The sequence below is a fragment of the Methylovorus sp. MM2 genome (assembly GCF_001648895.1).
GTDB lineage: Bacteria > Pseudomonadota > Gammaproteobacteria > Burkholderiales > Methylophilaceae > MM1.
Map to the genome: position 1 here is coordinate 1,093,244 of NZ_LXUF01000001.1, position 57,406 is coordinate 1,150,649.

Sequence of the window (57,406 nt, forward strand, 5' to 3'; positions counted from 1 at the left end):
ATGTGCAGAAAGCATTGATGGAGTATTTATTGTTGGGGTATGTTTCAGCCTAACAGGCAACCTTGTGATGGAATCTAAAGAGCTTTCAAATCACATCCTACCTGTAGCCTCTACGATGGTAGGTGTTTGTGTGACGGTTATTTCCGTTATTCAACTGGCGCCGGATAAAGCGATCTCAAGCTGGGCAGATAAATTGCTGGCGATAGACAGTCTGGCTTTTATGGCGAGTACGTTTTTATCGTACTGGTCTATTCGCCACAAGGACAAGCTATTAAACATCGAGCGCTATGCAGATCGGCTATTTTTGCTGGGTATGGTGATCATGGTATTTGTGAGTTTTCTAGTAGCTTTCGAGCTATTTGCAGATTAAGTTTGAGTGTTGATAAAGATTAAGCGAAAAAGGGAATTGAAGTAATGAGCGATGTAAAGAAAGTAGTACTGGCTTATTCGGGCGGATTAGATACTTCCGTCATCCTGAAATGGCTGCAAGACGTCTATCAATGTGAGGTCGTGACTTTTACCGCTGATATCGGTCAAGGTGAAGAGCTTGAGCCGGCGCGCGAAAAAGCCAAAAAATTTGGTGTAAAAGAGATTTACATTGATGACTTGCGTGAAGAGTTCGTGCGTGATTTCGTATTCCCGATGTTTCGCGCCAATACCGTTTACGAAGGTGAATACCTGCTAGGCACTTCTATCGCTCGCCCATTGATCGCAAAACGCTTGATCGAGATCGCAAGTGAAACCAATGCTGACGCTATCTCACATGGTGCTACTGGTAAAGGTAACGATCAAGTACGTTTCGAGCTGGGTGCTTATGCGCTTAACCCTAACATCCAGATCATCGCACCGTGGCGGGAGTGGGATCTGTTAAGCCGTGAAAAATTATTGGGTTATGCCGAAAAAAATGGCATTCCTGTCGAGATGAAACATAAGCAAGGCGGTAGCCCATACAGTATGGATGCCAATCTGCTGCATATCTCTTACGAGGGCCGCCATCTTGAGAATCCTGCTGCTGAAGCAGAGGAAGATATGTGGCGCTGGACAGTTTCGCCAGAAAAAGCGCCAGATGCAGCAGAGTATCTGGATATTGAATATGAACATGGCGATCCGGTTGCCTTGAATGGCAAGCGATTGCCTCCACATGCATTATTAGCTGAGCTGAATCGTCTAGGTGGCAAGCATGGCATTGGCCGTCTTGATCTGGTCGAAAACCGTTATGTAGGCATGAAGTCCCGTGGTTGTTACGAGACACCGGGCGGCACTATTTTGTTGAGAGCACACCGTGCAATTGAGTCTATTACGTTGGATCGTGAAGTCGCGCATCTTAAAGATGACCTGATGCCGCGTTACGCTAGCATGATCTATAACGGTTACTGGTGGAGCCCCGAGCGTTTGACATTACAAACACTGATCGACCAGACACAACATACAGTGAATGGTTGGGTGCGCCTCAAACTGTATAAAGGCAATGTGATTGTCACAGGGCGCGATAGTAAAACCGATTCGCTGTTCGACCCAACGATCGCCACTTTTGAAGATGATAAAGGTGCATACGACCAAAAAGATGCAGGTGGATTCATCAAGCTCAATGCCCTACGTATGCGTATTGCGGCAAATTTGAGAAACAAGAACAAGTAGTCACCTAATATAGTTAGAGGAGAAGCTCAAATGGCACAATTTGATCATGTAAGCGTCAAGAAAAAAGCGAACATCTATTTCGATGGTAAGTGCGTGAGCCATACAGTGCTCTTCCCCAATGGCACGCGCTGCACTGTAGGCGTTATCTTCCCGAGCACGTTGACTTTCAATACAGGCTCTCCTGAGTTGATGGAGATCAATACGGGTGTTTGCAAAGTACGTCTTAAAGGTGAAGATGCTTGGCATACCTACAAGGAAGGTGAAAAATTCACAGTTCCGGGTAATTCCAGCTTTGATATTGAAACTGTTGAGACCTTAGATTACGTTTGTCATTTCGAGTAAATCCTATGCCTTCATTTGATATTAGTTCTGAAGTAGATATGGTTGCCCTTAAAAATGCGATCGATGTGGCGGCTCGCCAGATCACTAATCGCTACGACTTTAAAGGGTCAAGTGCCAATGTCGAGTTGAATGAGAAAGATAGCCTAATCACCTTATTTGGCGATTCTGATTTTCAGCTGGATCAGATCAAGGATATCCTGCTGCCAGCTATGGAAAAGAAAGAAGCCGATAGCGCAAAACGTTTGGACCATCAGGAAGTGCAAAAGGTATCTGGCAACAAGGTAAAACAGGTACTAAAGATTAAAGCTGGAATCGATGCCGAGTTGGCAAAGAAGTTAGTCAAACTGTTAAAAGATAGTGGTTTGAAAGTGCAGGCCAGCATTCAGGGTGATACGGTTCGCGTAACCGGCGCTAAGCGTGATGTGCTGCAAGATGCTATTGCAACAGCGAAGAAATCGATTACGGACTTCCCGTTGCAGTTCGGAAACTTTAGGGATTAGATGCCTGCCTAAACAGGCAATCGCGGGTGCATGAGCATCACGCCATATTAGGTATTTGTAATGAAAAAAACGCTTTACGATAAATTGTTTGATTCGCATGTGGTGCATGAAGAAAACGGCACCGCGTTGATTTATATCGACCGTCATTTGGTGCATGAAGTCACTAGCCCTCAGGCATTTGAGGGTTTGAAGCTTTCTGGCCGTAAACTCTGGCGCATCAACTCAATACTGGCAGTGCCTGATCATAATGTGCCAACGACAGATCGCAGCACCGGTATTCAAGGTATCACTGATCCGATCTCACGCTTGCAGGTCGAGACCTTGGATAAAAACTGTGGCGATTTTGGCGTAACCGAATTCAAGATGGATGACGTACGTCAAGGTATCGTGCACGTGATCGGCCCTGAGCAAGGGGCGACTTTGCCTGGTATGACCGTTGTTTGCGGTGATTCCCATACGAGTACACACGGCGCATTCGCTGCTTTAGCGCATGGTATTGGCACCTCTGAAGTCGAGCACGTGATGGCGACGCAGTGTTTGGTGCAGAAAAAATCCAAGGCGATGCAAATCAATGTCGAAGGCGAATTGGGCTTGGGCGTTACGGCCAAAGATGTTGCGCTCGCAGTGATCGGTAAAATCGGTACAGCAGGTGGTACTGGTTATGCGATAGAGTTTGCAGGTTCAGCTATCCGTGGTTTGACTATGGAAGGTCGTATGACGCTCTGTAATATGGCAATCGAAGCGGGTGCGCGTGCAGGCATGGTGGCGGCTGATGACACAACGATCGATTATATCAAGGGTCGTCCTTTCGCACCAAAACCTGATCAGTGGGATGCAGCAGTGAGTTATTGGCGTACGCTTCATAGTGATGATGGTGCCAAGTTTGATGCCGTTGTTAATATCGATGCAGCAAGTATATTGCCACAGGTCACTTGGGGTACGTCGCCTGAGATGGTGATCGATATCAATGGCAGCGTGCCTGACCCTAAAGATGCCCATAGCGATGTGCAACGTCAGGACTGGGAGCGCGCATTGCAATATATGGGGTTAGAGGCCAATACGCCTGTCTCAGATATCATGATCGATAAAGTCTTTATCGGCTCCTGCACTAATTCGCGTATAGAAGATCTGCGAGCTGCGGCGCGCGTTGCACAGGGTAAGCATATCGCCTCCAATGTTAAGTTGGCTTTGGTTGTGCCGGGTTCTGGATTAGTGAAGGCGCAAGCAGAAAAAGAAGGCTTGGATAAGATATTCAAGGATGCTGGTTTCGAGTGGCGTGAGCCTGGGTGTTCTATGTGTCTTGCCATGAATGCAGACCGCCTTGAGCCGGGTGAGCGTTGTGCTTCAACATCCAACCGTAATTTTGAAGGCAGGCAAGGGCAGGGCGGTAGAACGCATCTTGTAAGTCCAGAAATGGCCGCTGCCGCTGCCGTTTCTGGCCATTTCGTTGATGTACGGCAGTTAATGTAAATGGTGGTTGAGGTAAATTAAGTTACATCGATTAAATCTGCTGTATTTTAATAAAGGTATAGAGAATATGAATAAATTATTTATGATCGTGGCATTAGCAGCAGTGGTAATGTTAAGTGGATGCAATACTTGGCATGGCCTAGGCAAAGATGTAGAGAAGGTCGGCGAGAAGATTCAGAAATCGCCAAATAATTAAATGAAGCCTTTTACTTTATTGGATGGCTTGGTCGTTCCGCTTGATCGTGCCAATGTCGATACGGATGCCATCATCCCGAAGCAGTTCCTGAAATCGATCAAACGATCTGGTTTTGGTCCGAATGCTTTCGATGAGTGGCGCTATCTCGACCATGGTGAGCCGGGCATGGATAATTCCAAACGCCAGATAAATCCGGATTTCGTCTTGAACAAGCCTCGTTATCAGGGCGGTTCCGTATTGCTTGCACGTGAGAATTTCGGCTGTGGATCTAGCCGTGAGCATGCGCCTTGGGCGTTGGAAGATTATGGTTTTCGTTCGATTATCGCACCGAGCTTTGCTGACATTTTCTTCAATAATTGCTTCAAGAATGGCATGTTGCCTATCGTATTGCCAGCTGAGATCGTCGATGAACTATTTCAAGAGGTAGAAGCGCAATCCGGTTACCAATTGGCTATCGATCTTGAGGCGCAGACTGTGATCACGCCAAGTGGTAAATCCTACCCTTTTGAAGTGGATGCTTTCCGTAAACATTGCTTATTAAATGGCTTAGATGATATTGGCCTCACGATGCAGCAGCAAGATAAGATCAAAGCATTCGAGATCAAACATCAAGCATCACAGCCTTGGCTATTCAATTAGAGCAAGCTGATTTATAAACAGATCAAGAAATAATTCAGGAATTTTAAGGTTATGAAAATTGCAGTATTACCCGGCGATGGTATCGGGCCAGAGATCGTTGCGCAGGCGGTAAAAGTACTTAATGCCTTAAATATAGATTTGCAGTTGCAAGAAGCCCACATTGGAGGCGCAGGTTACGATGCTGAAGGTGATCCGCTCCCCGCTTCAACGCTTAAACTAGCGCAGGAATCTGATGCGGTATTGCTTGGTGCGGTTGGCGGCTGGCAGTATGACACTTTGCCACGTGATATGCGTCCTGAGCGCGGTCTTTTGCGTATTCGTAAAGAACTAGGCCTGTTTGCTAATCTACGCCCAGCGCTTTTGTATGATGAATTGGCTAGCGCTTCTACCCTAAAGCCTGAAGTGGTTTCCGGTTTGGATATCATGATTGTACGCGAGCTTACGGGTGATATCTATTTTGGGCAGCCACGTGGCATCACAACATTAGCGAATGGTGAGCGCGAGGGTATCAATACGATGCGCTATACCGAGTCTGAGATTCGCCGTATCGGCCGTGTCGCATTCGATATTGCAATGAAGCGTAATAAGAAAGTCTGCTCAGTCGATAAAGCGAATGTGTTGGAGACAACAGAGCTTTGGCGTCAGGTGATGATCGAGCTATCAAAAGACTATCCTGAAGTCGAACTTAGCCACATGTATGTCGATAATGCGGCAATGCAATTGGTGAGAGCGCCAAAGCAGTTCGATGTGATCGTGACAGGTAACATCTTCGGCGATATCCTCTCTGATGAGGCATCGATGCTGACAGGCTCTATCGGTATGCTACCTTCTGCGTCACTCGATCAGAATAATAAAGGCATGTATGAGCCTAGCCATGGTTCTGCCCCAGATATCGCTGGCAAAGATATTGCTAATCCATTAGCGACGATTCTTTCGGCGGTGATGATGTTGCGCTACACATTTAACGATGAAGCCAATGCGCAACGGATTGAGAACGCTGTTAAGAAAACATTGGCGCAAGGTTATCGTACAGGTGATATCTATACCGACGGTACGAAGAAAGTAAAATGTAGTGAAATGGGCGATGCAGTCGTTGCCGCTCTGTAATTTTGGAACATAAATCATGTTAACTGTAGGTTTTATCGGATGGCGAGGAATGGTGGGATCTGTGCTTATCCAGCGTATGCTGGAAGAGCAGGATTTCGATCATATCGAACCCGTTTTCTTCACCACCTCGCAGCCGGGCGGCAAAGGCCCTGCGATTGGTAAAGATACACCGCCATTAAAAGATGCAAAAGATATCGCCGAGCTTAAGGCGATGGATGTCATCATCTCGTGTCAAGGGAGTGATTACACCGCTGAGATATTCCCACAGTTGCGCGCTGATGGTTGGCAAGGGCACTGGATAGATGCCGCAAACAAATTGCGCATGGAGAATGACGCAACCATCATTCTCGATCCTGTAAACCTCAATGTAATCCAAGATGCATTGGTGCACGGTGGAAAGAACTGGATAGGCGGTAACTGTACTGTATCGCTCATGCTGATGGCGCTGAATGGCCTGTTCAAGGCTGATTTGGTGGAGTGGGCGAGTTCCATGACCTACCAAGCTGCATCAGGTGCTGGTGCACAAAATATGCGTGAATTACTCAAGCAGATGGGTGAGGCACATCGTGTTGCCCAAAACTTATTATCTGATCCAGCTTCTGCCATATTGGATATTGACCGTGAAGTCGCGGGTATCTTGCGCGATGAACGATTCCCCACCTCTCATTTTGGCGTGCCGCTTGCTGGTAGTCTGATTCCATGGATCGATAAAGATCTAGGTAACGGCCAGAGCAAAGAAGAGTGGAAAGGGCAGGCAGAGACTAATAAGATTCTTGGTCGTGAATCCAATCCGATCCCTATTGATGGTCTATGCGTGCGTATCGGTGCCATGCGCTGTCACTCACAAGCGTTGACTATCAAGCTCAAGCAAGATGTGCCGTTAGATGAAATAAATAGCATGCTCGCTGAAGCGAATGCTTGGGCTAAAGTGATTCCTAATGAAAAGAATGCGACCGTGAGTGCGTTAACACCGGCTGCCGTGACAGGCACGCTGGAAACTCCTGTAGGGCGATTGCGCAAGATGAACATGGGATCACAATATCTTTCAGCCTTTACCGTGGGAGATCAATTATTGTGGGGAGCCGCTGAGCCGCTGCGTCGAATGTTGAGGATTTTGATCGAGCGGTAAGTTGTTTTTTTGCCATCTTTATAAATTATTTATATCTATTTAGATAGCGTCTAAATATAAAGTGTGGCATGAGCTTGCATCTCTAACTATTTGATGTTAATTTAATAAAGCAACTATATAGTTCGATAAGGGTGAGATGGTGCATAAGTCGAAATTAAAGCGAATTTCGCTAGCGGTATGTTTTGCATTAATGCCATTTGCTGTTGAAGCAGCTGGTCTTGGGAAGCTCACAGTGATCTCTGGTCTCGGTGAACCTTTAAATGCAGAAATAGAATTGCTGGCAACGGGTCCTGAAGAGTTATCAAGCCTAAGTGCTGCTATTGCACCTGATGAAGCCTATGCAGTTCAAGGCATCGAACGTACAGCATTGCAAAAGGCGATCAAGCTAGAAGTCAAAAAGAAACCTGATGGTACGGCACTGCTCAAGCTGAGCTCCAGCCAGCCAATCACTGATCCATTCCTAGATATGTTGATTCAGGTTGATTGGTCTACAGGTCGCCTACTTCGCGAATACACCTTGTTATTAGATCCGCCAGGATACGCACAGGCGCCTACAACTTCGCCTATTGCTAATCCTACTAGTATCTCTAGTCAGCCGCTTGCTGCACCAGCCGCCCCTGCGATGGTGGATGAAAAAAAGTCTAATGGCGTTACTGCTCCTAGCAAGAAATCAAAAGCACCTCTTGCCCCTGTTGCTGCAAAACCTGAAGCAACCGAAAATGAAACCCACACCACTGTAAAAGGCGATACTTTAATCGCCCTTGCGAGAGAAGCGCAGCCCGAGGGCGTAAGTCTTGAGCAAGTATTGGCTGGTCTATATCAAGCCAATAAGGGCGCCTTCGTTGATGGCAACATGAATCGCCTTAAAGTCGGTCAGATTATTAAGGTGCCGAGCGCTGAGCAATTGGGCGCAGTGCCAAAAGCTGAGGCAGCCAAGCAAGTCCGTGTGCATTCTGCTGATTGGAATGCGTACCGTAATAAATTAGCAGGGGCTGTTGCTGAAGCGCCTGCTGCGCGTGAAGATGCTGGCAATAAAGCAGCAAGTAGCGGAAAAATCACTACAGCCGCTGAAGATAAAGCTGCACCAGCGCCTGCAGGTCCGCGAGATGTCGTGAAGTTATCGAAAAACGACTCAGCAGCAACAAAAAACCTTCAGGACAAACTGAATAACCTGCAAGAAGAAGCCATTGCACGTGAGAAAAGTGTAAAAGAGGCGAATGAGCGTACCGCCGCACTTGAAAAACAAGTGGCGGATATGCAAAAGTTATTAGCGATCAAGAATCAGGCAATGGCTGAGTTGCAAAAAAATGCGGCAACACCACCGGCACCAGAAGTGAAAGCACCTCCAGTTGCACCTGTAGAGCCACCTAAGCAGGTCGCGCCTGAGCCTGCCAAGCCTGAGGTAACTATAGCGCCAGAAGTACCTCCGGCACCAGCGGAATCTGCTGCGCCAGAAACACCAAAAACACCAGAACCAGCAAAGCCTGAGCAGGAAAAGAAAGTACCTGCGAAAAAAGTTGTGGTGCCAGAGCCGGTTGTTTCTGAGCCAAGCCTGTTGGATGATATCGATCCAGTCGTCGTTGGTGGCGGTTTGGGCGCCTTACTCCTGCTGGCTGGTGGGTGGTTCTTCCTCCGTAACAAACGCAGGCGCAGTCTGGATGGGTTTGAAAAAGATATCCTGACTTCCGGCGGTCTTAAAGCGAATACTGTATTCGGTAATACGCTAGGCGGCGGCGTGGATGGGGGCGATACTTCATTCCTAGCTGACTTCTCGCAAAGCAGCGGCATGATTGATACACATGATGTCGATCCTATTGCTGAGGCAGAAGTCTATATGGCTTACGGACGCGATGCGCAAGCTGAAGAAATATTAAAAGACGCAATCACTAAAGATCCGCAACGTTATGAGTTGCATCTCAAATTGCTTGAAATGTATGCAGCGCGTAAAGATTCCTCTGCATTTGAGGCGGTTGCCGGCGAATTATATTCAACCTTAGGCTCTGCTGACCCAACATGGGCGAAAGTTGCGGTACTTGGGCGTCAGATTGAGCCAAACAATCCACTATATCAAGTCGACGAAAGTGCTATTGATGCAAGTCCTTTTGCCAGCGATTTAGATGCTAGTGATTTTGGTGCTGCCGAAAAACTTGATGTAGATGAGCTTGCTGTAGAACAATCCGTACCAGAAGATATCGGCGCGATTGAAGACATTACTGCAGAAGAGCCTTTAGAGACAAGTCTGGACTTCTCGCTGGGTGATGACACTGAAGCGACTTCAACTACTGCCTCACCAGAAGAGGAATCACTTGATTTCGACATTGGCGGTGCGTTAGCAACAGAAGGCGCTACTGAACCTGAAGGCCTGATAGACCTCGGTGCAACCGAATCTAAGGACGAAGCGGCAGAATTGGACTTCCAACTTGATTTTCCATCAGATACGCCAGCATCACTCCCTGAAGAGGCAACAGAAGACACGATACAGCTTGATTTATCAGACTTTTCTACCCCAACCAGTGAGTCTGTAGCGTTACCTGACCTTGCAGTAACGGAACCAAAAGAAGCGGCTGCTGAATTTGACGAAATAGCGAGTTTTGATGTGGAGGCGTTGCCGGAGCTTTCTACAGAAAACCCTGCTACAGAAAAACCTGAAGAAGAAATCAGCTTCGATTTTCCTGAAATGCAGGTATCTGAATTGGAGATACCTGAAGTTGATGCACCAAAAGCTTCAGAGTCTCCTAAAGTTTCTGAGCCGATCGTAGCGCCTATCATTGCAGATGAGACGATAGAGCTTTCATTGCCTGAGTTTGATAAGACAACAATCATGCATGCTAGTACAGATAATGAAATCGTTTTTGAATCTAACCCAGCTGATTCAGCCGCATTTGATCTAGACCTAGATGTCGACTTTGGTAGCTTGGAGGCTGAAACAAAAGAGCCTGCTGTGACTCAAGATGTTGTGGCTGAAGATAATAGTTTGCCGGAAATCGATCTATCAGGCATTACGCTGGATCTTGACCCTGCGACATCAGAAGAAGTAGATTCTGTAAGTTCAGAATCCTCCGAGGTTGATACTAAGCTGGATCTAGTAACAGCCTATATGGATATGGGGGATAACGAAGGCGCGCGCGAATTGCTTGAAGAAGTCCTGAAAGAGGGTGGTGAGCAACAGCGTGCACGTGCTGAAGAGATATTAAAAACACTAGGCTAATTTGCACATGTGAGGAAAAAGCCGGATTATTTAGTCCGGCTTTTTTGTTTTATAAGGATGATGTGTTGGTAATAGGGTTCTTTTTGAAATGAGGGTCGTACTTGGCTTGGAGTACGATGGCTCCCAGTTTTGTGGGTGGCAAAGCCAGCCAGCATTCTGCGGAGCGCAGGATGCATTGGAAAAGGCGCTTGCTCTCATGGCAGGTCACGAAATCCGTGTAATCGCCGCAGGCCGTACGGATACTGGCGTGCACGCGCTCTCCCAAATCGTACATTTTGATACTTTGACCGAGCGGCCTATTGATGCTTGGGTGCGAGGTGTCAATGCCAATCTGCCAAAATCCTTGCGTGTATTATGGGCAAAGTTGGTGGATGGCGAGTTTCATGCAAGGTTCGACGCAAAGCGGCGTAGTTATCAATACCTGTTACTTAATCATGCGACCGCACCTGCAGTGATGTCAGGTAAAGTAGGTTGGTTTCATTTGCCTTTGAACGAAATGCTGATGCAAGAGGCGGCAAATTACTTGCTAGGTGAGCATGATTTCAGCGCATTCAGGGCTTCAGATTGTCAGGCAAAGTCACCTATCAGGCATCTCTACCAATCGATGGTAAGCCGTATTGGCGATTATTTGTTGTTCGACTTCTGTGGCAATGCCTTTCTTCATCATCAGGTACGCAATATGGTCGGTGCTTTGATTTATATCGGTAAAGGTAAACATCCGCCAGCCTATATAAAAGAGCTCTTGCAGGCGCGAGACAGGACAAAGTCACCGCCAACCTTTATGCCGGATGGACTTTATCTCACAGGGGTTGAATATGATGTGGCTTGGAATCTGCCCAATACTCAGCGTCATCTGAATCTGCTACCTTAAGTTGATTTATATCGTTATTTTTTTGTGACACTGGCACGTCTTTAAGTTACCCTAAACCCTTTTCGATAAGACATTTTTCCATTGAGAACTCGCGTAAAAATCTGTGGCATCACACGTTCGGAGGATGCCATCGCCGCCATAGAGCAAGGCTGTGATGCTATTGGGCTGGTTTTTTATGACAAGAGCCCTAGGTATGTCAGCATTAAACAAGCCGCTGCGATTGCTGCCGATATTCCTGCATTCATCTCTGTTGTCGGGCTTTTTGTTGATGCCAGTGTGGAGGAGATTCGCGCTGTCAGCTCAGTGTTGAGGCTTGATCTGCTGCAATTGCATGGCGATGAGACGCCTGCTGAGTGTAGGCAATATGGATTGCCTTACATGAAAGCGATTCGCGTCAAGCCTAGTACAAATTTGGTACAATGTGCAGCTGATTACAGCGATGCCAAAGCGTTACTGTTAGACACATACGCAGAAGGTGTCCCTGGCGGGACTGGTCAGGTTTTTGATTGGAAAATCATCCCGGCTAATCTAGCTAAACCCATCGTGCTTGCTGGCGGCTTGAATGCAGATAATGTTGAAATGGCGATCAGGCAAGTCAAACCATATGCAGTTGATGTAAGCGGTGGGGTAGAGATAACAAAAGGAATCAAGGATGCGGCGAAGATAGCCGCATTCATGCGAGGAGTAAACAATGCAGTTATATGACATGCCGGATGACAGCGGCCACTTTGGCCCTTATGGTGGTATTTTTGTTGCCGAGACATTGATTGAAGCACTGGAAGAGTTACGCGTCATGTACGAGCGTTATCGCCATGACCCTGAATTTCTCGCTGAATTTGCGCATGATCTTAAATATTTCGTTGGCCGCCCAAGTCCAATCTACTATGCCAAGCGCTGGTCAGAGAGAGTCGGTGGCGCCCGTATTTATTTAAAACGTGAAGACCTCAACCACACTGGGGCGCATAAGGTAAATAATACAGTAGGTCAGGCATTGCTGGCCAAGCGCATGGGTAAGCCACGTATCATCGCGGAAACAGGCGCTGGTCAACATGGTGTTGCCACAGCCACGATCGCTGCGCGTATGGGGCTTGAATGTGTGGTCTATATGGGCTCCGAAGATGTGAAGCGCCAAGCACCGAATGTGTATCGCATGAAGCTTTTAGGTGCTACTGTTGTTCCTGTCGAGAGTGGCTCAAAAACGCTTAAAGATGCGCTGAATGAAGCGATGCGTGATTGGGTCACCAATATTGAGAATACGTTTTACATTATTGGCACAGTAGCTGGCCCGCACCCATATCCGATGATGGTACGTGATTTTCAAGCAGTCATTGGCGTTGAAGCCAAGCAGCAGATGCAAGAGATGCTTGGTAGGCAGCCGGATGCAGTCGTCGCATGTGTCGGTGGTGGTTCTAACGCCATGGGTATTTTCTACCCATACATCGATAATCCAGATGTACGTTTGATCGGTGTTGAGGCTGCTGGTTATGGCATGGAAACTGGTAAGCATGCTGCTCCTCTGACCGCAAATAGCTCGGTGGGCGTGCTGCATGGCAATCGTACTTATTTGATGCAGGATGCTGATGGACAGATCATTGAGACACACTCCATCTCCGCGGGTCTTGATTATCCAGGGGTGGGGCCCGAACATGCATGGTTGAAAGATATCAAGCGTGCCGAGTATGTAGCCATTACTGACGATGAGGCGATGGAGGCTTTTCATAGCTTGTGTCGTACAGAAGGGATTATTCCTGCACTTGAGTCTAGCCATGCATTGGCTTATGCCGAAAAGCTTGCAGCCACCATGTCACCTGACCAAGTCGTATTAGTGAACCTTTCTGGCCGTGGTGATAAAGATATTAATACGGTCGCAAAACTTTCTGGCATCACTCTTTAAAAATTAAAAGCCTTAAAACTCATGTCACGTATAAAAACAACGTTTGCTCAATTGAAGCAAGCAGGTAAGAAAGCACTGATTCCATACATTACTGCCGGTGACCCACATCCAAAGCTGACCGTGGAACTGATGCATGCAATGGTTGCTTCTGGCGCTAATATCCTTGAGCTTGGTGTGCCATTCTCGGACCCGATGGCAGATGGCCCTGTGATTCAACGTGCGAGCGAGCGAGCATTGGTACACCATGTGGGTTTGCATCATGTTTTGGATATGGTGAAAGAGTTTCGCTTAAAAGATAACCTTACGCCTGTTGTGCTCATGGGTTATGCGAACCCAATCGAGGCGATGGGTATTGAGAATTTCGCTGATAAGGCAAAAGGATCGGGCGTTGATGGAGTGTTAACCGTCGATTATCCACCAGAAGAGTGTACTGAGTTCGTCGGCCTTTTGAAGGCACGTGATATTGACCCCATTTTTCTCTTGTCACCGACCACCGAGCTTTCACGTATCGAGACCATTGTCAGCAAGGCCAATGGTTTTGTGTATTATGTCTCGCTTAAAGGGGTGACTGGTGCTGGTCATTTAGATATAGAAGACGTGGCAAATAAGGTCAGTGCTATTCGTACTAAAACCGATCTGCCTATCGGCGTAGGTTTCGGTGTGCGCGATGCGGCAACGGCTAAACTGATTAGTAATATTGGCGATGCTGTTGTTGTTGGCAGCCGGATGGTACAAGAGATGGAACAATCAACTGAACAAAATATCGTCGCCAATCTGAGTGCGCTCGTCGCAGAATTACGCGCTGCAATCGATGCTTGAAATAGATGCACGCTTAAAGAGTTTGTATAAAGGATTACATTATGAGTAGCTGGTTACAGAAACTTCTTCCACCTAAAATCAATCGTAACGATGGCGCTGCTGGCCGAAAGACCGTGCCTGAAGGCCTCTGGAGTAAATGCCCTTCATGCGAAGCTGTGTTGTATCGTACTGATTTGGAAAGTAATTCCGAAGTATGTCCTAAATGTAATTATCACAATCGCATTTCCGCAAGAGCCCGTCTGAACATGCTTTTGGATGAAGAAGGGCGTTTTGAAATCGGCGCTGAAGTGCAGCCTATTGATCCTTTGAAATTCAAGGATAGCAAACGTTATGCAGACCGCTTGAAATCTTCGCAGTCTGATGTCGGTGAGACGGATTCGCTGATCGTGATGCAAGGTAGCATCAAGACCTTGCCTGTCGTCATTGCAGCATTTGAGTTCAAGTTCATGGGTGGTTCCATGGGCTCAGTGGTCGGCGAGCGTTTTGTGCGTGGCGTGATGGCAGCCATTGAGCAGAAATCCCCATTTATATGTGTTGCCGCCAGTGGCGGTGCACGTATGCAAGAGGGCTTGTTCTCGCTGATGCAAATGGCAAAGACCAGTGCTGCATTGACTGCCTTAAGCAATGCGGGCTTGCCTTATATTTCTGTACTTACAGACCCGACAATGGGCGGTGTGTCAGCCAGCTTTGCGATGTTGGGCGATGTGATTGTTGCCGAGCCGCAAGCGCTGATTGGTTTTGCTGGCCCACGCGTGATTGAGCAAACGGTGCGTGAAACGCTGCCAGAAGGTTTCCAACGCTCTGAGTTCTTATTGGAACATGGCGCTGTCGATATCATCGTTGATCGTCGCGAAATGCGTGATCGATTTGTGACTATCCTGACCAGTTTGATGAATAAGCCCGCGATTTCCTAGATACACTTTATTTAGCACACCTTACACAGTGACAACTCCCTCGAAGCTGCCAAATGGCTTGGCAGCTTGGCTTGAATATATTGAAGCGTTGCACCCCAAGTCTATTGCGATGGGGTTGGGGCGCGTGAATGAAGTTAAACAGCGCCTTCACCTCGATACTATTTTCCCTGTCATCATTGTGGCTGGCACCAATGGCAAAGGCTCAACCTGTGCCATGTTAGAGCGTATCTACCATGAGGCTGGGTATCGTGTTGGCTGTTATGCGTCCCCCCATTTGTTACGATATAACGAGAGAGTGCGTGTTGCTTGCCAAGAGGTGAGCGATGATGACTTATGCAATGCTTTTGCTGCTGTAGAGCACGCTCGCCAAGCTGTTGCACTCACTTATTTTGAATTTGGTACATTAGCTGCATTCTGGCATTTTGCGCATGCAGGGCTCGATGTCGCTGTGTTAGAAGTGGGGCTGGGTGGTCGATTGGATGCTGTGAATGTGTTTGATCCTGCATGCAGTATCGTGACCAGTATCGATATGGATCACATGGATTTCCTTGGTAATACGCGTGAGCATATCGGCTACGAAAAAGCCGGAGTTTTCAGGTCCAACGTGCCTGCTATTTGTGGAGATATGAATCCCCCCGCTTCTTTGCTGAGTCACGCTTCTCAGATTCATGCTGATTTAAGGTTGATTGGACGTGACTTCTCGTTTAAGGCTCAGCCGCAATCATGGCGCTATATTGCTGACGGTACAATAGCAGATAGCGATCTGCCATTTCCCGCATTGGTTGGAGATTTCCAGTTGATGAATGCATCTGCCGTAATGGCCGCTATTGATGTGCTTCAGCCTCAGCTTCCTGTGAATATCGATCATATTACTCAAGGTCTAAATAACGTCTCCCTTTCCGGGCGCTTTCAAAAGATCGCTGAAACCCCAGAGGTCTTATTAGACGTTGCGCATAACCCTCATGCTGCAAGAGCGCTCGCGGGAAACTTGGCTTCTTCAACATGCGAGGGGCAGACGATCGCTATTTTTGCGATGTTGGCCGATAAAGATATACCGGGCGTAGTAGCTGAGGTGGTCGAGCACATAGACTGTTGGTATGTGGCGGATATCGATAATGTGAGAGGTGCTAAAGCCGTGCAGCTTGACGAGATCATCATGCAGATATCACCTGATGCTAAAGTAAAAAAATTCACCAGTGTCAATTCAGCTTATCAGCAAGCCTGTTTAGATGTCGCTGAAAATGATAGAATTATCGTATGCGGTTCATTCTTCACTGTGGCCGATGTAATGAAGGCCTCACCCGCGATTTACTCCGAACACTAGGATTCGAAATGCCGCCAGACAATTTGAACGAGCAGGAACTTCAATTTAAAAAACGTGCCCGTAGGCGATTGGTCGGCGCGATAGCCTTGGTGTTACTGATGATTACCGTGCTGCCTATGGTGCTGGATGATCGTTCGAGTAAGATGCCACAGCAAGATATCGCGATTAGTATCCCTAGCCAAGATGGCGCGGAGTTTACCTCCAAGATTGTACCCCTTACCCCAGACACAACAGCGCAAGAAGAAATTTCTGACCTAGAATCATCAGTGCCACTAGAGTCCACAGATGCGCCTGAAGTGGCAAGCCCTGCACCAGTTGAGCCGCCAAAACCAGAGCTTGCTGAAGTCAAAAAACCTGAAGTACCGACCCCTGCACCCGTTGCTAAACCTGAGGCACCTAAACCAACCCCTGCACCTGTTAAGAAAGAAACAGTAGTTGCAAAACCTCCTGTAGAAAAAGATGCAGCTGTAAAAGCCGTTAAAGAGGCTGGTGTTGCCAAAGGTGATGTTTTTTCTGTGCAGATTGGTGTGTTTTCAGACCCTGCGAATGTGAAACAGCTACAGCAAAAGCTAGCGACACAGAGCCTTAAGTCCTACACAGAAAAATTGCCTACTGCCAGCGGTGAAAAGATCAGGTTGCGTGCGGGCCCATTCTCCAGCAGGGTGGATGCTGAAAAAGCGCTCGCTAAAGCTAAGGATGTAGGATTGGTCGGCATGATCGTCACGAATAAGTAAAGTTTTAACATACACTTGATATGACAACGTTCGACTACGCGGTATTGGCGATTATAGGGTTGTCTATATTATTGAGCATGATGCGCGGTTTTGTACGTGAGGTATTGGCTTTAGCTAGTTGGGCGGTGGCTTTTTTTGTTGCGAAAATATATACCTTGCAATTGGCACCTTTGCTCCCATCTACAATACCAAGTGATGCATTAAAGTTTTTGGCAGCTTTTATTATTTTGTTTTTAGCCACCTTGCTTATTTGTAGTTTATTGGCGATTGCACTATCGCAGATATTCAAAAAAGCAGGGTTGGATTGGGTGGACCGCTTGCTAGGCGCACTATTTGGCGCAGCACGTGGATTAATGATTATTGGTGTATTGGTGTTTCTGGCAGGGCTGACTGATATGCCGAAAGATGCGCGCTGGCGTAATGCCATGTTTAGTGCGCCCTTGGAGGCGATGGTGAATAGTATTTTGCCATGGTTTCCTGAGGACATTGCCAAGCACATTAAATACGACTAAATTAAGCATTAAACTTAATTGATTGAACAAAGTCGTAGTTTGACTCACAGGTTTTAGTTATTAGGATACTCACCTCATGTGTGGAATCATCGGCATCGTTGGCAAGAACCCGGTCAATCAATTCCTCTACGATGGATTGCTTGTACTTCAGCATCGTGGACAAGATGCCGCAGGTATCGTCACCTGTGACGGGGGGACGTTCTTCATGCACAAGAATAACGGTTTGGTGCAGGATGTCTTCCAAACACGTCATATGCGTAGCCTGCAAGGCAATGCCGGTATCGCACATGTTCGCTATCCGACAGCTGGCTCATCTTCTGCCGCTGAAGCGCAACCGTTTTACGTAAATTCCCCATTTGGTATCGTGCTTGGTCATAACGGTAACTTGACCAATTCAGCACAATTAAAACAAGAGATGTTCCGTCAGGATCTGCGTCATATCAATACTAGCTCTGACTCTGAAGTGCTGTTGAATGTGCTGGCGCATGAGATCGAACAAACAGCGCATAGCGCAGTGCTTGATACCGATATGATCTTTGAGGCCGTTGCTGGCGTGCACAATCGCTGTAAAGGCGCATATGCCGTAGTGGCAATGGTCGCTAATTTCGGTTTGCTGGCTTTCCGTGATCCTAACGGTATTCGCCCTTTAGTCATTGGTAAACATGAAACAGAAAAAGGCACTGAGTACATTGTGGCCTCAGAGAGTGTGGCGCTTGATGTGCTTGGGTTTAAACTGATTCGCGACGTAGAGCCTGGCGAAGCCATTTTTATCGATATGGATGGTAATTTCTTCTCCCGGCAATGTGCTGAGAATGCCAAGCTTTCATCCTGTATCTTTGAATATGTTTATCTTGCGCGCCCAGACTCAGTAATCGATGGCGTTTCTGTTTATCAGACGCGTCTGCATATGGGTGAGAGTCTCGCCAAGAAAATTGCTGAAGAATGGTCACATCTAAAAATCGATGTGGTCATCCCGATCCCTGATACAAGCCGCCCGAGCGCGCTGGAGTTGGCGAATAAGCTTAACCTGACTTATCGTGAAGGTTTCATCAAGAATCGTTATATTGGTCGCACTTTTATTATGCCTGGCCAAGCATTACGTAAGAAATCTGTACGTCAAAAACTGAATCCAATCGGGATGGAGTTCAAGGGTAAAAATGTATTGCTCGTTGATGACTCCATTGTCCGCGGTACTACATCCAAGCAGATCGTTCAAATGGCGCGCGATGCGGGCGCCAATAAAGTATTCTTTGCCTCAGCTGCGCCGCCTGTCAGGTTCCCTAATGTTTACGGTATCGATATGCCGACACGCGATGAGTTGCTTGCAACTGGACGTACGGATGAAGAAATCTGTGCCGAAATTGGTGCTGATGCATTGATCTATCAGGATCTTGATGCATTAGTACATGCTGTCCAGCTAAGTAATCCTAATATCAAGTCGTTTGATTGTTCCTGTTTCGATGGGCACTACGTGACAGGAGATATCGATGAGATTTATTTGAATAATATCGAGTCTTCACGCGGTGATAAAGCAGGGTTGAAGAAACCAATTAATTCCAGCACACAACTGGATCTTAACCTAGTGACGATCAAGGAACATGAAGAGGAGGCTGCTTAGCTTAGTAAGCGAGAGTGGTTGACCAAATGGTTTTGCAGGACTAACATTTGATTGCGCCGATTTGAGATTATTTAGGTAACTCAGCTTGCGGGCGCTTAATAAATTCAGCTAAAGCGAGTAATTAAACCCGTTTTAGCTTAGCTAACGCGGGTTTTTTTATGCCCATTTTGTAGGGAAGATTGGAATTATATTATGACGAATGAGTGGCAGGCAGAAACGCTGGCAGTACGTGCCGGCAGTGAGCATACGGCTTTTGGAGAGAACTCCGAGGCGATGTTTTTGACATCCAGCTTTGTATTCGAGAACGCAGCGCAGGCGGCGGCCCGTTTTGGCGGACAAGAGCCGGGCAATATCTATTCTCGCTTCACGAATCCAACTGTGACCATGTTCCAGAATAAGCTGGCGGCGCTAGAGGGTGCTGAGTCTTGCGTCGCGACTTCTTCTGGTATGGCTGCCATTCTTGCCGCAGTGATGGGTGTGTGCTCTGCGGGCGATCACGTTGTTGCCTCACGTAGTATCTTTGGCACTTCTGTGCAGCTCTTCGGCAATATCCTTAAACGTTGGGGCTTGGAGACCACGTTTGTCTCATTGACTGATCCTGATGAGTGGAAAGCGGCGATTCAGCCGAATACCAAACTATTTTTTGTCGAAACACCGTCTAACCCGCTGACTGAGGTTTGCGATATTCCAGCACTTGCGACGATTGCACATGAGGCAGGCGTATTGCTGGCGGTTGATAATTGCTTCTGCACACCAGCGTTGCAAAAGCCTTTAGCACTCGGGGCTGATATCGTGATTCATTCTGCGACTAAATACATTGACGGCCAAGGACGTTGTCTTGGTGGTGCTGTATTGGGTAAAAAAGACGTGTTGGAACCTGTCTATGGTTTCTTGCGTACAGCAGGCCCAACCATGAGCGCATTCAATGCATGGGTTTTCCTGAAAGGGCTTGAGACTTTACATGTGCGTATGGAAGCGCATGCGCGTAATGCCTTGGAACTTGCGCAGTGGCTCGAAGCGCAATCAGGGGTTGCCCGCGTTTATTACCCTGGTTTGCCATCACATCCACAGCATCAACTAGCGATGAAGCAGCAAAAATATGGTGGAGCTATCGTTTCATTTGATGTCAAAGGCGGCCAAGAGGCTGCATGGCGCTTGATTGATGCAACCAAGCTGATTTCGATCACAGCGAATCTTGGGGATGCTAAAAGTACGATCACGCACCCTGCGACAACAACACATAGCCGTGTAACACCCGAGGCACGTGTGGCATCAGGAATTGGAGATGGTTTAGTCCGCATTGCTGTCGGTTTGGAGCACGTGGATGACTTGAAGGCTGATTTAGCTTTGCTGCGTTAACTATAGCGGGTAACATGCTTTGCACTTTTCGCTTTTTTACGAGTCGAAATAAATACTAGGCTTGAGTTTTTTAATATACAAAAAAGGAGAAATATCCATGAGTTTAAAAGATGCATATGTTGAGAAATTAAAAGCCCAGCTTGATGAGTGGTCTGCTGATATTGATGTGTTGGAAGCACGTGCGCGTCAAGTAGAAGCTGATCTGCGCATCAAGTATGAGAGTCAGGTCGAGACATTAAAGCTTAAGCGTGAAGAGGCGAAATTAAAGCTTGCTGAAGTACAGGAATCCGCTGGTGACGCATGGCAGGAACTTAAAAAGGGCGGTGATGAAGCTTGGGATGCAATTAAGAAAAGCTTTGAAGAAGCGCGCAAGAAATTCAAAGAGTAATTTGCTCGGCTGATAATAATCTTATAAATTGATTGGAGGAGATATATGAAGACATCTGTGATTGTTGGAGTATTACTGATTGCCCTTGGTGCAGCAGGCTTTGTATATAAAAGCTTTAGCTATAAATCTGAAGAGACTGTTGCGCAAATCGGCCCATTAAAAGCTACGGCAGAAACTGAAAAGAATATCGCTATTCCTGACGTGTTATCGATTATTTCTATCATCGCGGGCGTGCTGGTTATCGCTATCGGCAGTAGAAGTAAATAACTTTTTTAAGCTGTCAAAATAAAAATGGGGCAATATGCCCCGTTTTTATTTATCTCTTAGACCTTGTTACAGGCTAGTGGCATTAGCCGCCAAATACTTGGCAACGCCTTCTGGTGTTGCATCCATACCGGCTTTACCTTTTTTCCAACCCGCTGGGCAAACTTCACCGTGCTCTTCAAAGAATTGCAGAGCATCAACGATACGCAAGGTCTCATCAATGTCGCGGCCTAGTGGTAGGTCGTTGATCACTTGGTTAACGACTACGCCATCTTTGTTGATCAGGAATGTGCCGCGATATGCAACGCCACCATCTGCTTCAACATCGTATGCCTTTGCGATCTCGTGCTTGATGTCAGCAACCATCGGGTAGCCAACTTTGCCGATACCGCCTTTTTCTACTGGTGTGTTCTTCCATGCCAGATGGGTAAAGTGTGAATCGATTGACACGCCAATCACTTGAACGCCGCGATTTTTGAACTCTTCCAGACGATGGTCGAATGCGATTAGTTCAGATGGGCATACGAAAGTGAAATCTAGTGGCCAGAAGAAAATAACCGCTGGCTTGCCTTTGATATATGCAGCAAGATTAAAATCTTCCTTGATTGAGTTGTCGCCCAACACCGCGGCAGCAGTGAAGTCTGGAGCTGGTTTGCCTACTAATACAGCCATGTGAATCTCCTTTTATATTATGGTGATAACTAGAACCTCAATAGAGTAAATCAACATAAATGAAAATTCTAATTAATTTTTACAATAAGTACGATTTATTATCGCTATGAATATTTTTGGCCTGATTCACCGTACATTTTTTAGCTAAAAAGCAGGCATGATTTGAGACGCTTATCGTGCTAGAATCCTAGACTTTAAGCCATTTACAGCCAACATAAAAATATGGAACAGTTCGCTAAAGAAACCCTTCCTATCAGTCTTGAAGATGAGATGCGCCGTTCGTACCTCGATTACGCGATGAGTGTGATTGTTGGTCGTGCGTTACCTGATGTAAGAGACGGTCTGAAACCAGTTCACAGGCGTGTGCTTTTTGCCATGCATGAGTTAAGTAATGACTGGAACAAGCCTTATAAAAAGTCTGCCCGTATCGTCGGTGACGTGATCGGTAAATACCATCCGCATGGTGATACCGCAGTTTATGACACGATTGTTCGTATGGCGCAGGATTTCTCACTGCGCTATATGCTGGTCGATGGACAAGGTAACTTCGGTTCTGTCGATGGCGATAATGCAGCGGCGATGCGTTATACCGAAATCCGCATGGCGAAGATTGCACACGAGCTGCTTGCCGATATCGACAAAGAGACGGTAGATTTTGGCCCGAACTATGATGGCTCTGAGCATGAGCCGCTTATCATGCCAGCCCGTATTCCTAATCTATTGATCAACGGCTCTTCCGGTATCGCGGTTGGTATGGCGACCAATATCCCGCCACACAACTTGAATGAAGTGATTGATGGCTGTTTGGCGTTACTGCAAAACTCTGAAATCACAATAGATGAGCTGATCGAGATCATTCCGGCACCGGATTTTCCAACTGCAGGCATCATCTACGGCACTGTAGGTGTTAAAGAAGGCTATCGTACAGGTCGTGGGCGCGTCGTGATGCGTGGCCGTACCCATGTCGAGGACATGGAAAAAGGCAATCGTCAGGCGTTGATCGTCGATGAGTTGCCTTACCAGGTAAATAAAAAGACTTTCGTCGAAAAAATTGCTGAACTGGTCAATGAAAAGAAGATCGAGGGCATCTCTGATCTACGTGATGAGTCTGATAAATCAGGCATGCGCGTTGTAATCGAGCTGAAGCGAGGTGAAGTACCAGAAGTCATTCTGAATAACCTGTATAAACAAACGCAGTTGCAAGATACATTCGGCATGAACATGGTGGCCTTGCTGGATGGCCAGCCACGTCTTCTAAATCTTAAGCAGATGCTGGAAGCTTTCTTACGCCATCGCCGTGAGGTGATTACACGCCGTACGGTGTTCGAGTTACGTAAAGCGCGTGAGCGTGGGCATGTCTTGGAAGGTTTGGCAGTCGCTTTGGCGAACGTTGATGAGATGATCGCTTTGATCAAAGCTGCGCCAACGCCACCAGAAGCTAAACGCGAATTGATGGCTAAGGTATGGAAATCGCCCGTCGTTGAAGAGATGCTTAAACGCGCAGCGATGGAAGCCTCTCGCCCTGAAGGTTTGTCTGTAGATTTTGGCCTAACCCCAAATGGTTATAGGCTGTCTGATGTTCAGGCGCAAGAAATTCTGCAAATGCGTCTGCAACGCTTGACTGGTCTTGAGCAAGATAAGATCGTCAACGAATACAAAGATGTCATGGATGTCATCGCTGATTTGCTGGATATTCTAGCCAAAGCTGAGCGTGTGACGCAGATGATTACTGAGGAGTTGGCAACCATACGCCAGCAATTTGGCGATAAGCGCCGCAGTGAGATTATCCATCATGCGCAGGATCTATCTTTAGAAGATCTGATCACACCGCAAGATGTGGTGGTGACGCTTTCTCATACTGGCTATGTTAAGTCTCAGCCATTGGAAGAGTATCGTGCGCAACGTCGTGGTGGCCGCGGTAAACAAGCTGCTGCAACTAAAGAAGATGATTTTATCGATAAGATGTTCGTGGCGAATACCCATGATTACATCCTTTGCTTCTCAAGCCGTGGGCGTGTCTACTGGTTGAAAGTCTATGAAGTGCCGCAAGGCAGCCGGATCAGCCGTGGTAAACCAATCGTAAATCTGTTCCCGCTCGAAGAAGGCGAGAAGATAAATGCTATCCTGCCAGTGAAAGAGTTCGATGAAAATCGGTACATCTTCATGGCAACCGCTGAAGGTACTGTGAAGAAGACCTCATTGATTGAGTTCTCTAACCCACGTAAGTCAGGCATCATCGCGATCAACCTGGATGACGGCGATTACCTGATCGGTGCGGAAGTGACCAATGGCGCTAACGATATCGTGCTGGTTTCAAATGGCGGTAAAGCGGTCTGGTTCGATGAAGAAGATGTACGTGGTATGGGGCGTAACACCCGCGGTGTGCGTGGCATGAAACTGCAAGCTAAACAGCAAGTGATCTCATTGTTGATTGCAGAAGATGATAAGCAGACTGTTCTGGTTGCGACTGAAAATGGCTATGGCAAACGTACTGTGCTTGCTGATTTCCGTCATTCAGGTCGTGGCACGCAGGGTGTGAAAGCGATTGCGACAAGTGAACGTAACGGTGTTGTGGTCGGTGCGAGGTTGGTTGGTGATGATGACGAAATCATGCTGATCACCACTGGTGGTGTCCTCATCCGTACGCGCGTGAAAGAAATTCGCGAATTAGGTCGCGCTACACAAGGCGTGACACTGATTAACCTAGGCGCAGGCGAGAAGCTCTCAGGATTGGAAAAAGTCGTCGAGACAGACGACGAAGAGGAATAAACAGGTCTGTTATGACGAAGATATATAATTTTGCTGCCGGTCCTGCGGTATTGCCGCAGGAGGTACTTGCTCAAGCGCGTGAAGAAATGATGGATTGGCATGGCTCCGGGATGTCCATCATGGAGATGAGTCATCGGGGTAAGGAATTCATGTCAGTTGCTGCCGAAGCCGAAGCAGATTTGCGTGAATTATTGGCTATCCCTGCAAATTACAAGGTGTTGTTTCTACAGGGCGGTGCGCATGCACAGTTCTCAATGGTTCCTATGAACATATTGCGCGGGAAAACCACAGCGGATTATCTTGATACAGGTATCTGGTCACAAAAAGCGATCGCTGAGGCTAACCGTTATTGCAAAGTCAATGTTGTGGCCTCTTCAGCAGACCGAAACTTTACTTATGTGCCAGCACAAAGCGCGTGGCAACTTAATAAAAATGCCGCTTATGTACATTACACCTCCAATGAGACGATTGGTGGGGTAGAGATATTCTGGACGCCGGAAACTGGTAATGTGCCTTTAGTTGGTGATATGTCTTCGCATATCCTTTCGCGGCCTATCGATGTGAGTAAGTACGGCATCATCTATGCCGGCGCACAAAAGAATATCGGGCCTGCTGGCCTGACTATCGTAATCGTACGGGATGACCTGATCGGCAAAACCTTGCCGGGCACACCAACGATGTTTGATTACAAGATACATGCTGATAACGAGTCCATGTACAACACACCACCGACTTATAGCATCTATATGGCAGGGCTTGTTTTTAAATGGCTAAAAGCAAAAGGTGGTTTGGCAGAAATGGAGAAAACCAATATTGCCAAGGCGGGTTTGTTATATGATTATCTCGATAGCTCGGACTTTTACCATTCGCCTGTCGCAGTAGAAAATCGTTCGCGCATGAATGTGCCTTTTACATTAAATGACAGCGCGCTGGATCAGTCATTTCTGACTGCGGCGCAGCAAAATGGCCTGTTGCAGCTAAAAGGCCATAAGCTTGTGGGCGGTATGCGCGCCTCGATTTATAATGCAATGCCAATAGAAGGGGTGCAGGCACTATTGGCGTTTATGAACGATTTTGAGAAAAGTCATTAACGGATCAGGCGAATACGTTAAATCTATATGAGCGACACTCTAAAACAACACCGTGACCAGATCGATGCGATCGATGAGCAACTTTTAAAGTTGATCAACCAGCGTGCGCAGCTTGCAAGAGAGATTGGCAATCTTAAACATGGTGGCCCGATCTATCGTCCTGAACGTGAGGCACAAGTGCTTAGGCGCTTGGTTGAGGTTAATGATGGCCCTTTGTCTGCTGAAGCAGTTACAGCTATTTTTCGGTCGGTGATGTCTAATTGCCGTGCGCTTGAAAAAGAACTTTCTGTCGCATTCCTGGGGCCTCTTGGTACTTTTAGCGAAGAGGCGGCCAATAAGCAATTTGGCGGTTTATCTGCACCAATTCAATGTAGCTCTATCGACGAAGTCTTCCGCATGGTGGAGTCCTCGCGGGTCGATTACGGTGTTGTGCCCGTTGAGAATTCGACTGAAGGCGCTGTTGGGCGTACGCTTGATCTGCTAATGGCAACAGGTTTGCATATTTGCGGCGAGATCACGTTACCGGTACATCATAATCTGCTGAGTAAGAAAAATGATAAGAGTGAAGTTCGTAAAGTCTACTCTCATGCACAGTCACTTGCCCAATGCCACGAGTGGCTAAACCAGAACCTGCCTGATGTCGAACGGCAGGCTGTTGCCAGCAACGCAGAAGCAGCACGCTTGGCTACAGAAGAGCCCGGTGCTGCAGCGATAGCCAGTAAACGTGCTGCAGAGTTGTTCGAGCTGAATCTGCTTGCTGAGAGCATTGAAGATGACCCTAAAAATACGACACGCTTCCTCGTATTGGCAAATCATGAGGTAGCTGCTTCCGGGAAAGATAAAACCTCATTAGTTATCGCTACAAAGAATATCCCTGGCGCTGTTGTTGACTTGCTGAAACCCTTGGCTGAACACAAAGTCAGTATGAGCAAACTAGAATCACGCCCATCAAAGACGGGCATGTGGGAATATGTGTTTTTTGTGGATATTGAAGGACATCATCAGGAAGCACATGTCAAAAATGCGCTCATTGAGCTAGAAAAACGTGCATCCTTACTAAAAATACTTGGTTCTTATCCAGTTGCAGTTATATGATGTAACTGTCTGTTTTTTTATTGTGTCATTGGCGGAATTATTCATGTAGTTTGATATGGCAATCAGTCACGAGTTACTACGATTAGCTGCTTTAGATAAGTGGACGCTTAACTTTAAGGATAAGCGGCTCGAGACTTTTTACCGGCAATACGCACTTCCCAATCTGCGGCGACAAGCCCGCGTTGCTTTACTGTTAGGGGCCATTCTGTATGGCTCTTACGGTTTCCTTGATTTCCTCTTCGTTAGTCCTAATTCTGTTGTTGAGGTTTGGTATATCCGTACCATGGTACTCACTGTTGCTTTTGCAGTTTTGGCACTTACCTATACCAAACGATTTGCACGATATAACCAGATATTTCTGGCATTGTCTGGCATCGCTGGCGGTTTAGGTTTATTAGCCAAGATGTTTTTATTGCCCAACTTTGTCATTGCTTATTTGTATACGGGGTTAATACTCATCACATTCTGGTGTCATTATTTATCTGGCCTACGGTTTATCAATGCCAGTATTGTGGGATCGATTATCTTTGTGATATTCAATTACCTGTTCTTTGGGGAGCGGAATCTGCCAAGGGCATCGATTGTCATCTATGATTTTTTCATGATAGGCGCGAATATTATCGGTGGGTTTGCCAGTTATATCGGTGAAAAACAGCATCGTATATTATTTCTGCGGGAGAAAGAGCTCGATAAAGAGCGGCGTTTACAGCACGAGCGCGCCTTGCATGACCGCCTGACTGGCTTACCGAATCGAGAGCTCTTACATGACCGCATCTCGCAGTCTATCAATTACTCCTTACGTAATGACGAGGTATGTGCAGGTTTATTCCTTGACTTAGATAAATTCAAGCCAATCAATGATATACATGGGCATGCGATAGGTGATCTGGTGTTGCAGGAAGTCGCACGCAGGTTGAAATACGCGATGCGCGAAGCTGATACGATCTCTCGCTTAGGCGGCGACGAATTCTTCGTATTGGCTAAGAATATACAAAGCGAAAGTGCGGCAGACAAGCTGGCTAAGAAGATCAAGCAGCAGCTGGATAAGCCTATCCGTATTCCTAACGGGCCTCTGATTGATGATCTTTCTGTGAGTATTGGTATCTGTATGTTCCCTTATAAAGAGGCGACTGCAATTGATGTTGTGCGGCGTGCAGATCATGCGATGTATGAGGTGAAGCGCGCATCGAAAGCAGCGAAAGGTGAGCCAGTTTCAAGAGATTGATGTCGTGATAAAATGATTCAAAGTAGATACCAAGCGGCGTGAGCCGCTTTTTGTTTTGTTAGATAATGCTGAAAAAAGAGATGATCTTGACCAATCTATGTGACCTTGCACCTTCCTACGTTCGTTCGATAGCACCATATCAACCGGGTAAGCCAATCTCCGAGCTCGCCCGTGAAATGGGTTTGGCGCCGGAACAAATCGTGAAATTGGCCTCAAATGAGAACCCGCTAGGTGTGGGGCCGAAAGCACAAGAGGCGATGCACGAAGCATTGGTAGATATTGCAAGGTATCCTGATGGTAATAGCTTTGCCCTGCGGGATGCGGTATGTCAGCGATTTTCGGTGAATCCGGGGCAGTTGGTTTTTGGTAATGGCTCGAATGATATATTAGAGCTCGCCGCACGTGCATTTTTGGCACCGGGTGATGAAGCTGTTTATTCACAACATGCATTTGCAGTCTATGCGCTTGTCACACAAGCAGTAGGCGCTAAAGGCGTGGTAGTGCCAGCAAAAGATTATGGTCATGACCTTGATGCCATTTTTTCTGCAGTGAATGCAAAGACCAAGATCGTATTTATCGCTAATCCTAATAATCCGACTGGCACTTGGACCGCAAAAGATACATTACTGACATTCTTGCGCAAATTACCTAAGCAAGTGCTTGTGGTGTTGGATGAAGCTTACGATGAATATCTTTCTGATGCGCATAAATCAGAGGCGATCACATGGCTGGCAGAGTTTGATAACCTAATTATCTCCCGTACTTTTTCTAAGGCGTATGGCTTAGCCGGTCTGCGCATTGGGTTTGGTATGGCGTCCGCCGATGTTGCAGGCATCATGAATCGCGTCAGACAGCCTTTCAATGTGAATAGCGTTGCACAAGCTGCCGCTGCGGCTTCTTTATTCGATGACGATTTTGTAGAGAGAAGCCGTGCATTGAATAATGCCGGCATGTTGCAGATCACCCGCGGGTTGGAGGCGTTGGGGCTAGATTACATTCCATCGTTCGGTAACTTTGTCAGTTTTCGTGTAGCGCATGCACCTTCTGTATATCAACGCTTGCTTGAACATGGCGTTATCGTTCGCCCAATTGCAGCCTATGAAATGCCAGAATATTTACGCGTGAGCATTGGCCTTTATGATGAGAATGCACGTTTCCTGGATGCGTTAAAAGATATCATTCAAAAATCATAAGTCAATTGCAGGCTAACAATATCTAATTTGGTGTTGTAAGTACCTATGAGATGTCCATTTTGAGGGTTTTGATCATCATCAACTTTACTTTCCTTGATGAAGAAATGGGCATAGCCGATGTCGAGCTTGGTTGATTCAGAAATTTTGTAATTCGCGCCAATGGTCAACCATTTTCTATCATTATCAGGAATACGCGCAGTTCTGGCGTTATCATCCTTTAATGTGGACTCATCGTAAGCTGCGCCTATGCGTAGCTTAATATTCGGGTTGTATTGGTAATTGGCGCCGATTGAATAGCGCATGGTGTTTTGCCAGTTTTGTGGCGCTGAGAACAGTATGCCCCCATTATCACGTTGCACTGTGAGATCCTTGAATCTGCTCCATCGAGTCCAGGTGATATCTGTTAATAAATCCCATTTTTCTGCAATATGATCCATGCTACTTAACATAATACTTTCCGGCAGAGTGATATCTGCTGAGCCTTTACTATCAGGTGCTACCACCGCAGGAATGCCTGTAGGGCGTGAAAAGGTGATATCTCCTTTAAGCTGTTGTTCTATTTTAGAGCGATAAGCAAGGCCAATACGGTCATTGGGTGTTACCTGAAGCATAGCGCCAAAGTTATACCCGTAACTCCAATCATCACCTTCTACCTTGATGCCGCCATCAGCAGGGATGCCAAAATTGACCGCTCGCGTAAGCTCAGCTTTGGCGTACATCGCAGATAAGCCTGCGCCTATAGACAGTACATCATTCACTTTATATGCGATCGATGGGTTGATATTGAATGTAAGCAGCTCGGTTTGTACTGTCTGATAGCGGCCTATCCACTCCTTGTCATAATCTGTCTTTAATCCAAAAGGGCTGGTGAAGCCGATGCCAATATGAACGTCTGGACTTATTCTCATTGCATAATAGGCTGTTGGCGGGAGTAATTGTGCTCCATTCGCCTCTTCGTTCTCATTGCCTAAGGGTTTACCGAACGCGGCAACTGAACCTGTATTTTGAAACCCTCCTGAAGGTAACATGGCATGCACTGCCACTACTGCTTGTTTATCACCCAAGTATGTCATACCTGCCGGGTTAAAGTAGATCGTGCTGGCATCTTCAGCGCTGGCTGCAGCACCTGCATAGGCGTTACCCAATCCACTTGCACCATTTTCGATAATGCCAAAGCCTGCGGCATTTGATTCAGAAGTGCATAATAAAAAGACGATGCAAAGAAAGGCATTAAAGTATAACGGCCTGAAACCACTGTGTTTTTGCATGTAGAATTGTCGTTAAACTAATGTGGGATTGATTCTAGATTGAAACTGTAGGTGCGTACAGTGCTCATGATAATCATGAGTAGAATTTGCTGGTTTTCGCACTATTGCGATCTCTGTAGTAGATGGAGAATGCATCTCACGTCATGAGCATTAGTAAGATACTGTGCTTGAGATGTAATTACTTTAAATTACTTAGGAGAACTATCATGTGGACTAAGCCAGAAGCTACTGAAATGCGTTTCGGTTTTGAAGTAACAATGTACGTTTGCAATCGTTAATCGATTCAAGCTTACTTAAGGGTATGGTCATTTTGGTGTATAGCCATTTTTGATTGTACTACCGGGTTGCGGGTTTTAGTTATCGAGTAAATCAGCAACCCGGTAACCATAGATTAATGTTATTGCTAGGGTGGCTTTCGGGGAAATTCCGTCCCAATTGGCACCCTATGTTTTTTAGAGATTTTATGCATATTCATGTACTTGGTGCAGCAGCTGGCGGTGGGTTCCCACAGTGGAACTGTAATTGCCCAAATTGTGATGGTCTTCGCAAAGGTACCATCAAAGCTAGCAAGCGCACTCAATCCTCTATTTGCGTAAGTGGAGATGGCGTTAACTGGGTATTGTTTAATACCTCTCCCGATATTTTGCAGCAGATTCAGGATTTTGCACCCTTACAGCCGGGTCGTTCGGTACGTGATACTGGTATCGTAGGCATATTCCTCATTGATGCACAGATCGACCATACGACAGGTCTGTTGATGCTGCGTGAAGGCAAGGTTAAACGTGAGATCTACTGCACGGATATGGTCTATGAAGACCTGACTACAGGCAACCCATTATTGAATATATTAGGCAATTACTGTGGTATCAATCGTCATGTAGTGCCTATCGATGGCAAGACATCATTTGAGATACCGGGTGCAACGAACCTGAAATTTACTGCCGTGGCTTTAAAGAGTGCAGCGCCTCCTTATTCGCCGCATCGTAATAATCCGCACCCGGGTGATACTGTTGGTGTGTTGATAGAAGATACAAATACTGGCAAAAAATGCTGGTATTCACCAGGTCTGGGAGAAATTGAACCGCACCTTCCACCTTTCCTTGAACAGGCTGATTGCATCATGGTGGATGGTACTTTCTGGACTAACACCGAGATGAAAGACATGGGCTTGATGGAAAAGACCGCGCGCGATATTGGGCATCTTCCTCAGTCAGGGGAGGGCGGCATGATCGAAGCGTTGTCATCTTATAATAAAGCGCGCAAGATATTGATCCATATAAATAATACGAATCCTATCTTACGAGAGGATTCAGCTGAACGTGCGGAATTAAGTCGTCATGGTATCGAAGTTGCCTATGACGGCATGGATATCATCCTGTAAAGGAATTAGAGATGAATGCACCGATATTGAATACGCCATGGACGCGTGAAGAGTTCGAAGAAAAGCTCCGTGAAAAAGGCAAGGGCTATCATATCTATCACCCGTTTCACGTGATGATGTATGAGGGCAAGCTGACACGTGAACAGTTGCAATGTTGGGTCGCTAATCGTTTCTATTACCAGATCGGCATTCCGCAAAAAGATGCTGCGATCATGTCAAACTGTCCTGATAAAGAGATTCGCAAGGGCTGGATACAACGCATTATCGATCATGATGGCGAAGGGGACAATGTGGGTGGTATCGAGGCTTGGATCAAGCTCGGTGAAGCCGTTGGCTTGAGCCGTGAGGATGTAACTTCGCTCAAATTCGTCAGCCCCGGTGTTAAATTTGCGGTGGATGCGTATATCAATTTTGCACGTCAGCGCCCTTGGCAAGAATCTGTATGTTCATCGTTGACTGAACTATTCGCTCCGCATATCCACCAACAACGTATCAGCTCGTGGCCGAGCATGTACCCATGGGTGAAAGAAGAAGGGCTTATCTACTTCAAAAAGCGCCTGACAGAAGCCCGCCGTGACGTAGAGCAGGGTTTACACGTAACACTCGATTATTTTAGCCAGAGCCGTGAAATGCAAGAAAAGGCGCTGGAGATTTTACAATTTAAGCTGGATGTATTATGGGTCATTGCCGACTCTATCATGCTGGCTTGCACTGATATCAAGGTTGAACAAAATGTCGACTACCTCAGACAGCCTCGTTAGTTCTGTTAGCTTTGCTGATGTTTATGCATTGGCGCGCCATTATCGCTTTCAATGGGAAGAGGCGCAGCAATGCTATGTATTGTTATTCCCTGAAGGCATGGTCAAGCTGAATGGCGGTGCAGGTGAAGTGTTAAAACGCATCGATGGCGAGAAGAATGTGGGGGAGATATTCGCCGAGTTGGAAACAGCATTTCCCGGTGTACCTGATCTAAAGTCTGACGTGATTGCGATGATTGAGTTGGCTTTAGAGAAAGCCTGGATAGAGAAGCGTGGTTGAGCATGGCTACCAGCATACAAAATAATGGTGTAGCTGCTTCAAAAACCAATACCCAGCCTCTATGGTTATTGGCTGAGGTGACTTATCGCTGCCCCTTGCATTGTGCTTTCTGTTACAACCCAACCGATTACGATAAACACACGCAAAATGAATTGAGTACCGAGCAATGGCTAGGTGCATTACGAGATGCACGTAAGCTCGGTGCCTTGCAATTAGGTATATCCGGTGGCGAGCCGCTATTACGCGATGATATCGAAGACATTGTAGGTGAGGCTGGTCAGTTGGGTTATTACAGTAACTTGATCACCTCAGGCGTTGGCTTAACCGAAAAACGCATCGCTGAGTTCAAGCGTGGGGGCTTGGATCATATTCAGCTCTCTATGCATGACATTACCGAAGAGATCAATAACTTCATCACCAATACGCGCACCTTTGAGCTTAAGAAAAAAGTAGCCGCCATGATCAAAGGGCATGGATACCCCATGGTGTTGAATGTGGTGATCCACCGTTACAACATTGGCCATATCAAAGAGATATTAGAGATGGCAGAGGCGCTTGGCGCCGATTATGTCGAGCTTGCCAATACCCAGTATTACGGATGGTCATTGGTCAACCGTAGCCAGTTGATGCCGACGAAAGAGCAGATCGATCAAGCGGAAGCGATCACAAATGAGTTCCGTAAGAAGATCGGCAACAAGATGAAGATTTACTTTGTCGTGCCAGATTACTTCTCTGATCGCCCTAAAAAATGTATGAATGGCTGGGGCGAGGTCTTTATGATCGTCACCGCGAATGGCGATGTGTTGCCTTGTCATTCTGCGCGCGTGCTACCTAATATGCAGTTTCCCAACTTAAAAGAAAACGGCCTGAAATGGGTGTGGGAAGATTCACCTGCGTTTAATAAATATCGTGGGGATAGCTGGCTAAAAGAACCTTGCCGCACATGCCCTGAAAAAGAGAAGGATCTTGGCGGTTGCCGTTGCCAAGCATTCTTGCTGACAGGCGATGCAGAAAGCGCTGACCCGGTTTGCAGTCTTTCACCTAATCATCATGTGATTACCGCTGCGATTGATAATGCCAAGAAGCCCTTTTTTCAAGAGCAACCGATCATCTTCCGTAATGATAAGAACTCACGCAAGATCATCGATGGTGAGCTTAAAGACAGAGTCGCTGACTTCCACGCTTTACCTTAAGAATGTGTCGAATGCTGTTCTAAAGCATTTGACTATTTAAGGAGTTAAGAGTTAATCAGTGGGCTAAATGCAGCCCGCACTCGCGGTTTTCTTCGCCTTTGGTAGGGTCGTAATAGTCGAAATTGTTTGGTAGGTCATTTGCCGTTAAGTATTGGTATAAGTCTTTTGATGACCAATGCAACAGTGGCGCGACTTTGATCAGGCCATCTGGGTTGATGCTAACCGGGTCCATTTGAGCGCGTACAGCCGTATCAGTCGCGCGGAGAGCTGTAAACCAAACCTCAGGTGCAGCTTCACGCAGGGCGCGGGCGAAAGGCTCTAGCTTGACCTCTTCAGTAAAAGCGGCATGGCGTGGATCATCCAACCCCGGTAATGCACCATCAACTGCTTCACGATGTGCACGCGAGCGTTTAGGCAGGTAGATGGATAGATTGAGACCTAGTTTGCGCGTGACTTCATCAGCGAATTGATAGGTGGCGTCGGTGTTATAGCCGCTGTCCATCCAGATGATGGGCGTTTCTGGTTTGACTTTGGATACCATATGCAGGATGACTGCCTCAAATGGCCTGAAATTGGTCGTACAAATGGCTTTCTTGTTTAAGCTGAGTGCCCATTGCACAAGTTTCTCTGCGTCATTGCCAAGTTCGGCATTGATCTTTTCCAAATCCAGTTCCATCAAAATCTCCGGGTGTTTAGCCTTATAAAATAGGCCTGTATTTTATGATGCCGCTGATTGTAACAAACCTGACTGCTTTGTGCTTGGCTTGCCTCTCATACGCATTCAGTAACTATGACTCAATATATGGTAATAAATTCAGCTTATAATCGACGGATATCCATTGTGGTCACCATTTTCTTTTAAGCTCTAATCCATGCAGAAGACTCCCCCTTTTCTGGTTGCAAGCGTGCTGGCGGCTTTAGCTGCGCTTGCGCCGTTCGCTATCGATACTTATCTGCCAGCCTTCCATACGATGGCGCAAGCACTTGGTGCTGATAATTTGCAGATCCAACAGAGTCTTACAGCTTATTTGCTTGCTTATGCAGCAATGACTTTATGGCATGGTGCAATATCTGATGCGATTGGTCGATTACCTACCATTTATTGGGGTCTTGGGGTCTTCGCTTTAGCTTCACTTGGCTGCACATTTGCGACGAATGTTGAAACGTTATGGTTCTTCCGTGCAGTACAAGGTATCTCCGCAGGGGCAAGTAATGTCGTAGCACGTGCGATGGTGCGTGATCTATTCGAGGGTGTTGCCGCCCAGCGCGTGATGGCGCAGTTGCAGATGATGTTCGGCATAGCACCTGCTATCGCACCTATCATTGGCGGCTGGTTACTTGGCATACATTGGCAGGCGATATTTGTTTTTCTCTTTGTATATGCCATGCTGTCTATCGTCGTTGTCAGGTCGATATTGCGGGAGACATTGCCGTCTGAGAGCCGTGTACCTCTATCTGCTAAGCAAGTGGTTACTGGCTATCGGCAGATTTTTGGAGACATGGAGTATGTCCGATTGGTGGTAGCCATAGGTGCAAATTTTTCCGGGTTCTTTATCTATGTGTTATCGGCGCCGGTATTCCTGATCGAGCATCTAGGCTTAAGCCCACAACAATTTGCTTGGATGTTTATTCCTACCGTTTTCGGCACAATTCTCGGCTCTTTTTTCGCACGCTATACGGCAGGAAAGTTCGCTTCGCACAAAGTGTTGCGCTTTGGCTATCTATGGATGGCTCTCTCGGTATTATTTAACGTAACCGTATGTTTATTTCCACCGCATGCATTCTGGAATATCGCACCCATCGCTTTATATAATATCGGTATGGCATTCGTCATGCCTGTGCTTTCCATTGCCGCATTAGATTGTGTGCCACGTCTCCGGGGAACAGCGGCTTCAGGGCAGGCATTCATGCAAATGGTGCTCTCAACGGCGTCTGCCGGGTTAATCATCCCATTGCTTTGGCATCATCCTTTAGGTTTGGCAATGGGTATGGCGGGATATCTGCTTATCGGTTGGTTGAGCCTGCGTAGTAGTGCGATATGGCAACCTGTTAAGGGTAATGTTCAAGTTTAGGTAGCGTTTTAAACTTACTGATTTTTACGCCGCATCTTCCAATGCTTTCAGGAATTCATCGCCATATTTGGCAAGCTTGGCTTGACCTACACCACTAATTCTTCCCATCTCTGTCAGGCTTTGCGGTTTCTGGTTGAGTATTTCCAGCAATGTACTGTCATGGAATATCACATAAGGCGGAACGCCTTGTTCCTTTGCTAGCTCCATACGTTTAGCTTTAAGTGCTTGCCATAGCGGATCATTGTTCGCATCAGCGTAGGCTTCACGTGCACGTGAACCGCGTTCTGATTTACTAAGCTTGCTTTTCTCAGGTAAAGCATCGCGGCGCTGCCATACCTCTTGTTCGCCACGCAATACAGGCCTTGCCGATTCTGTGAGTTTTAGGCCGCCGTAGGCTTCTATATCAACCTCAAGTAATCCTGCCGCTGCAAGTTGGCGGAATACGCTACTCCATTGCGCGTTATTTAGCGCTTTACCAATACCAAATGTACTTACTTGCTGATGATTGAATTTTTCAATCTGAGGTGTGGTTTTCCCGATCAGGATATCGATTAAATGACCTGTCCCAAAGCGCTGACCGGTACGGTATACACAGGAGAGCGCCATCTGTGAGGCTTGCGTTGCATCCCATGTGTCAGCAGGTTCCAGGCAGTTATCGCATTGGCCGCAATCTCCAGGATGTTCTTCACCGAAATATCGCAATATGGTTTGATGCCGACAGCTTGTTGATTCGCAAAAGCCAAGCAGGGCATCGAGTTTTTGCCGCTCTACGCGTTTACGTTCCTCGGGTGCATCGCCGCCATCCAGCATCTGCCGCATCGATACGACATCGCCTAGACCATAAGCCATCCATGCATTTGCGGGTAGTCCATCTCGCCCGGCACGCCCAGTTTCTTGGTAATAGCCTTCCATACTTTTTGGTAGGTCAAGGTGAGCCACAAAACGGACATTGGGTTTATCAATGCCCATGCCAAAAGCTACCGTGGCTACCATGATGATGCCTTCTTCTCGTAGAAAACGTCGCTGATGCGTCTCACGTATTTTTGAGTCTAGGCCAGCGTGGTAAGGTAGAGCATTCCAACCTCGGTTTTTTAGCCACTCGGCAGTCTCATCCACTTTTCTACGTGATAGGCAGTAAATAATCCCTGCATCATTCGCATGTTCAGCCTCAAGAAAATCCTCAAGTTGCTTACGCGCATTATTCTTAAGTGCTACCTTGTAACGGATATTGGGGCGGTCAAAGCTGGCAATAAACTGCTGTGCGCTTTCTAGTGCCAAGCGCTCAATAATCTCTGCACGGGTAGGGGCATCTGCGGTAGCAGTGAGCGCGACGCGTGGTACATCAGGGAAGCGCTCATGTAGCACCGTCAACTGGCGATATTCAGGGCGGAAATCATGACCCCATTGAGATACACAATGTGCTTCGTCGATGGCGAACAATGCCAGGCCTATGTGGTCTTGTACTTCGTCCAGCAGGCTAAGAAAGCTACCGAGCATCAATCTTTCTGGCGCAACATACAGAATCTTGATTTCACCACTCATGATGCGGCGAGTAATTTGAGCGGCATCTTCTGCCCGCAAGCTAGAGTTGAGATAGGCCGCTTGTACACCCAGTTGTTGTAAAGCATCGACTTGATCTTGCATCAACGCAATCAAGGGCGAGACGACAATCGCCAACCCGTCACGTAATAATGCTGGAATCTGGTAGCACAATGACTTACCGCCACCTGTTGGCATCAGCACTAGCGCATCACCACCTGATGCTAAGTGCTCGACTACGGCCTGTTGTGTGCCACGGAACTGGTTATAGCCGAAAACTTGTTCGAGTATCTGTTGTGCTTTGAGGTTTGCCATTGAGATTTGATTGGAGTGTAAAGCTGATTATACGGCGACGAGGTGATTTATAAGAGACAGAAATAGAGATTAGGTAAATAAAAAAGGAGGCCGCAGCCTCCTTTTAGCATAACGATTATCGAGAGAGTTACTCCTCGATCAGTAGCTCACGTTTTCCTGTCGCGCCGTTATTCGCATCTGCATCAGGCAGTGGTGCCTTGCGCGCAGTGATTGCAGGCCATATCTCAGAAAAACGAGCATTAAGCTCGATATATTCCTGTTGATCTGCCGGAACGTCGTCCTCTGAGAAGATCGCCTCAGCAGGGCACTCTGCCACACACAATGTGCAGTCGATACACTCGTCAGGATTGATGGCAAGAAAATTCGGGCCTTCAACAAAACAATCTACCGGACATACATCGACGCAATCGGTATATTTACATTGAATGCAATTTTCGGTTACTACATAAGTCATTTACGATCCTTTAAATACTTTGCTAAAAGGCTTACTTAACAAGCACTTCATTCAAATTTTGGCTCAGTCTATAATTATAAGCCATACAAAACATTATTTTAATTGATTCTTTAGATAAGCTAATTAGGTTTCTCAGATAAGCTATTTTCTAAGTGAATCAATCAACTTTGTATCATCCCCGCACCAACGGTGTTGTTAGTAGATTCATCGATCAGGATAAAAGCACCTGTCGCACGATTCTTGGTGTAACTATCTACCATCAGCGGTTGCGCGAGTTTGAAAGTGATACGCGCGATATCGTTTGTGGTCAATGCCTGTGCTGGCAACTCTTCCAGTGTATTCACATCGATCTTGTAAGCGATCTCACCCACTTTTGCTTTTGATTCGCGGGTTGTATGGCGCACGATATACGTTCTGGCAGGGGATAATGGTGTCTCTGACAGCCAGCAAACCATTGCAGTAATTTGTTTAACTGGCTCGGGGGCCTGACCTGTTTTGACGATCATGTCGCCGCGCGATGTATCGATCTCATCTTCCAGAAGTAAAGTGACTGATTGCTCAGTTGTCGCATGAGGTAATTGCTCGTCACCTATCTGAATCGCTTTTACCTTTGAGCTCAAGCCGGATGGTAATACAGTCACAGCATCCCCTACGCTGATATCGCCAGATTCGATTCGTCCCATGAATCCACGGAAATCATGAAGCTCAGGGTCATCAGATGCGTGCGGACGGCAAACGAATTGCACGGGGAACCTGAACTCTTCATCCTGCTCAGAGTGCGCTGGCGGTGCAGCCTCTAGAAACTCCAGCAATGTAGGGCCTTCATACCAATCCATTGTGTCGCCACGGTCCACAATCATGTCGCCATTCAATGCAGACATTGGAATGAAGCTGATGTTATGACCAGCACGGTGCAAGCCAATCCGCTCTGCAAATGCCTGATAGTCCGCACGAATCCTTTCGAACTCTCCTTGGTCGTAATTCACCAAGTCCATCTTGTTAATAGCAACGACGATATGTGGAATGCCAACCAAGTGAGCAAGGTAAGAGTGTCTACGCGTTTGTGTCAGCACGCCTTTGCGCGCATCGATCAAAATGATGGCCAGATTAGCGGTTGAGGCCGCTGTCACCATATTACGCGTGTATTGCTCATGACCCGGCGCATCAGCAATGATGTATTTGCGCGTACCTGTGCTGAAATAACGGTAGGCGACATCGATGGTGATACCTTGCTCGCGTTCTGCTTGTAAGCCGTCAGTCAGCAAGGATAAATCCACTGCATCCAAACCGCGTTTTTTCGATGTGCGTGTGATCTGCGTCAGCGTGTCCGCAAGTATGGTCTTGGTGTCGAACAGTAAGCGTCCGATCAATGTGCTTTTCCCGTCATCTACGCTGCCGCATGTCATGAAACGTAGCAGGCTGTCGTTATGTTCAGCGTTATATTCGGGCAATTTTTCTATTTTCGACATTTAAAAATCAATTTTCGTTAAGTGATGCCTAATGGCAATTGGCTTTAGAAGTAGCCTTCTTTTTTACGTTGTTCCATTGATGCGTCAGATGTCTGGTCATCAAGGCGTGTCGCACCACGCTCTGTAATCGTGGTTGTTGCCGTTTCCAATACGATCTTCTCGACGGTATCTGCGTCACTTTCAACGGGAGCCGTGCAGGTGATATCCCCAACCGTGCGGAAACGGACGCGCATATTGATGATTTCTTCATCGGCTTTAGGCAGATTGATAGTCTCTGTGCCAGCAAGTGGAACATTCACTGGGAATATGGAGCCATTGCGCATCACGACATCCCGTTGATGTGCGAAATAGATACTTGGCAAGGCAAGCTTCTCACGCTCGATGTATTGCCAAACATCCATCTCAGTCCAGTTCGAGATAGGGAATGCGCGGATGTTCTCACCTTTGTGGGAACGTGCGTTATACAGATTCCACAACTCAGGGCGTTGGTTCTTTGGATCCCACTGGCCGAACTCATCGCGGAAGCTCATGATGCGTTCTTTGGCTCGTGCTTTTTCTTCATCGCGACGTGCGCCACCGATGCAGCAATCAAAGCCAAACTCTTCAATCGCCTCAAGCAATGTCACGGATTGGTGTTTATTACGAGACTCATCAGGTGATTTCAGCACCACTGTGCCGCGCTTCATTGAGTCTTCTACAGAGCGAACGATCAGACGCTCACCTAGTTCAGCAGCACGTTGGTCACGGAAATCAACGACCTCTTGATAGTTATGCCCGGTGTCGATATGCATCAGTGGGAAAGGGAAGCGGCCTGGGCGAAAGGCTTTTTCTGCAAGGCGCAAAATGCAAAGCGAATCTTTGCCACCCGAGAATAGCAGAACAGGGTTCGAGCATTGCCCTGCGACTTCACGCAGAATATAGATCGCTTCGGATTCGAGCCAATCCAGATGGCTGAGAGTTTGTTTGGTTAACGTAGTCATTGCTTCGCTATCAGGGAGTAAGGGCAAAATTTAAATAAGTGCTAAATTATATATTGGCTTGTTTCTTAAGGATATTAAAAGGATTGTCTTTTAATTTGATCCCCTATGAACGCGCCGCCAAACAGGTTGATTGATATCAACAGCGCCCTGATATGGCTCTGTAAAATCTTTCAGGCTAGCCAACGCATCTTCAGCTGAACGGTCAGCACGAATCAAATAACTGTTAAACCCACAACGCTTCAAGAAAAATAGTTGGTCACGTAACACATCACCAAAGGCGCGTAATTCATTCTTGAAGCCATAGCGCGTACGCAATAGATTACCGATCGAGAAGATGCGACCATCAGCAAAACGTTCTACATGTACACTGATCAATGGGAACACATTCAGGTCTGCTTGTTGTTCAGCCAGCAATTCAAGTGGTTCGTGAGTATCAAGCCAAACAGCGATCTCACCTTTACTTAGGCGATCAGCCAAAGCGTCTTTATGGGCGATCCATACAGAAAGCGGTAAGAGAACCTTGCCTTTTGCTGGAATCTCTGTCGAAGCAATTTGCTCAGGTGTATGGATGACTTCACCAGTTAGCTTGAAGAGTACAACCTTGCCAGCCTGCTTACGCACCACAGTATCTTCAGATACTGGAATCGTTACCAGTGTCCATTGATCTTCGATAATTTCGTTATTAAGGATCAGGTTTGATTTAGACATTCTCTGATTCCTTAGCGTAAACGTGTGCCTTGAAGGGGGCGATACCCAGACGGCGTACCGTATCAATAAAACGTTCTTCAGGCGTGCGTTCACCGATATACACATCGATCAGACGTTGCACTACACCGGGCATCTCTTCTGCCGCGAATGATGGGCCGATGACACTGCCGATACTTGCGTCATTACCTTGCTTGCCGCCGATACTGACCTGATACCATTCTGAACCATCTTTATCGACACCAAGGATACCGATATGGCCGATATGATGGTGTCCGCAAGCGTTCATGCAACCGGATATGTTTAATTCCAGCTCGCCAATGTCGTGCAGATAATCGAGGTTATCGAATTGCATCTGAATCGCTTCTGCGATCGGGATGCTCTTTGCATTTGCCAGTGAACAAAAGTCACCACCCGGGCAACAAATGATGTCAGTCAACAAGCCGATATTCGCTGTGGCCAAACCATGGGCACGCGCCTTTTCCCACAGGCTGAGTAAGTCGCTGATTTTCACATCGGCCAGGATCAAATTCTGCTCATGTGAGACGCGTAATTCACCAAAGCTATATTCATCAGATAGGTTTGCGACAGCATGCATCTGCTCAGAAGTTGCATCGCCTGGTGCTTGACCATGGGTTTTCAATGATAATGTAACAGCGCGATAACCAGACTTCTTGTGCGCATGCACATTGCGTTTCACCCAAGCCGCAAATGCTGGGTTGCTTGCAATAGCGCTATCAAATGCAGCGTTGTGAGTCGGCAAAGTTTCATAAGGCATTTCAGTGAAATGGTCTGCTACACGTGCCAACTCAGTTTCTGTGATTGTGTTAGGGCTGTTTTTTAGATGTTCCCACTCAGCTTCTACCTGATTGCGGAACTCATCGATACCTAAGGCTTTTACCAATATCTTGATACGCGCTTTATAGGCGTTATCACGACGTCCATGCAGGTTATATACGCGGATGATCGCTTCGCAATAAGTCAGTGCATGTTGCCATTCAAGATGTTCGCGAATCACACTGCCTAAAATAGGCGTGCGACCCAAACCGCCACCGACCCAGACTTTGATCGCGATCTTATTATCAGCATCTGGGTAGAATTCCATGCCGATGTCGTGCGCTTGCACGATGGCACGGTCTGTCTTGGTGCCTGAGACGGCGATCTTGAACTTGCGCGGTAGTAGGGCAAACTCAGGATGGAACGTACTCCACTGACGCATGATCTCTGCAATCGCACGCGGGTCAATGACTTCGTCTGGCGCTACACCAGAAAATTGATCTGTCGTGATGTTACGGATGCAATTGCCGGATGTCTGAATCGCGTGCATCTCAACTGTAGCGAGTTCAGCAAGGATATCCGGCACATCTTCAAGTTTTGGCCAGTTCAATTGCAAGTTTTGACGTGTACTGAAATGCCCATAGCTACGGTCAAAGCGTTTAGCGATATCAGCTAGCTTATTGAGCTGCTTTGAAGATAGCATGCCATAAGGCACTGCAATACGTAGCATAGGTGCATGGCGTTGGATATAAAGACCATTCTGCAAGCGAAGAGGGCGGAACTCTTCGTCTGTTAACTCACCAGCAAGGTAGCGGCGTGTCTGGTCACGATATTGCGCTACGCGCTCATCAACAATGGCTTGATCGATTTCGTCGTATTTATACATAGAGTCTTTACTTATTGCGTTACAAATTTAAGTCCGATAAGCAGCAAAATAGATGCTAGGATCGGACGTAATAATTTTTCTGGTATTTTTGCACTCACATGGCTACCAATCCATATTCCCGGTAGCGAGCCCACTAACAAGCTGCCTAATAATCCAAAATCGACATGGCCTAATGACCAGTGGCCGATACCTGCAATAGCAGTGAGCGGGATGGCATGTGCCAAATCTGTACCAACTACTTTCAATGTCGACATTCTTGGGTATAGGAACAAGATGGCAATTGTGCCAAGTGCACCAGCACCTACGGATGACATTGTCACCAATACACCCAATATCGCCCCCGTTAGAATCGTCGCGGGAATCTGCACTTTTCCAAAACGCCCGGTACTAACGATGCTGCTTTCTACAACGCGTTCCGTATTGCGCAACAAGACGCTACGGATAAGGATCGCACATGCGGTCAGTATTAATGCAATACCTAACGAATAGGTAATCAGGCCGGATACTTCCTTGCCAATGGTCATTAAATGCTTGATGACAAAGATCGTGATCACGGACAGTGGCAGGCTGCCGATCGACATCAAACCGACGACTCTCCAATCTACTGATTTATGTGTTCCGTGATGAACCCATACACCACCTGTTTTTGTGATGGCGGCGAATAACAGGTCAGTTCCAACGGCGACAGCAGGTTTAAAGCTAAACAGAAATACGAGCAGTGGAGTCATCAATGAGCCACCACCAACACCAGTAATGCCAACCAATAAACCAACTGCAAAACCGGATAAGATGTATGCTAATTCCATTAATGCCTACTTATTGATTTCATTAAAATTTAATGTAAAGCCCTACATTATAACAGGGTATGTAGGCGAGTTTTAATAATATGTTATTGTGGGTATATGTGATTTAATTATAAGCTAATGCCTTAATAGGCTAAAAAAGGCGAGGCATCCGGTTTTTATGAAGTTTCATCAATTAAGATATATCCATGAAGTTGCCAAGCAAAGCTTGAATATCTCGCAGGCTGCTGATGTGTTACATACCTCGCAACCTGGTGTAAGCAAGCAGATTCAGTTGCTAGAAGAGGAGCTAAATCTGCAAATATTTCTGCGTAACGGCAAACGTTTGGTTGGCGTTACTGAGCCGGGTCAAATTATACTGGACTTGGCCGAGCGCGTCATGCGGGAAATGAATAATATCAAGAGCGTAGGGGAAGAATTCACCCAAAAAGCAACTGGTACTTTAACGATCGCAACTACGCATACACAGGCGCGTTATCGATTGCCTCTCGCGGTAAAAGCATTCATGGCCCAATTTCCTGATGTGCATCTGACCATTCATCAGGGAAACCCAACCCAAGTTGCCGAACAGGTTGCCAGTGGCGAAGCTGACATCGGTATTGCAACTGAGTCGATCAGTAGTTATGAAAAGCTGGTGTGTTTGCCTTGCTATCAATGGAACCGCTGCGTCGTGACGCCTCATGACCACCCGTTATTGAGCGACTTGCCACTTACATTGGAAAAAGTATCGCGTTACCCGCTGATTACCTATGACTTTGCCTTTACTGGTGGATCATTGGTTAGTCGTGTATTTGGCAAAGAGGACTTACAGCCGAATGTGGTGTTAACGGCGATTGACGCGGACGTGATTAAAACTTATGTCGGTTTAGGGCTAGGCATAGGCCTGCTTGCTAACATGGCGTATGACAAAGATCGTGACACCAATCTTTCCATGCTAGATGCAAGTCATCTATTTCCGCCTAGCACAACTTATATCGGTTTCCGTCGAGATGCCTATTTGCGGGGTTACACCTATGACTTTATCAAGTTGTTGGCGCCCCATTATGATCGCAAGTCAGTGAATGCCGCCATCAAGAGCGGGGAATCCAGTCTTGATTATGAAGATTAGGTACTTGAGGATGCATTCATGAGGTCAGTGACTGCATTTGTGTTTGTCATGGTTCTTGGGCTCGGCTCGTTATCGTCTTTTGCTGCGGACCTTCCACCTATCGACCCTGATTCTGCTATTTATGAAGTGCCTGTGGAGTCCGGTGTCAGCTACGATGATGTCATGCTTAGTCTTAAGGTCGTATCTGAAGGGATGAATTTCGTTAACCCTGCTAATTTTCCTTTGGGTGAGCATATGAAGGCGCGCGGCCAAGCACCTGAGGGTGTGCTTGAAGTGCATGCCTACTGCAATTTAGGGCTGGGCGCTGAGATCATGCTTGATCATCCGGAGTTCGTTGTGTTTGCCCCGTGCCGTATCGCTATCTATCAAAAGCAGGGGAGGTTATATCTGGGGTTGGATAGACCTACTTTTGATTTGAGAAGTATCAAGAATCCGACTGCGCGTGCAAAAAATGCGGCACAAAGTCTGGAAAATGCATTAATACATATAATGGATAAAGCGCGTAAAGGCGATATCTAGTTTTTGAATGGATTGAAAGAACATCATGACCGAACCTTTATTAATCGCTAAAAATCAGGATGATTCGCTTTATCTTTTGCCGCGCATGGCTAATCGCCATGGGTTGATCGCTGGCGCTACGGGTACAGGTAAAACGGTAACGTTGCAAAGCCTTGCGGAAAGTTTCTCCCGTGCTGGTGTACCGGTATTTATGGCGGATGTGAAGGGGGACTTGTCTGGTATGAGCCAGATTGGTGGCGGTAATGCAAAAGTCGAGGCAAGAATCCAGCAGCTTGCGATTGAGGGTTTCAAGTTGGCTGCTTGCCCAGTCGATTTCTGGGATGTGTTTGGCATTAAAGGTCACCCTGTTCGCACGACAGTGGCAGAGATGGGGCCTTTGTTGCTTTCACGCATGCTCAACCTGAATGATGTGCAGAGCGGTGTGCTCAACGCCATTTTCAAGATCGCGGATGACCATCAATGGCTGTTGCTCGATCTAAAAGATTTTCGTGCCATGATCCAGCATGCTTCTGAGCATGCGGCAGAGTACAACGCCCAGTATGGCAATATATCTACTGCCAGCATCGGCGCAATCCAGCGGGCATTGTTACAGTTGGAGACTGAAGGAGCAGATAAACTCTTTGGCGAGCCAGCACTGAATATTGATGACCTGATGCAGACGGATGGCAATGGTCATGGCGTAGTGAATATCTTGGCGGCAGATGCACTTTATAACTCCCCGCGCGTTTATGCCACCTTATTGCTATGGCTACTTTCCGAGTTGTTTGAGAAACTGCCAGAAGTTGGCGACCTTGATAAACCCAAGATGGTGTTCTTTTTTGATGAGGCGCATCTGCTGTTTAATGATGCCCCCAAAGCTTTGATGGATAAGATCGAACAAGTCGTGCGGTTGATTCGATCGAAAGCGGTGGGTATCTATTTCGTCAGCCAAAATCCATTGGATATCCCTGATGTCGTCCTTGGGCAGCTAGGTAACCGTGTACAGCATGCCTTACGTGCATTTACACCACGTGACCAGAAAGCGGTGAAGTCAGCTGCTGAGACTTTTCGTGCTAATCCCGAGATCGATGTGCAGACGGCGATTACTGAGTTGGAAGTCGGTGAGGCACTCGTTTCGTTTTTAGATGATAAGGGCAGGCCATTGCCAGTCGAGCGGGCTTATGTATGCCCACCTGGCAGTAGAATTGGCCCCGCAACAGATATCGAGCGCTCACATGTCATTAAAACTTCGCTTATCTACGGACATTATGAGAACGCCATTGATCGTGAGTCTGCCTACGAAGTGCTTAAAGGGCGTGCAACAGAATCTGCACCCAATCAGCCTGAGGAGGATAAGGGATTCGACTGGGGTGGTTTATTCGGTGGCGGTAATCAAACTACTACAAAGAAGCCAGTCGGCAGGCAACCACAAAGCATTCTCGAAACAGTCGCGAAAAGCGCTGCACGCACAATCGGTACCGAGCTAGGCCGCCAAATATTGAGAGGCGTTCTTGGGTCGATCACCGGTAAACGTAAATAGCTTAAACGTGATATTTAGTATTTCAATATGCCGTCTTCAGGGCGGATAAAGCGACTACCGAAATTCTCATCTTTCGGTTTGGGATAGTCGGCGGGATTGGATGATCCATTATTTCCACTCGGTGAGCCATTGTTGTTGTGCGGCGGAGATGGGTGTTGTGGTGTATTCCCATACTGATTATACGGATAGTAAGGCCAGCGCTGCGGATTGTTGTAAATGGTCTGGGTTGGCTCTTTCGTTCCACAGGCTGCATGCATCAGACGCGTTTGCTCCGTCATCGCATCAGCAGAAGACGGCAGATTGGTCGTTTTTTCAAGGGATGCCCTTGCTGCGCGACATTCATTTGAGGTGGACTTGTCTGCGGTAACCTGAGTTGCTGTTTTAGCCTGCTGATCTTTGTTTTCTTTAGCTGCAGCATTTACCCAGTTACGCTGCTCATCTGTACTTGCCAATGCGCGCGCACGAATCATGTCCCCATTATTGATCGCAGACTTGACCGCAGAGTCTAATTTTTTGGCAATATCATTCTCATCATTAGAGACGTTTTCTGCGTCAGGGATGCTAGTGATATCCGTCAATGTCTGTGCGCTGCCAGCTGCGCATGGTGAGTCTGAGTAGACTGTTTTGCCTTTATCTGTGCATTTATACACCTCGGCATGCGCATAGCCTGTGCATAAAATGAGCAGGCTGATGATTTGGCATAAGGATCTAGTTCTAGTATTCATGCGTTTAAGACCGTGTAAAGAAACAATGATTCATATGCCTATGATTCTATGTGATAACAGTAGTTTAAAATATATCAATCTAACATTCTCGGAACTCTAATTTTTGCAACGAATCATTCAAGCCGGAAAAGCTGAACAAACCATTAATAAGTCTCGTTTTATCGCAATCGCGGAATATTGTGACAGTGAGCGGGCCGTTGCGCAGGCATTAAGGAAGTTGGCAATGGAGAATCAAAGTGCGCACCACCTTGCTTATGCATTCAGGATGAAAACTGAGCAGGGTATCGTTCAACGTTTTAACGATGCAGGTGAGCCTTCAGGTACTGCAGGTAAGCCAGTCTTGCAGCTTCTTGAGGGGCGTGACTTGATCAATATCTGTGTTGGCGTCATCCGTTATTATGGCGGCATTAATCTGGGAACTGGTGGATTAGCACGGGCATATGGTGGAACAGCTAAAATGGCGCTTGATGTAGCCAAGTTGGCCGACTATGTCGAGATGGTACGTATAGCGTTGGTGCTGGACTATGCTCGTTTTGATGAGTTGGCGCGCGAGGTTACAAGGCTTAATGGCGAAGTACTGGATAAACAGTTTGGTGAACGTGTCAGCGTCGTGATATCCATTCCAGCTAATAGTGCGGCAGCGTTAAAGCAACGGTTCACTAAGCCTTGATGTGAAGGAGCTTTCAATGAAGCAAAAATTACAGCAGGCTGCTGAGTTGGCATTGATGGGAAAGTGGAAAGATGCACATGAGATTGCGCAGATATATAACGATCCTATCGCCTGCTGGATACATGCGGTACTACATAAAATCGAGCAGGATGAGAGCAATAGCCGCTATTGGTATGCAAGAGCCAATAGGCGCTATGAGGATTTTTCTGACTCTAATGATGAGTTAAAAGAGATTATTCAGGCTCTTATTTTAAGAGGTACGTGAGCAATGCTTTTAAAATTTATTCTAGGTCGTGTAACGGTTATGAGGTGCTTTGATTTATTATCGCTAATGTTTAGTTAGCATTACTATAAAAAATAATTATTAAATCACCTCAGGGAAAACAATGAAATTCTTACCGTTAGCAGCACCTATTTTATTATCCTCATTATTTTTATTTGGCTGTTCACATAACTCCCCAAGGTATGCGCCTTCAGTTACTAATCAAGAAAAACTAAAAAATATTGCAACTCAAGCCCTAGATAAAAAGGTGGCTACTGAAACATTCACAGCTGTATCACCTGGTAGAAAATCTATTGTTTGTAGGGCCGCTGGTACAGTAACGCCTCCAGATGGTAAATCTTTCGAAAAGTATCTTGAAGATGCTTTTGTAGGTGAGCTGAAAATGAGTGGGTTATATGCCTCGACTGGGCAAAAGATTAGTGGGAAATTACAAGAGCTAGATTTTAATTCTAATATCGGGGCTGGGAAGTGGATTATTAAAATGGAATTTTCTTGTGCAGGAAAATCACCATTTATTGTAGAGAGTCAATACGATTTCTCAACAAATTTTATAGCTGATATTGCTTGCGAGCAAGTTTCTCAAGCACTGCCTGCTGCAACGCAGGATTTTATAGAGAAAGTTGTAGATAATCAGGGATTTAAAAACTGTTTATAAGAAATAAATCACTAAAAAGCTTGCTAAATGCAAGCCTTTTAGTTTGCTGAGTACTATTGCAATACTAATATCTCGCCTTTTCCGTCATTCGCGAGATCGCCTGCGTAGCGCTGAACACGGTTCTGGTTGATCTTTGAGAACTTGCTCGGAAGTGCTGCAAAAGATTTGAACATCAGATTCAAAAAAGGCAATGTGTGAGTACCGCAATCTTGAATAGTCGCATGTAAATCGGGTGTTTTCGTCACTAACAACGTACCGCGGCGCATGCCATAACCCAAGTATTCACCCGTATTACCCAGAATGCCGATGGTGCCAGCCAGCATGCGTGAGGCACAATAGGCGCCTACATTACCTTCAATCAGGATAAGTCCACGGCGCATCTGGTCACCAGCACGTTCTCCAGCATTACCAGTGACGAGCACAGTGCCGCCTTTCATGCCTTTGCGCTCGCCAAAGTAGGCTGCACCTAGAAAGTCGCCAACATTGCCTTTGATATGGATGAACCCATCTGCCATGCCACTTGCTGCAAATGCATCGGCATCACCATTTAAGATGATCTCGCCTTTTTTCATCTGGAACCCAAGGTAGGAGCCTGCGCCGCCATTGATGGTGATTTTGCCGGACTTCATGCCGCTACCGATATAGTCCAGCTTGTGATTAGCGTTATCGAATACGATGCCATTGCTATCATCACCGCTGATCGCGAATACTTCATCTGTGCGTAATTTAGTTTTGCCGCTTTGCAGCAAGATGGCACCGATGTCAGCAATCGACTTACCAGCCAATTTATCTGGGGTGAGAGGGCTTAGATCAATACGTTGTTGTGCTGGGCTTTTTAATGTAAAGGTAAGTGCGCTCATGCTGTCACTCCCGGTGCGATATCGTTTAAGGATTCATCGCTCATGATGTCACGTAATTTGAAATGATAAGGGCCAAGCTTGCCACCGTAATTACCTGCCGAGACTCGCTTTATGCCATTTTCTGCACCTAGGGCACAAGCTGCTGCGATGCCTGCGCGCGTGGCTTTGCGGATATCCAGTTCTGTCAATCCATCGATGACGATCTCCATCACGGATTCAATCTCCGGTGAAAGCTGTGTGTTAGTGATGCCTTTTAGCGTAGGGCAGAATGCATCATTGGTCGAGGCAATCAGTGTCTTGTATTTTGAACCTACCTTAGAACCTGAGCGCACAACACCACCTGGGAAAGGCATGATGACATTGGGAATCTTTTTCATGGCTTCGATTGCTGCTTCGCAAGCAGCTAGCGCTTGTGGTTGCGATTCGGCCAAGATGAGAAAATTGCCACCACCTACGGAACGTATCATCCCCGTACTTTCTTCAGTGAGAAACTCGCCATCCATCACCGGTACGCGCCAGAAGCGTTTTCCACCGAACTTCTTTGATATCTGGAAGCCATCACCGAAGAAACGCAGGTTCTTGCCCAAATTTATCTTTGTAATCTCTGGATAGCCACTGTCAATACCTGAGAACGCAGCAGCAGTCGGGCAGGTGAGTACACATTGCCCAAGTCGTGTTTCTAGCTGCTTCATCAATACAGCGCTCCCCATGGCGAACATCAGAATAGATACCCCGGGGCGTCCATCTGGTGTTTCGTTTGCGGACATTTCACGCTCTATACCAGCTTCGACTCCGCATGCGATGACCGAAGTCGCGAAGCCCGTCATCGCATTGGCTGCGTTATAGGCCCACTTAAGATTTTGTGCTGTGATGATAACGCGTGTGCCGCGCATGCCGAAGGCCTCAGCAAAAGTGTCGTCAATCGTTACGCCGTTGATTATCATACTGTTTTCTCCCGGCGTCCTTTTGCTTCCTGTACGATGATCTTGCCACGACCGCCATCCGCGATCTCGTTCTCATTGACCTTGAAGTTTTCCATATTCATGGTGTGATATTTATCAAAATACTGCTTAAGGTCTTTTTCAATGCTGCGATCAAACTCCGGTCGAGTGACATGCGTTGCGCCCCAAGTCACTTTCACCACCTTACCATTGCGCACGACCAACTCACCATCCTTGAATACATAATCCGGCGTAGTGAACATCTTTTCGCGGTCTGGGTCATCCGTATAAACAGTAATATCTGCGGCACCACCAATGCCAAGGTGTCCACGGTCATGCAGGCCAACCAGTTTAGCCGCACCTGCACGTGTCATGATGGCGATCTCATACAGACTGTATTCACGGTCTATCGATGTCAAGGTGCTCATCGCCTGTGCATCAAGATTCAAGCTGGCGAAAGCTTCATTACGGAAGTTCTTGTCCATCAGCAAACGAATGAGGTGAGGGTAAGTCGTGAATGGCGCACCGTTCGGGTGATCTGTCGTTAAGAATATGCGCCAAGGGTCTTCACTCAGCAGGAATATCTCCAAGCCGATGGCCCATTGCAAAGCATTGACGAAATTCTCGTCCTTATATTTGAATGGGACGATACCGCAACCAGCATCGCATTCGATATCCATGATCACGGATTTACGTGGACTACCAAGGCCCGCATTGGCGAATTGACGCATATTGTCGCCAGAAGCGGTGACGGTTTGCCCAAACAATATCTGGCCGACATCGGCCGAGATGTTCTTGTTCTTGTTGAGCGCCTCAGCAATCGCTGCTGCACCGGATGAGAACTTACGATCACCTTCAGCACCGTAGCTATGGAACTGAATATGTGTGAGGTGGAGTGGATAACCTTCTACGGTATCCATCGTCTTGAGTGTGGTGCCTACGTTACCGGGAACGCCTAGATTGTTACCATGGACATGCAACGGTTTGGCGATACCTAGCTCGTAGACTGCACGCGAAAGTGTCTTGAGGATCTCGCGTGGGGTGATTTGGTAATGCACATGCTGTTCATCTACATCTAGCCAGCGCTGATTGAACTTGAATGCACTGATTCCACCCGGATTCACTACTTTGAGGCCGATACATTGGCTGGCCTGCAATATCCATGCGACATAATCGTTAATGGCGTTCTGGTCTTTTTTCGCTGCAAGCATGCGCAGGAAGTAATCATCGCTGCCAATCATGGCATAACCACCTTTATCGATGATTGGCGTATCTGCCATCTCCAAGTGTGATTGACGTGCATTCACGGGCAGTAGCGCGGGCTCAAAACCAGCGGTGTAGCCCATCTCTGCGTAACGGTAGCCAGTAGTGAGTGTGGATGGCACCGCATGGCCACAGCCCGAACGGCAGACTTCGTTATGTGCGACTGGGTCACCACGATGGTCTTCTGGCAACATGGTACGTGCGATATTGACCTTGCCACCACCAATATGGGTGTGCATGTCAATAGCGCCTGCCATAACGACCTTGCCTCGAATGTCATATTCGGTATCGATAGCTTCGTCTGCGCGTGGCCTTTCTACGATACGGCCATCACGAATATAAATATCCATGATCTTGCCGTCGATCTGATGCGCGGGGTCGTAGATTCTGCCGCCTGTGAGTTTGGTTAACATGTGACTTGATCCTTAAGCTTTTACGCCAGCTTCGATAGCGGACAATACTTCGGTGAGCGTGGGGAATGACGCAGCGCGTACCTGTTTCAATGGTAAGGCAACCGAGCTATCGCTGCGGAATTGCACGCCATTGCTGTCTAAACCGGGAATCGCGATAGGGATGAATACAGCCGGCTGTTGTTTGAACTGCATGGCGGGATGGCCGATGACGACTGTGGGTACATCGCTCTCAGGCGGTAATCTTGCCGGATTATAGCTATTGACCCATATCATGGCGTCAACCTCTTGCTCGGCTAGCAAGCTATCTGTGTTGTAGTGGTAGGGGTCATAATCAGGGTAATCTCGGCGGTATGAGCTTCGGAACGGATATCCGCTGATCCAGCTACTCGCATTATACGAACCAACATCTCCATCGTTACCACTAAGCGGTAAACCTGATGAGCGAGTCGTTTGATTAAGTTTTTCTACAGTACCCGTGATGTTCTGTATGGTCAGTTCAGCATGCGAGATATCTAATGAACTAGATATCCAGGCAAGTACGCTATATTTAGCTGCGTGCAGACGATCTGCTAGTTTTTGCAGGTCGCTGACAGCAATGCCACCCACCTCAGATGCGACCAGTTTTTTACCGCTAATCAATGCCCTTAATGCTGCAGTGACTTCAGGCAGTTTTTCTTTATCGCAAGGCAATACAGTCGGTTTGGTGCCGTTAGGGGAGATGCCTGCTGAGGTATCAAGGTCACGGCCACCCAAATAGACGACCTCGCGTGTTGCGGTATCTTGACCGAACATTGATTCCTGATTCCAGATTAAGCGCTCAAAGAAACGTGAGAAATAGCTGACGATATCTGTGCCAACGACCACCAATAAGTCAACGCGATTGCGCACTTCAGTCAGCGTAGTGATTTGCCAACCAGAATTTTGCAACACATACAGATTACGCATGCTGCTTTTTGAATTCATGTGATCGATGGTGGCATTCGATGTCTCGGCAAGATTCATCACTGCACGCATGCCGTAGATATCAGTACTTAAACCACTAATAAGCGGATGTTGCGCATGCTTGAAAAGAGAGATTGCTTCTGCAATGGCTTCTTCAAGTTTGGCTGGCTGACCATTGATTTGAGGGGATTTCTCTCTGTAGGGACGTTCGAAGAAGGCGACACTTTTCGCACATTTCTTCTCGACGACATTCAATACACCGGCTTCGTCGCGTTGGATTTTTAAGTCATCACAGAGCAAGCCACAGGCAGGGCAGGCCACTCCATCGATAGTGGCAGCTTGAGCAAAATTCTCCATCCTATAAACCTTATCTTTCACCAGCTTTACGTAATTTTACGCAACTGGATTGTTAATTATTTATCGGCTGAAGCTTTTAGATTGCGGCATGGCTTCATGATGCACATGATTCGCCGAGCGCTTTGAATTTGGACTTAATCACCAAAAGCGGCAACTAAAACTTCTAAATTCATTATGCAATTTTAAGAATCCATGCGTCAAGGCAGAACATGCGGATAAAGCGGATTTTATTTACTGGATTATTTCATTCGGTTGACCGTAGCTTACGATTTTGCAGGTTCTGGCAATTTCAAAATCACCTGCCGTAGGCTACAATATCAGGCTTTAGCAAGAGCCTTATTTGGACGCCATGCCATGTCGGATAGTGTAGTGAAAAATAATAATGGCGTAGCTGTCATGACAACTGCGCGTTTGCATATGGGTTTTTTCGACTTAAATGGCGGGCTTGGGCGTAAGTTTGGCAGTATCGGTGTCTCGCTGGATCATCCTGCTACGCAGTTGCAGGCATTCAAGTCTGATACTTTCACTGTAGAAGGTGAAAATGGTGAACGTGCACTCAAAATGGCATGTCAGCTTGCAAAAACCTTGAATCTCCAAGGCGGCGTGCATCTCAATATTCAAAGCATTATCCCTGAGCATGCAGGCTTGGGCTCTGGAACACAGTTGGCTTTGGCTGTCGGCCTTGCGATGAATAAGCTTTACGGGTTGAGTCTTACAATCAAGGATATTGCCTTGATGACAGAGCGAGGTGCCCGTTCAGGAATAGGCCTTGGCACATTCGCGGCTGGTGGTGTGATCGTCGATGGCGGACGTGCGGAAAAAACCGAAATCCCACCTGTCATCGCGCGTGCAGACTTTCCTGAAGAGTGGCGCATCATCCTTATCTTTGATCATGCAAAACGCGGTGTGCATGGCGCTGAAGAAGTCGAAGCATTCAAGACGTTGCCACAGTTCCCCGCTGATGAGGCTGCTATGTTATGTAGAAGCGTATTGATGCAAGCACTGCCAGCACTGGCTGAGCAAGACTTGGCTGCCTTTGGTGCTGCTATTAAACAGTTACAAGAGCGTACCGGCGATCATTTTGCGCCAGCGCAAGGTGGGCGGTATGCTAGCCGGAGCGTAGCTGAGGTCATTGAATGGCTGGGTCATCAGGGTGTAACCTGTTTGGGGCAAAGTTCATGGGGGCCAACAGGTTTTGCTGTCTACCCCACTGAGCAAGCGGCCTCAAGCGCATTAATTAAGCTTAACGATATATTCGGTGAGAAAAAAAACCTGACTTTTACGCTGTGTAAAGGTCGTAATCAAGGTGGTTTGGTGTACGATTTATAGCAGTATCTTGTTGTCTATCATTTGAAAATATTAAGGTTCAGTCATTATGGAAAAAGTATCAATCCTGCATTTAATCACATCGGCAAAGAACGCTAGCCCTTTCGATGTCAACATGGCATTTGATGCCGGTTTCGATAAGATCATGCCTTATACGAATGTTGAAACCAAAGAAGTGACTGGTTTGGTGCAGGATGCGATCTTCTCGCGCAGTCCTAGCGGCGTGAAGCGTGAGCATGTGTTCATCGGTGGTCGTGATATCGATGTGGCGATGGATATGCTGGATATCGCCAAGAAGTCTATGGTGCCGCCGTTCCAAGTGTCTGTGTTCGCTGATCCATCCGGCGCATTTACGACAGCAGCGGGCATGATGGCTAAAGTGGAGCAGCATTTAGCCAAGAATTTTGGTGGTGATCTAAGTGGCCGCAAAGTGAGTGTGTTCGGTGCCACCGGCCCAGTTGGCGGCTGTACCGCTGTGATCGCTGCTAAATACGGTGCGACAGTTGAGCTGGTTGCACATCGTTCCGTGGCAGATGTTCAAGCAAAAGCCGAAGCATTCAATGCACGTTACAACATCAATATCGGTTACACCGATGGCAGCACCGACGCACTTAAAAAAGAGATTCTAAGCAAGACAGATATCGCGCTATGCGCTGCAGCCGCAGGTGTTCAAGTGTTATCACTTGCGCAAATGGCTGGTTCAACAACACTTAAAGTTGTCGCGGACGTTAATGCCGTGCCACCTACAGGCGCTGAAGGTGTTGATGTATTCGCTGATGGTGTTGCAATACCTGGAACAAAGGCATTTGGTATCGGCGCTTTAGCGATTGGTAATGTTAAATATACGACCCAGCATAATCTGCTCAAGCAAATGCTAGAAACAGAAGAAAAACTATATCTCGATTTCCTTTCTGCATTCGAGATGGCGCGTAAAAGTCTCTAAACGCAGCTCAGAGTAACGTATTAAAAAAATCCTCATAGCTGCCGTTTCTGCGCGGCCTTTTGTGCAAGCTGCCGTTTCTGCCGGTTATGAGGTGATTGCACTGGATATCTTTGCTGATGCCGATACACAAGCAGCAGCAAAACAAAGTGTATTGCTTGAATATACTGATGGTGGATTTGATGAGACCGATTTCTCAAATGCCTTGGCGCAGTTAGACTTACAGGGATATATCGGTTTTGTGTATGGCAGCGGTTTTGATAAACACTGGCAATTGCTGGAGATGGCAGAAACTTATCTTCCATTGCTCGGGAACTCATTAAGAATCGTTAAGAATCTTAAGCGGCCGCAGCAGTTTTTTACGCTGCTAGATATATTAGGTATTCCGCATCCTGAAATTGCTTTTTTAGTGCCTGATGATTTGAGCGGTTGGTTGCTAAAAGGCACTGGCGGTTCAGGCGGTACGCATATAAGGCGCGCAATAAAAGATAAAAAAGCTGAAAAGGGAAGTTATTTTCAGCGAGAGATAAAGGGTTTACCTATCTCGTTGTTATTTGCGGCAAATGGCCGGAATATAGAAGTCGTCGGTTTTAATGAGCAGTTTTTTACAAGTATCGATGATCTTCCCTATTGTTATGCAGGGGCGGTGAGTAATGTCAGTTTGCCTGATGAGATCAAACAACGGCTTAAAAGCTATGCTAGAAAGATAAGCAATGCGTTGGGGCTCAAGGGATTTAATAGTATCGATGCGATAGTGAGCACTGAAGGCCAGCTATTTGTTTTGGAAGTGAACCCAAGATTGACCGCTACATTTTCTTTATATACACCTGAGCATGAGACAATGTTCGACTTGCATATGCGAGCATGTGCGGGCGATATAAAGAATTGGCCAAGTTTTAAGCCTCAAGCGGTAGCACATCGTGTGCTATATACGAGCGAAAATCTTGAGATTGCGCCGGATATGGATTGGCCTGAATGGGTAGCCGATATCCCGACGAATGGCCTTATTGAAAAGAACACCCCGGTTTGCAGTG

General features: G+C 46.9%; 58 protein-coding genes (2 of these 58 cut by a window edge). 43 read left to right on the forward strand and 15 right to left on the reverse strand.

Going from position 1 to position 57,406, the window contains the following annotated elements; translation table 11 throughout:
* The 23 genes from argF to A7981_RS05265 all read left to right on the forward strand — a co-directional run.
* Positions 1–53 carry the 3' portion of an ornithine carbamoyltransferase gene (argF, locus tag A7981_RS05155; RefSeq protein WP_067264921.1) on the forward strand. 868 nt of this gene lie to the left of the window's left edge, so only the last 53 of its 921 coding nucleotides appear in the window; its start codon lies beyond the left edge, outside the window; it ends in the stop codon at positions 51–53.
* Between the two features lie 14 nt (positions 54–67).
* Positions 68–370: a hypothetical protein gene (locus A7981_RS05160; protein WP_067264923.1), complete on the forward strand. Its 303-nt coding sequence runs from the start codon at positions 68–70 to the stop codon at positions 368–370.
* A 44-nt stretch (positions 371–414) separates the two neighbouring features.
* Positions 415–1,638, forward strand: coding sequence for an argininosuccinate synthase (locus A7981_RS05165; RefSeq protein WP_067264926.1), 1,224 nt, complete (start codon positions 415–417; stop codon positions 1,636–1,638).
* A gap of 30 nt (positions 1,639–1,668) precedes the next feature.
* Positions 1,669–1,980: a pyrimidine/purine nucleoside phosphorylase gene (locus tag A7981_RS05170; RefSeq protein WP_067264928.1), complete on the forward strand. Its 312-nt coding sequence runs from the start codon at positions 1,669–1,671 to the stop codon at positions 1,978–1,980.
* 5 nt (positions 1,981–1,985) lie between these two features.
* Positions 1,986–2,480, forward strand: coding sequence for a YajQ family cyclic di-GMP-binding protein (locus A7981_RS05175; RefSeq protein WP_067264929.1), 495 nt, complete (start codon positions 1,986–1,988; stop codon positions 2,478–2,480).
* 60 nt (positions 2,481–2,540) lie between these two features.
* Positions 2,541–3,950, forward strand: a complete 1,410-nt coding sequence (leuC, locus tag A7981_RS05180; protein WP_067264930.1) for a 3-isopropylmalate dehydratase large subunit — start codon at positions 2,541–2,543, stop codon at positions 3,948–3,950.
* A 67-nt stretch (positions 3,951–4,017) separates the two neighbouring features.
* A complete protein-coding gene (locus A7981_RS05185) occupies positions 4,018–4,146 on the forward strand; it encodes an entericidin A/B family lipoprotein (protein WP_067264932.1) in 129 nt (42 codons plus the stop codon).
* Positions 4,147–4,785 (forward strand): 3-isopropylmalate dehydratase small subunit, encoded by a 639-nt coding sequence (leuD, locus tag A7981_RS05190; RefSeq protein WP_067264934.1) that lies wholly within the window; start codon positions 4,147–4,149, stop codon positions 4,783–4,785.
* A gap of 51 nt (positions 4,786–4,836) precedes the next feature.
* Positions 4,837–5,892 carry a 3-isopropylmalate dehydrogenase gene (gene leuB, locus A7981_RS05195; protein ID WP_067264942.1) on the forward strand — a complete coding sequence of 352 codons (1,056 nt, stop codon included), beginning with the start codon at positions 4,837–4,839 and terminating at the stop codon, positions 5,890–5,892.
* 16 nt (positions 5,893–5,908) lie between these two features.
* A complete protein-coding gene (gene asd, locus A7981_RS05200; protein WP_067264945.1) occupies positions 5,909–7,021 on the forward strand; it encodes an aspartate-semialdehyde dehydrogenase in 1,113 nt (370 codons plus the stop codon).
* Positions 7,022–7,211: 190 nt separating this feature from the next.
* Complete coding sequence (locus A7981_RS05205) at positions 7,212–10,229, forward strand: FimV/HubP family polar landmark protein (RefSeq protein WP_254258504.1); 3,018 nt, start codon at positions 7,212–7,214, stop codon at positions 10,227–10,229.
* Between the two features lie 88 nt (positions 10,230–10,317).
* Entirely contained in the window at positions 10,318–11,100 is a 783-nt protein-coding gene (truA, locus tag A7981_RS05210; protein WP_067264949.1) for a tRNA pseudouridine(38-40) synthase TruA, read from the forward strand.
* Between the two features lie 81 nt (positions 11,101–11,181).
* Positions 11,182–11,805, forward strand: a complete 624-nt coding sequence (locus A7981_RS05215) for a phosphoribosylanthranilate isomerase (RefSeq protein ID WP_067264951.1) — start codon at positions 11,182–11,184, stop codon at positions 11,803–11,805.
* Complete coding sequence (gene trpB, locus A7981_RS05220) at positions 11,792–12,994, forward strand: tryptophan synthase subunit beta (RefSeq protein WP_067264953.1); 1,203 nt, start codon at positions 11,792–11,794, stop codon at positions 12,992–12,994. Before A7981_RS05215 ends, trpB begins: the two co-directional genes overlap by 14 nt.
* 21 nt (positions 12,995–13,015) lie before the next feature.
* A complete protein-coding gene (gene trpA / locus A7981_RS05225) occupies positions 13,016–13,813 on the forward strand; it encodes a tryptophan synthase subunit alpha (protein ID WP_067264958.1) in 798 nt (265 codons plus the stop codon).
* Between the two features lie 41 nt (positions 13,814–13,854).
* On the forward strand, positions 13,855–14,727 hold the full coding sequence (gene accD / locus A7981_RS05230) for an acetyl-CoA carboxylase, carboxyltransferase subunit beta (RefSeq protein ID WP_067264960.1): 873 nt from the start codon (positions 13,855–13,857) through the stop codon (positions 14,725–14,727).
* A gap of 28 nt (positions 14,728–14,755) precedes the next feature.
* A complete protein-coding gene (gene folC, locus A7981_RS05235) occupies positions 14,756–16,051 on the forward strand; it encodes a bifunctional tetrahydrofolate synthase/dihydrofolate synthase (RefSeq protein ID WP_067264968.1) in 1,296 nt (431 codons plus the stop codon).
* Between the two features lie 8 nt (positions 16,052–16,059).
* Positions 16,060–16,785 (forward strand): SPOR domain-containing protein, encoded by a 726-nt coding sequence (locus A7981_RS05240; protein WP_067264970.1) that lies wholly within the window; start codon positions 16,060–16,062, stop codon positions 16,783–16,785.
* 20 nt (positions 16,786–16,805) lie between these two features.
* Positions 16,806–17,297 (forward strand): CvpA family protein, encoded by a 492-nt coding sequence (locus A7981_RS05245; RefSeq protein WP_067264974.1) that lies wholly within the window; start codon positions 16,806–16,808, stop codon positions 17,295–17,297.
* Between the two features lie 76 nt (positions 17,298–17,373).
* Positions 17,374–18,915, forward strand: coding sequence for an amidophosphoribosyltransferase (gene purF / locus A7981_RS05250; RefSeq protein WP_067264978.1), 1,542 nt, complete (start codon positions 17,374–17,376; stop codon positions 18,913–18,915).
* 192 nt (positions 18,916–19,107) lie between these two features.
* Complete coding sequence (locus A7981_RS05255) at positions 19,108–20,274, forward strand: O-succinylhomoserine sulfhydrylase (RefSeq protein WP_067264981.1); 1,167 nt, start codon at positions 19,108–19,110, stop codon at positions 20,272–20,274.
* A 97-nt stretch (positions 20,275–20,371) separates the two neighbouring features.
* Positions 20,372–20,662 (forward strand): conserved coiled coil protein, encoded by a 291-nt coding sequence (locus A7981_RS05260; RefSeq protein WP_067264984.1) that lies wholly within the window; start codon positions 20,372–20,374, stop codon positions 20,660–20,662.
* A gap of 45 nt (positions 20,663–20,707) precedes the next feature.
* Complete coding sequence (locus A7981_RS05265; protein ID WP_067264992.1) at positions 20,708–20,929, forward strand: hypothetical protein; 222 nt, start codon at positions 20,708–20,710, stop codon at positions 20,927–20,929.
* A gap of 66 nt (positions 20,930–20,995) precedes the next feature.
* Here A7981_RS05265 and A7981_RS05270 read toward each other — a convergent pair whose 3' ends face one another.
* Positions 20,996–21,598: a peroxiredoxin gene (locus A7981_RS05270; RefSeq protein WP_067264995.1), complete on the reverse strand. Its 603-nt coding sequence runs from the start codon at positions 21,596–21,598 to the stop codon at positions 20,996–20,998.
* Between the two features lie 222 nt (positions 21,599–21,820).
* Here A7981_RS05270 and gyrA point away from each other — a divergent pair, with 222 nt between their 5' ends.
* From gyrA to hisC, 5 genes are all read left to right on the forward strand, one after another.
* The gene (gyrA, locus tag A7981_RS05275) at positions 21,821–24,367 is read left to right on the forward strand and encodes a DNA gyrase subunit A (RefSeq protein ID WP_067264998.1); all 2,547 of its coding nucleotides are present in this window, start codon (positions 21,821–21,823) and stop codon (positions 24,365–24,367) included.
* Between the two features lie 11 nt (positions 24,368–24,378).
* A complete protein-coding gene (gene serC, locus A7981_RS05280) occupies positions 24,379–25,458 on the forward strand; it encodes a 3-phosphoserine/phosphohydroxythreonine transaminase (RefSeq protein ID WP_067265000.1) in 1,080 nt (359 codons plus the stop codon).
* A 27-nt stretch (positions 25,459–25,485) separates the two neighbouring features.
* The gene (gene pheA, locus A7981_RS05285) at positions 25,486–26,553 is read left to right on the forward strand and encodes a prephenate dehydratase (protein WP_067265002.1); all 1,068 of its coding nucleotides are present in this window, start codon (positions 25,486–25,488) and stop codon (positions 26,551–26,553) included.
* 55 nt (positions 26,554–26,608) lie between these two features.
* Positions 26,609–27,778: a GGDEF domain-containing protein gene (locus A7981_RS05290; RefSeq protein WP_067265011.1), complete on the forward strand. Its 1,170-nt coding sequence runs from the start codon at positions 26,609–26,611 to the stop codon at positions 27,776–27,778.
* Between the two features lie 86 nt (positions 27,779–27,864).
* The gene (hisC, locus tag A7981_RS05295) at positions 27,865–28,971 is read left to right on the forward strand and encodes a histidinol-phosphate transaminase (protein WP_371440342.1); all 1,107 of its coding nucleotides are present in this window, start codon (positions 27,865–27,867) and stop codon (positions 28,969–28,971) included.
* Here hisC and A7981_RS05300 read toward each other — a convergent pair.
* Positions 28,959–30,239, reverse strand: coding sequence for an OmpP1/FadL family transporter (locus A7981_RS05300; protein ID WP_082889214.1), 1,281 nt, complete (start codon positions 30,237–30,239; stop codon positions 28,959–28,961). The two genes, hisC and A7981_RS05300, sit on opposite strands and share 13 nt — an antisense overlap.
* 206 nt (positions 30,240–30,445) lie before the next feature.
* On the opposite strand from A7981_RS05300, the gene pqqA reads away from it, so the two are divergent.
* The 5 genes from pqqA to pqqE all read left to right on the forward strand — a co-directional run bounded on the left by pqqA (position 30,446) and on the right by pqqE (position 33,851).
* Complete coding sequence (gene pqqA / locus A7981_RS11725; RefSeq protein ID WP_013440845.1) at positions 30,446–30,517, forward strand: pyrroloquinoline quinone precursor peptide PqqA; 72 nt, start codon at positions 30,446–30,448, stop codon at positions 30,515–30,517.
* A 185-nt stretch (positions 30,518–30,702) separates the two neighbouring features.
* A complete protein-coding gene (pqqB, locus tag A7981_RS05305) occupies positions 30,703–31,620 on the forward strand; it encodes a pyrroloquinoline quinone biosynthesis protein PqqB (protein ID WP_067265015.1) in 918 nt (305 codons plus the stop codon).
* Positions 31,621–31,631: 11 nt separating this feature from the next.
* Complete coding sequence (gene pqqC, locus A7981_RS05310) at positions 31,632–32,381, forward strand: pyrroloquinoline-quinone synthase PqqC (protein WP_067265017.1); 750 nt, start codon at positions 31,632–31,634, stop codon at positions 32,379–32,381.
* A complete protein-coding gene (gene pqqD / locus A7981_RS05315; RefSeq protein WP_067265018.1) occupies positions 32,353–32,658 on the forward strand; it encodes a pyrroloquinoline quinone biosynthesis peptide chaperone PqqD in 306 nt (101 codons plus the stop codon). The genes pqqC and pqqD overlap by 29 nt, the downstream gene beginning before the upstream one ends.
* A gap of 2 nt (positions 32,659–32,660) precedes the next feature.
* Entirely contained in the window at positions 32,661–33,851 is a 1,191-nt protein-coding gene (pqqE, locus tag A7981_RS05320; RefSeq protein ID WP_067265020.1) for a pyrroloquinoline quinone biosynthesis protein PqqE, read from the forward strand.
* Positions 33,852–33,906: 55 nt separating this feature from the next.
* Here the strand turns inward: pqqE and A7981_RS05325 are convergent, their stop codons facing one another.
* Complete coding sequence (locus tag A7981_RS05325; RefSeq protein WP_067265025.1) at positions 33,907–34,527, reverse strand: phosphoadenosine phosphosulfate reductase family protein; 621 nt, start codon at positions 34,525–34,527, stop codon at positions 33,907–33,909.
* 196 nt (positions 34,528–34,723) lie between these two features.
* Between A7981_RS05325 and A7981_RS05330 the strand changes: the two genes are divergently transcribed.
* A complete protein-coding gene (locus tag A7981_RS05330; protein WP_067265028.1) occupies positions 34,724–35,923 on the forward strand; it encodes a multidrug effflux MFS transporter in 1,200 nt (399 codons plus the stop codon).
* 24 nt (positions 35,924–35,947) lie between these two features.
* Here the strand turns inward: A7981_RS05330 and recQ are convergent, their stop codons facing one another.
* The 7 genes from recQ to A7981_RS05365 form a co-directional block, all read right to left on the reverse strand.
* On the reverse strand, positions 35,948–37,777 hold the full coding sequence (recQ, locus tag A7981_RS05335) for a DNA helicase RecQ (protein ID WP_067265031.1): 1,830 nt from the start codon (positions 37,775–37,777) through the stop codon (positions 35,948–35,950).
* A gap of 127 nt (positions 37,778–37,904) precedes the next feature.
* A complete protein-coding gene (fdxA, locus tag A7981_RS05340) occupies positions 37,905–38,231 on the reverse strand; it encodes a ferredoxin FdxA (protein ID WP_067265034.1) in 327 nt (108 codons plus the stop codon).
* A 161-nt stretch (positions 38,232–38,392) separates the two neighbouring features.
* Positions 38,393–39,700 (reverse strand): sulfate adenylyltransferase subunit CysN, encoded by a 1,308-nt coding sequence (cysN, locus tag A7981_RS05345; RefSeq protein ID WP_067265037.1) that lies wholly within the window; start codon positions 39,698–39,700, stop codon positions 38,393–38,395.
* A gap of 44 nt (positions 39,701–39,744) precedes the next feature.
* Complete coding sequence (gene cysD / locus A7981_RS05350; protein ID WP_067265041.1) at positions 39,745–40,680, reverse strand: sulfate adenylyltransferase subunit CysD; 936 nt, start codon at positions 40,678–40,680, stop codon at positions 39,745–39,747.
* A gap of 90 nt (positions 40,681–40,770) precedes the next feature.
* The gene (locus A7981_RS05355) at positions 40,771–41,388 is read right to left on the reverse strand and encodes a DUF934 domain-containing protein (RefSeq protein WP_067265043.1); all 618 of its coding nucleotides are present in this window, start codon (positions 41,386–41,388) and stop codon (positions 40,771–40,773) included.
* A complete protein-coding gene (locus tag A7981_RS05360) occupies positions 41,381–43,048 on the reverse strand; it encodes a nitrite/sulfite reductase (RefSeq protein WP_067265046.1) in 1,668 nt (555 codons plus the stop codon). Before A7981_RS05360 ends, A7981_RS05355 begins: the two co-directional genes overlap by 8 nt.
* 11 nt (positions 43,049–43,059) lie before the next feature.
* Positions 43,060–43,854, reverse strand: a complete 795-nt coding sequence (locus A7981_RS05365; RefSeq protein WP_067265050.1) for a sulfite exporter TauE/SafE family protein — start codon at positions 43,852–43,854, stop codon at positions 43,060–43,062.
* Between the two features lie 157 nt (positions 43,855–44,011).
* Here A7981_RS05365 and A7981_RS05370 point away from each other — a divergent pair, with 157 nt between their 5' ends.
* From A7981_RS05370 to A7981_RS05380, 3 genes are read left to right on the forward strand one after another with little or no spacing between them, the layout of a single operon-like run.
* A complete protein-coding gene (locus A7981_RS05370) occupies positions 44,012–44,959 on the forward strand; it encodes a CysB family HTH-type transcriptional regulator (RefSeq protein ID WP_067265053.1) in 948 nt (315 codons plus the stop codon).
* 48 nt (positions 44,960–45,007) lie between these two features.
* A complete protein-coding gene (locus A7981_RS05375) occupies positions 45,008–45,478 on the forward strand; it encodes a DUF302 domain-containing protein (protein WP_254258530.1) in 471 nt (156 codons plus the stop codon).
* 25 nt (positions 45,479–45,503) lie between these two features.
* Positions 45,504–46,997 (forward strand): helicase HerA-like domain-containing protein, encoded by a 1,494-nt coding sequence (locus A7981_RS05380; RefSeq protein WP_067265059.1) that lies wholly within the window; start codon positions 45,504–45,506, stop codon positions 46,995–46,997.
* A gap of 14 nt (positions 46,998–47,011) precedes the next feature.
* Here the strand turns inward: A7981_RS05380 and A7981_RS05385 are convergent, their stop codons facing one another.
* A complete protein-coding gene (locus tag A7981_RS05385) occupies positions 47,012–47,722 on the reverse strand; it encodes a DUF4124 domain-containing protein (RefSeq protein WP_067265061.1) in 711 nt (236 codons plus the stop codon).
* A gap of 103 nt (positions 47,723–47,825) precedes the next feature.
* Here A7981_RS05385 and A7981_RS05390 point away from each other — a divergent pair, with 103 nt between their 5' ends.
* From A7981_RS05390 to A7981_RS05400, 3 genes are all read left to right on the forward strand, one after another.
* On the forward strand, positions 47,826–48,392 hold the full coding sequence (locus tag A7981_RS05390; RefSeq protein ID WP_067265065.1) for a YigZ family protein: 567 nt from the start codon (positions 47,826–47,828) through the stop codon (positions 48,390–48,392).
* A gap of 16 nt (positions 48,393–48,408) precedes the next feature.
* Entirely contained in the window at positions 48,409–48,657 is a 249-nt protein-coding gene (locus tag A7981_RS05395) for a hypothetical protein (RefSeq protein WP_067265068.1), read from the forward strand.
* A gap of 121 nt (positions 48,658–48,778) precedes the next feature.
* Positions 48,779–49,330 (forward strand): hypothetical protein, encoded by a 552-nt coding sequence (locus A7981_RS05400; RefSeq protein ID WP_067265071.1) that lies wholly within the window; start codon positions 48,779–48,781, stop codon positions 49,328–49,330.
* A gap of 53 nt (positions 49,331–49,383) precedes the next feature.
* On the opposite strand, the gene A7981_RS05405 is transcribed toward A7981_RS05400, so the two are convergent.
* The 4 genes from A7981_RS05405 to A7981_RS05420 are packed head-to-tail and all read right to left on the reverse strand — an operon-like array spanning position 49,384 to position 54,106.
* On the reverse strand, positions 49,384–50,190 hold the full coding sequence (locus A7981_RS05405) for a formylmethanofuran dehydrogenase subunit C (RefSeq protein ID WP_067265074.1): 807 nt from the start codon (positions 50,188–50,190) through the stop codon (positions 49,384–49,386).
* Positions 50,187–51,134 (reverse strand): formylmethanofuran--tetrahydromethanopterin N-formyltransferase, encoded by a 948-nt coding sequence (fhcD, locus tag A7981_RS05410; RefSeq protein ID WP_067265077.1) that lies wholly within the window; start codon positions 51,132–51,134, stop codon positions 50,187–50,189. Before fhcD ends, A7981_RS05405 begins: the two co-directional genes overlap by 4 nt.
* Positions 51,131–52,807, reverse strand: coding sequence for a formylmethanofuran dehydrogenase subunit A (locus A7981_RS05415; protein ID WP_067265079.1), 1,677 nt, complete (start codon positions 52,805–52,807; stop codon positions 51,131–51,133). The genes fhcD and A7981_RS05415 overlap by 4 nt, the downstream gene beginning before the upstream one ends.
* Positions 52,808–52,819: 12 nt before the next feature.
* Entirely contained in the window at positions 52,820–54,106 is a 1,287-nt protein-coding gene (locus tag A7981_RS05420) for a formylmethanofuran dehydrogenase subunit B (protein WP_067265081.1), read from the reverse strand.
* A 354-nt stretch (positions 54,107–54,460) separates the two neighbouring features.
* Between A7981_RS05420 and A7981_RS05425 the strand changes: the two genes are divergently transcribed.
* The 3 genes from A7981_RS05425 to A7981_RS05435 all read left to right on the forward strand — a co-directional run.
* The gene (locus tag A7981_RS05425) at positions 54,461–55,435 is read left to right on the forward strand and encodes a beta-ribofuranosylaminobenzene 5'-phosphate synthase family protein (RefSeq protein WP_067266599.1); all 975 of its coding nucleotides are present in this window, start codon (positions 54,461–54,463) and stop codon (positions 55,433–55,435) included.
* Positions 55,436–55,481: 46 nt separating this feature from the next.
* Positions 55,482–56,375 (forward strand): NAD(P)-dependent methylenetetrahydromethanopterin dehydrogenase, encoded by an 894-nt coding sequence (locus tag A7981_RS05430; protein WP_067265082.1) that lies wholly within the window; start codon positions 55,482–55,484, stop codon positions 56,373–56,375.
* Between the two features lie 61 nt (positions 56,376–56,436).
* Positions 56,437–57,406, forward strand: partial view of an ATP-grasp domain-containing protein gene (locus tag A7981_RS05435; protein WP_067265084.1) — the 5' portion only. Its footprint extends 107 nt past the window's final position; 970 of the gene's 1,077 nt are visible here — the first part of the coding sequence; its start codon is at positions 56,437–56,439; the stop codon falls past the right edge of the window.

What these genes read in the sequence shown, in the direction of transcription:
- A7981_RS05385 (WP_067265061.1), bottom strand. Translation starts at nt 47,722, where the DNA reads ATGAATACTAGAACTAGATCCTTATGCCAAATCATCAGCCTGCTCATT.
- purF (WP_067264978.1), top strand. Translation starts at nt 17,374, where the DNA reads ATGTGTGGAATCATCGGCATCGTTGGCAAGAACCCGGTCAATCAATTC.
- accD (WP_067264960.1), top strand. Translation starts at nt 13,855, where the DNA reads ATGAGTAGCTGGTTACAGAAACTTCTTCCACCTAAAATCAATCGTAAC.
- A7981_RS05370 (WP_067265053.1), top strand. Translation starts at nt 44,012, where the DNA reads ATGAAGTTTCATCAATTAAGATATATCCATGAAGTTGCCAAGCAAAGC.
- A7981_RS05165 (WP_067264926.1), top strand. Translation starts at nt 415, where the DNA reads ATGAGCGATGTAAAGAAAGTAGTACTGGCTTATTCGGGCGGATTAGAT.
- A7981_RS05205 (WP_254258504.1), top strand. Translation starts at nt 7,212, where the DNA reads ATGCCATTTGCTGTTGAAGCAGCTGGTCTTGGGAAGCTCACAGTGATC.
- A7981_RS05300 (WP_082889214.1), bottom strand. Translation starts at nt 30,239, where the DNA reads ATGCAAAAACACAGTGGTTTCAGGCCGTTATACTTTAATGCCTTTCTT.
- A7981_RS05245 (WP_067264974.1), top strand. Translation starts at nt 16,806, where the DNA reads ATGACAACGTTCGACTACGCGGTATTGGCGATTATAGGGTTGTCTATA.
- A7981_RS05175 (WP_067264929.1), top strand. Translation starts at nt 1,986, where the DNA reads ATGCCTTCATTTGATATTAGTTCTGAAGTAGATATGGTTGCCCTTAAA.
- cysD (WP_067265041.1), bottom strand. Translation starts at nt 40,680, where the DNA reads ATGACTACGTTAACCAAACAAACTCTCAGCCATCTGGATTGGCTCGAA.
- truA (WP_067264949.1), top strand. Translation starts at nt 10,318, where the DNA reads ATGAGGGTCGTACTTGGCTTGGAGTACGATGGCTCCCAGTTTTGTGGG.
- trpB (WP_067264953.1), top strand. Translation starts at nt 11,792, where the DNA reads ATGCAGTTATATGACATGCCGGATGACAGCGGCCACTTTGGCCCTTAT.
- leuD (WP_067264934.1), top strand. Translation starts at nt 4,147, where the DNA reads ATGAAGCCTTTTACTTTATTGGATGGCTTGGTCGTTCCGCTTGATCGT.
- A7981_RS05380 (WP_067265059.1), top strand. Translation starts at nt 45,504, where the DNA reads ATGACCGAACCTTTATTAATCGCTAAAAATCAGGATGATTCGCTTTAT.
- A7981_RS05365 (WP_067265050.1), bottom strand. Translation starts at nt 43,854, where the DNA reads ATGGAATTAGCATACATCTTATCCGGTTTTGCAGTTGGTTTATTGGTT.
- A7981_RS05255 (WP_067264981.1), top strand. Translation starts at nt 19,108, where the DNA reads ATGACGAATGAGTGGCAGGCAGAAACGCTGGCAGTACGTGCCGGCAGT.
- A7981_RS05270 (WP_067264995.1), bottom strand. Translation starts at nt 21,598, where the DNA reads ATGGCTGTATTAGTAGGCAAACCAGCTCCAGACTTCACTGCTGCCGCG.
- gyrA (WP_067264998.1), top strand. Translation starts at nt 21,821, where the DNA reads ATGGAACAGTTCGCTAAAGAAACCCTTCCTATCAGTCTTGAAGATGAG.
- A7981_RS05160 (WP_067264923.1), top strand. Translation starts at nt 68, where the DNA reads ATGGAATCTAAAGAGCTTTCAAATCACATCCTACCTGTAGCCTCTACG.
- A7981_RS05355 (WP_067265043.1), bottom strand. Translation starts at nt 41,388, where the DNA reads ATGTCTAAATCAAACCTGATCCTTAATAACGAAATTATCGAAGATCAA.
- pqqD (WP_067265018.1), top strand. Translation starts at nt 32,353, where the DNA reads ATGTCGACTACCTCAGACAGCCTCGTTAGTTCTGTTAGCTTTGCTGAT.
- A7981_RS05290 (WP_067265011.1), top strand. Translation starts at nt 26,609, where the DNA reads ATGGCAATCAGTCACGAGTTACTACGATTAGCTGCTTTAGATAAGTGG.
- A7981_RS05265 (WP_067264992.1), top strand. Translation starts at nt 20,708, where the DNA reads ATGAAGACATCTGTGATTGTTGGAGTATTACTGATTGCCCTTGGTGCA.
- cysN (WP_067265037.1), bottom strand. Translation starts at nt 39,700, where the DNA reads ATGTCGAAAATAGAAAAATTGCCCGAATATAACGCTGAACATAACGAC.
- A7981_RS05420 (WP_067265081.1), bottom strand. Translation starts at nt 54,106, where the DNA reads ATGGAGAATTTTGCTCAAGCTGCCACTATCGATGGAGTGGCCTGCCCT.
- A7981_RS05325 (WP_067265025.1), bottom strand. Translation starts at nt 34,527, where the DNA reads ATGGAACTGGATTTGGAAAAGATCAATGCCGAACTTGGCAATGACGCA.
- A7981_RS05375 (WP_254258530.1), top strand. Translation starts at nt 45,008, where the DNA reads ATGGTTCTTGGGCTCGGCTCGTTATCGTCTTTTGCTGCGGACCTTCCA.
- A7981_RS05400 (WP_067265071.1), top strand. Translation starts at nt 48,779, where the DNA reads ATGAAATTCTTACCGTTAGCAGCACCTATTTTATTATCCTCATTATTT.
- recQ (WP_067265031.1), bottom strand. Translation starts at nt 37,777, where the DNA reads ATGGCAAACCTCAAAGCACAACAGATACTCGAACAAGTTTTCGGCTAT.
- pqqC (WP_067265017.1), top strand. Translation starts at nt 31,632, where the DNA reads ATGAATGCACCGATATTGAATACGCCATGGACGCGTGAAGAGTTCGAA.
- asd (WP_067264945.1), top strand. Translation starts at nt 5,909, where the DNA reads ATGTTAACTGTAGGTTTTATCGGATGGCGAGGAATGGTGGGATCTGTG.
- trpA (WP_067264958.1), top strand. Translation starts at nt 13,016, where the DNA reads ATGTCACGTATAAAAACAACGTTTGCTCAATTGAAGCAAGCAGGTAAG.
- A7981_RS05425 (WP_067266599.1), top strand. Translation starts at nt 54,461, where the DNA reads ATGTCGGATAGTGTAGTGAAAAATAATAATGGCGTAGCTGTCATGACA.
- A7981_RS05260 (WP_067264984.1), top strand. Translation starts at nt 20,372, where the DNA reads ATGAGTTTAAAAGATGCATATGTTGAGAAATTAAAAGCCCAGCTTGAT.
- leuB (WP_067264942.1), top strand. Translation starts at nt 4,837, where the DNA reads ATGAAAATTGCAGTATTACCCGGCGATGGTATCGGGCCAGAGATCGTT.
- A7981_RS05430 (WP_067265082.1), top strand. Translation starts at nt 55,482, where the DNA reads ATGGAAAAAGTATCAATCCTGCATTTAATCACATCGGCAAAGAACGCT.
- A7981_RS05415 (WP_067265079.1), bottom strand. Translation starts at nt 52,807, where the DNA reads ATGTTAACCAAACTCACAGGCGGCAGAATCTACGACCCCGCGCATCAG.
- A7981_RS05405 (WP_067265074.1), bottom strand. Translation starts at nt 50,190, where the DNA reads ATGAGCGCACTTACCTTTACATTAAAAAGCCCAGCACAACAACGTATT.
- A7981_RS05330 (WP_067265028.1), top strand. Translation starts at nt 34,724, where the DNA reads ATGCAGAAGACTCCCCCTTTTCTGGTTGCAAGCGTGCTGGCGGCTTTA.
- fhcD (WP_067265077.1), bottom strand. Translation starts at nt 51,134, where the DNA reads ATGATAATCAACGGCGTAACGATTGACGACACTTTTGCTGAGGCCTTC.
- serC (WP_067265000.1), top strand. Translation starts at nt 24,379, where the DNA reads ATGACGAAGATATATAATTTTGCTGCCGGTCCTGCGGTATTGCCGCAG.
- A7981_RS05170 (WP_067264928.1), top strand. Translation starts at nt 1,669, where the DNA reads ATGGCACAATTTGATCATGTAAGCGTCAAGAAAAAAGCGAACATCTAT.
- pqqB (WP_067265015.1), top strand. Translation starts at nt 30,703, where the DNA reads ATGCATATTCATGTACTTGGTGCAGCAGCTGGCGGTGGGTTCCCACAG.
- pheA (WP_067265002.1), top strand. Translation starts at nt 25,486, where the DNA reads ATGAGCGACACTCTAAAACAACACCGTGACCAGATCGATGCGATCGAT.
- A7981_RS05395 (WP_067265068.1), top strand. Translation starts at nt 48,409, where the DNA reads ATGAAGCAAAAATTACAGCAGGCTGCTGAGTTGGCATTGATGGGAAAG.
- A7981_RS05185 (WP_067264932.1), top strand. Translation starts at nt 4,018, where the DNA reads ATGAATAAATTATTTATGATCGTGGCATTAGCAGCAGTGGTAATGTTA.
- A7981_RS05240 (WP_067264970.1), top strand. Translation starts at nt 16,060, where the DNA reads ATGCCGCCAGACAATTTGAACGAGCAGGAACTTCAATTTAAAAAACGT.
- leuC (WP_067264930.1), top strand. Translation starts at nt 2,541, where the DNA reads ATGAAAAAAACGCTTTACGATAAATTGTTTGATTCGCATGTGGTGCAT.
- pqqE (WP_067265020.1), top strand. Translation starts at nt 32,661, where the DNA reads ATGGCTACCAGCATACAAAATAATGGTGTAGCTGCTTCAAAAACCAAT.
- fdxA (WP_067265034.1), bottom strand. Translation starts at nt 38,231, where the DNA reads ATGACTTATGTAGTAACCGAAAATTGCATTCAATGTAAATATACCGAT.
- A7981_RS05360 (WP_067265046.1), bottom strand. Translation starts at nt 43,048, where the DNA reads ATGTATAAATACGACGAAATCGATCAAGCCATTGTTGATGAGCGCGTA.